A 44,006-nucleotide genomic window follows, 5' to 3' on the forward strand; every position below is an offset into this window, starting at 1 on the left:
CCAGATCATCCGCGACCTGACGACGCGAAAGCCCGCTGGTCAGCGCAATCCGCACCGCATCCTTGCGAAATTCATCCGTTCTGCCTGTGCCCATGGTTTATCTCCTTTGCTGCACATTACGTCATCAAAGGAGCGGCACCAAACCGCGACAAGTCCAAGCGACAGCGTCGGTCCGATCAGCGTCATCAACGCCACGCGTCGGTTCAATTCGGTGCTGGCTGTCAGTTTGCCCCTACGTCTGATGGAAGGCGGCGGATGCAGTCTTCGGTGGCGATGGACAGCTATCAATCTAGGGCACAGGACGGCACAGTATTAGCATCCGACTGGCGCTAACCAACATAAGTCAAAGCGTATCATTCGCGCGGGGCATGGGCCGGACGATGGATTTTGATCGCAACGCTAAAAAGGGGCTGCGCCACAGATCATCCCCTGTGGCGCAGGTGGTCAATCAGCAGGCGAAATGCAGGGCTCATTTGTCGTCGGTTGGGATAATACAGGTGATAGCCTTCCCAGACCGGCCACCAGTCTTGCAAAACCGGCAGCAGCTGCCCCGCATTCAGATATGGCGCCGCCCGGTCATGGGGCATATAGGCAATGCCAATCCCATCCAAAGCAGAGGCCAGTCGTAGCGGTAGGTTGTTAAAGGTTGCAGGGCCATCCACACGCACGCGGGTTTCATCGCCATCCTTTTCCAGCTCCCATGCAAATAGCCCGTTATGGGTAGGTAAGCGAGTGTTGATGCAGCGATGTTCGGTCAGTGCTTCGGGTGTGTGCGGCATGCCGTGTTTTTGCGCATAGCTGGGCGCAGCAACCATACACATAGTAATATCGGGACTGATACGCACTGCTATCATGTCCTTGGCCACCTGTTGCCCCAGCCGTACACCGGCATCAAAACCCTCGGCCACAATGTCGATCAGCCCGCCATCCACCCCGATTTCCACCGCTATATCGGGATAGTCGTCCAAAAAAACGCCCAGTTTCGGTTGTAGAATGGCGATGGCGGGATGTTCGCCCGCGCTGATGCGGATCGTGCCGCGCGGGGTTTGCCGGTCAGAATTCAGCGCGTCCAGCGCGTCTTCCATATCATCGAATTGTGGGCCCAGCCGTGACATCAGGCGCGCCCCTGCTTCGGTAGGAGACACGCTGCGTGTTGATCGGGTCAACAGCCGAACGCCCAAGTTTTCTTCAAGGTTTTTGACGGTTTGCGATAATGCCGATTGCGACATTCCCAAATGAGCCGCCGCACGGGTAAAACTGCGGTGCCGTGCCACCACGGTAAAGGCGTAAAGTTCATTAAACGTCCTGCGCATATATTATGCCCTTTTGCTTATGGTGGCATTCAACTTTATACACCTAATCGAATAAATAGGGGCGCTCTAGGTAAGGGACAAGCCCGGGCATGCCCCGGGGAAACCGCAATTCCCTTAGGGGACGCTATACGGGACCACCTATGACACAGGCTTCCTCTACGCACATCAAGGCTGTGCTCGCATTAATCGTACTTAGCTATGCGATGATCGTGCTTGATATTTCTATCGTATTGACGGCCCTTCCACGGCTGCAGACGGATCTTGGCTTCACTGATGCGGGGCTGTCCTGGGTGTCCTCCATCTACACCTTGTTCTTTGGAGGGTTCTTACTATTGGGGGGGAAGCTGGGCGACCTGTTTGGTCGCCGCCGCATGTATGTGATCGGCCTTGGCATCTTTGCACTTGCGTCGCTGGCCATTGGGCTGGCGCAAAGTGCGGGATTTATCGTGGCGGCGCGGGCGGTTCAGGGCCTGGGCGCGGCCATTCTTGCGCCCTCTACGCTGGCGCTGCTGCAAGTGACTTTCGCGGCGGGCGAACAGCGGAACCGGGCTGTTGCGTTGTATTCGGCGGCTGCGGGTGTCTCGGCCAGTTTTGGTATGGTGCTGGGGGGGCTACTGGCTGATTTCGTATCGTGGCGCGCGGGGTTCTTTTTGAACCTGCCGGTCAGCCTTGGGTTGTTGGTTGTGGCGCTGCGTTTCGTACAGGAAACGCCAACGTTTCAGGGCAAGATTGATCTGGGCGGTGCGGTTTTATCGACCCTGGGCCTGGGCGGTTTGGTTTTTGCCGCTGTCCATGCGGCAGAAACGGGCTGGGGCAATTGGGGCTCTATTGGGGTGCTGGCCGTCGGTGCGGTCCTTCTGGCAGCGTTCTTGATGGTTGAAGCACGGGTGCGAGAGCCGCTTCTGCCCCTCCGGCTTTTGACACATGCCGAACGCAGTGGCGCCTATGGTGCGCGCGTTTTGTTCCTTGGGGCCAATGTCGCCTTCTACTTTTTCGTCGCGCAATACATGCAAGAGGTTCTGGGCCTGTCGGCGGCGATGACCGGGCTTGCGTTCTTACCGGCCACTTTTGTGAATTTTTTGGCTGCGATGAATGTCACCCGGATGATGGGGCGTGTGGGGCGTGGACGGGTTCTGCTGCTTAGCCTTGTGACCTGCGGTGTCGGGCTTGCATGGCTGTCACTGCTGGGAACCGATAGCAACCTTTGGACCGATATCATGTTGCCGATGATTTTTGTTGGTTTTGGGCAAGGGGCCGCTATGGCACCATTGACCTCTGCTGGTATCACCGATGTTGAGCCGCGCGATGTTGGGGCGGCATCTGGCACGGTGAATGTGGCACATCAGATGGGGTCTTCATTGGGTCTGGCCCTTTTGGTGGCACTGGCCACGTTGACATCGGCCTCTGGCAGTTCCGCTGCCGCAATTGCCGAACGCACATCGCATGCGCTTATGGGGGGCGCGGTTCTGGTGTTTGCTGCGCTTGTGATTTCCAAACTCTTTATCCTGCGGCGACAGCCCTAAGCCAGTATTGGCAGAGCAGATTTATCGGCCCTGCTTATGCGGTTTATCCCATTTATGCGGGTAATCGACAGGCGGGGGGTGCCCCATTTTGGACCTGCATACATAATTCTCGGGGCGACTTGGTCTGAGAACAACGACACCAAGGGATGTTTATGATGAACAAGGTAACGACGACCCTTTCTGCCGGCCTCGGGCTTGCTGGAATATGCGCCATTGCTGCATGGGCAGAGCCAAATCAAGTCCGCTATCCGACACAAGACATGTTGGGCGGTTTGGTCCATTATACCACGGTCCGGCGCGGAGATGTGACAGAGTTCATGTATACCTCTGCTCAGGCGTTGGCCGCATTGAAGGCAGGCGAAGAGATCCCTGACGGCACGCAGGTGATCTTGCAAGATTGGCGCGAAGGAGAGGTCTATCGCCTGTTCGTGATGGAAAAAGGTGACGGTTTTGGCGATGCCTATACCGACGGCACGCGTACTGGCGATTGGCAGTTTCAGTGGTATTGGCCCACGGGTCAGATCAACACAGATGAAAACACGGCGCGCTGCCGATCCTGCCATATGTCGCGCGAAAGCCGCAGCTATCTGTATACCTATAATGACGCGCGCAGATTTGAATGATGGTGCTGCGCTGGACCCGCCCTTGGCCGCGCCTGATCGTGGACGGTGCGATGGTGATGTGTTTGATGTTGGCCTTTGCCTATTGGTGGTTGGGCAATGCTGTGCATGAGGCGACGGGCACAGTCTTCTTGATCATCGTGTTGCGCCATGTGGGCAATAATCTGTTTTGGTGGAAAGGGCTGCGCTGTGGCGGCATGACGGTCCAGCGAGCGTTCAATTTGATCGTTGGTATGGGCCTTACGGTGACGATTGCGCTGTTGTTAATCACCAGCATCGGCGTCTCGCGCGTATTGGCCCAGTGGCTGCCGATGCCGCGCTTTTTCATTTTGCAAGAAGTTCACTGGTTCGCGGCCTATTGGGTGATCGCCTTGGCGGCGCTGCATCTGGGGGTGAACTGGGTCCGGATCTTCGCGTTATTGCGGATGGTGGCCGGGCGTGGTGTGCCGCGATGGGGTGTGCCGGTGCTGTGGTTGATGGGTATGGCGGCCGCAATTCAGGGCATATTCAGCGGCACGATCCTTGGCTTTTGGCCTCGGTTGCGCTTCAGCTATGCGCTGTCGATGTGGGATTTCAACGCGTCTGTTTTGCCGTTCTTTGCGCATTGGGGGGCGACGCTGATGACAATTGCGATGGCGGCGCATCTGGCGGTGTTGATGACAACGCGCTTGTTGCGCAGGCGCGTGGGCTGATTTTCGGGTCCAACATCGGCGGCGGTGACTTTGGTGGTTGGCCATCGATTCACACGGTCGGATACGGCAGCGGATTGAACATGCGGTGTAACGGATGCAGGTTACCCTGGACGGTAGAGGATACCGAAGGGAGACGATGTGGACCGTTGGACAGAATTTCAGGTCTTTGTGAAGATTGCCGATGAACGCAGCATGACCCGCGCGGCGGAGGCATTGAATACGTCTGTGTCTGGCGTCAGCCGGCACCTAAGCAATCTGGAAGCGCGCCTGGGCACACGGCTTATTCAGCGCTCTACCCGGCAGCTGAGCCTGACAGATGAGGGGGAGCGGCTGTATCGCGACGCCCGCGACCTGCTGGCTACGTGGGAGGAGGCCGAGGCCAATATCGCGATGGGCTCACATGTGCCTACGGGGCGCTTGCGTATCGGTGCGTCCTTGTCCTTTTCGCTTTTGCATTTGATGCCGGCGGTGAAAGCCTTCCGCGAACTTTATCCGTCGCTGTCGGTCGAGATTGTTTCGTCGAACCGCTATTATGATCTGATTGAGAACGGTCTTGACCTTGCCATTCGCCTAAGACGGGTAGAGGCAGACAGCTCTATCACCATTCGCAGGCTCGCAGAAACGCGGCGGCTGCTGGCCGCGTCGCCGGATTATATTGCGCGTCGCGGCATGGTCCAACACCCGTCACAGCTGCAAGACCATGACCTGATTTTATATTCCCTTGCGGATAACTGGAATGAATTCAACTTTCGTCGCGCAGATGAGCAAATCAAGGTCGAGGTTGACGGCGGCATTGTGGCCAATGATGGGCAGCTGATTTGCGCGGCGGCACGTGACGGGCTGGGGATCTTGGCGCAGCCCACCTATATCATTCAGGCTGATCTGGACGCTGGGCGTTTGGTGCGCGTGCTGGACGATTGGGATCTGCCCCGACTAACGATGAATATCGCCTATCCCAGCAAGTATTTCATGCCCTTACGCACAAGGCTGTTCATCGACTTCTTGGTCGAGACCTTTCAGCACAATAACTTTGAAGCGCTTTGGACGCGGTAGGCTTTTTGCAGATTTTGCAATAAAGTTTCCCAAAATTGTCTGTTTATCCCGTAATTCGTGAATGTTAATCAGTCTCTGCTTGGTGCGGTCATCGGCGTGATCTGGGAGGGTCAGCCCGTGTAGTGCCAGCATCGGGACATAGCATCAGGGAGGAGAAACTGATGATGAGGCATTTCGCGACGGCGCTTTTGGCGACCACAACATTGGCGACCACAGTTCAGGCACAAGACAGCAGCAAAGTGTTCTTTTTGCTGCCCAATACCACCACGATCCGGTTTGAAAGCCGCGACGCGCCATTTTTCGTGGAAGCGCTGCAGCAAAAGCTGCCCGGCGCCAATGTGACCGTGCAAAACGCACAGGGTGATCCGCAGCAACAGCAACGCCAGATCGAAGATGCGATTGCGCAAGGCGCGGATCTGATCTTGCTGACTTCGGCAGATGCAAACCTTGTTGCCGGTGGCCTGGCCGCAGCGGAAATCGACGGAATTCCGGTCGTTCTGTATGATCACGATGCGATTGGCGGCAAGGCCGAGGCGCATGTTGTGTTTGACTCACTTGCCGTAGGGCAAGCACAGGGCAGCCGCGCCGCAGAGCTGATTGATGCGATGGACAAGGCGCCCGTGAAACTCGCCCGGGTGAAGGGCAACCAGGGCGAATTTGGCACCGGGCAATATGAAAAGGGCCAAGATGAATATCTGCAGCCCTTGATCGACAGCGGTAAGGTTGAGATCGTCTGTGAACAATATACCCAAAATTGGGATCCGACGCTGGCGCAGGCCTTTGCCGAAGACTGCCTGACGCGAACCGGTGGCGATGTGGATATTTTCCTGGGAATGAATGACGGCACCACCGGCGGTTCGGTCGCGGCCCTGATTAGCCAAGGCTATGCACCGGGTGAGAAAATCGTCACCGGGGGGCAAGATGCCACGGTGGAAGCACTGCGCTATATCGCACAGGGATGGCAGGACAATTCTGTGCTGAAGGATTTGCGGCTGGAAGCCAATGCTGCGGCGGATGTTGCCGCCTCGATCCTGGCTGGAAACGGCGTGCCACAAGACATGATCAATGGCCGCGTCAACAATGAATATATGGATGTTCCGGCCGTCTTCTTGCCTGTGAACAATATCACCCAGAACAATCTGGGAGATGCGGTCACTGCCGGCGTCTGGACCTGGGATGAAATTTGCCAAGGCGTTGAAGATACCGAAATTTGCCAGTCAAATCAGTAACACGCTGCTGCGGGGCGGCGTAATGGTCGCCCCATCACTTCCAAGGGAGGAAATTGAGATGACGGACGCGACACCGGGTCGGTCAGCTACACCGCTGATCTCGATGCGCAATATTCACAAGCGGTTCGGTTCTTTGCACGCATTGCGGGGTGCATCGCTGGATGTGCACGCGGGCGAGGTCGTGGCGCTGGTTGGGGACAACGGCGCGGGTAAATCCACCATGGTCAAGGTCATGGCAGGCGTGCATATGGCCACCTCGGGCGAGTATGAATTTGAAGGCAAGCCGGTTACGATCAATTCGCCCACCGATGCGCAAAAACTGGGTATTCAGACAGTGTATCAAGACCTTGCGCTCTGCGCTAATCTTGACGCGGTGCAGAACCTTTTTCTTGGTCGTGAATTGACCGGATCGGGCCTGTTTGGCCGCCGTCTTCGCCGTGCGGAAAGCGAAGTCAAAGCGCGTGAGGTGCTTGGCCGGATGCGTCTGGGCAATCTGTCGCTGACCCGCCCGGTGGGCGCAATGTCAGGCGGGCAACGCCAAAACATCGCCATTGCCCGGTCGATCCTTTGGACACCCAAGGTCGTGATCCTTGATGAGCCCACCGCCGCGCTTAGCCATTCCGCGGCCGAGCAGGTCGGCACATTGATCCGCACCCTTGCCGATCAGGGTCTGGGCATCGTCGTGGTCAGCCACGACATTCATAATTTCGTCGTCAACGCCACCGACCGGATCGAGGTCATGCGGCTGGGGGCAAATGCCGCCAGCTTCAAATCCAGCGAAGTGACCGGCGAGCAGGTCGTGAACGCCATGGTTGGCGGGAACGAAGGCGTCAATCTCGCGGGCTGACCGCATCAGATATTCAAAGGAACCCTCATGGCGGATACCACTGTCACCACTGCGGCCCCACCCCTTGTGCGTCGTCGCAGCATCGGAGAGCTGCTCTCCAGCGATTTCCGCGCCTTGCCGATTGTTATCGGTCTTGTGGCGCTTTGGGTCTTTTTCACCATTCAAAGCGACGTGTTCTTGACGGCGCGCAACCTGTCGAACCTTTTGGTGCAAAGCACTGTGGTGGGCATTATGGCGCTGGGCGTCATGTTCGTTCTGCTGGTGAAGGAGATCGATTTGTCGGTGGCCGCGATCAACGGCGTGACCTCGGTTCTTATGGCCAAGCTGATCGTTGAGGCAGGGGTGTCACCCTGGCTTGCGGTGCCTATGGCCATTGCGATCGGGGCGCTGATCGGCAGCCTGTCGGCGCGATGGGTGACCTTTGTCGGCGTGCCCTCTTTCGTGGTGACGCTTGGGTTGGGCCTTGCGCTTAATGGTTTACAGCTGATCTTATTGCCCGCCACCGCACGTTACAGCCTGAACGGCACGGGGCTGGAGAAGATCGCGCTGACCAATATTGGCGGCATCTGGGCGTGGGTCGTGCTGGTCATTGGTTTGCTGGTCTTTGCCGGGCTGGTGTTTTCCGAGGCGGCGCGGCGAAATAAAGCCGGGCTGGAAACCCCGGTGATGCGCGGCGTGGTGGCGCCGATCGTCGCAGCCACAGGTTTTGGTATCGTCGTGGTTGCCATCTTGTCGGCGCATAAGGGCATTCCGCTGGTGGTGTTGATTTTCGCGGTGTTGCTGGGGTTGGGTGGCTATGTGCTAAAGCAGACCCAGTTCGGTCTGTATCTTTATGCGGTGGGCAATAATGACGAGGCGGCGCGTCGTTCGGGCGTAAAGGTCGACCGGATCAAAATGACGGCTTTTGCCATTGCGGGCGGTGTCGCGGCGCTGGCCGGGGTAATTGCCGCATCGCGGACCCTCGGTGTGGGCGTTTTTTCCGGCGGTGGCGTTGGGGGTGGCACCTTGTTGCTGGAATCCATCGCGGCGGCAGTGATTGGTGGGGTCAGCCTGTTCGGCGGACGCGGTTCCATCCACGCGGCATTACTGGGGGCGCTGGTGATCGGCACGGTCAGCAACGGTCTGAACCTGATGGGGGTGGAAAATGAAATCCGTTTGATCGTCACCGGACTTTTGCTGGTGCTTGCCGTTTCCATCGACAAACTGATTGAAAAGGCCACGGGTCAGCAAAGCTTCTGACAAGGCCTTGGGCCACGCCTGCCCGTTACCAGGCGTGGCCCCAATACATAGGTTAAAAGGGCGTAAGCGCCGCTCAATCCAAAGGAAAATGTCATGGCAAATACGCAAGACAGCGCATTCGACGGCGGATATTTCGACGAAGAAATGTCGGTTGAGGTTGTGAACTCTCGCATTGGTAGTGCCGCCGATCCGCGCCTGAAAGAGGTGGTGAGCATTCTGACAAAACATCTTCATGCGGCTGTTAAAGAGATCGAACCCACGCATGAAGAATGGTTCGCAGCCATCCGGTTTTTGACCGAAACCGGACATATGTGCACCGATTGGCGTCAGGAATATATCTTGCTGTCTGATGTTCTGGGGGTGACGATGTTGGTGGATTCGATTAACCACCGCCGCCCGTCGGGCGCCACGCCCAACACCATCTTAGGGCCGTTTTATGTGGAGGGTGCACCGCATTATCCCAACGGTGCGAATATCTGCCTTGATCAGAAAGGCGAACCGACACTGGTGCGCGGGCGCGTAATGGATGTTGATGGCAACCCCGTTGAAGGGGCGACCATCGATGTATGGCAAACCAATGATGACGGGTTTTACGATGTGCAGCAAAAGGGCGAACAGCCTGAATACAATCTGCGCGGCGTGTTCAAATCCGATGCCGATGGGCGTTACTGGTTCCAGACGGTCAAGCCGCGGTTCTATCCTATCCCCGATGACGGCCCGGTGGGCAAGCTGTTAGGTGATCTGGCCCGCCATCCCAACCGCGCAGCGCATATGCATTTCATCGTCACTTCTGAGGGCTACGATGAGATCATCACCCATATCTTCACCCCTGATTGCCCTTACCTGAAAGAGGATACGGTCTTTGGCGTGAAGAAAGATCTTGTGGCGAATTTTCAGCATATCGACGATCCAAAGATGGCTGAAGACTACGGCATGCCCAATCCTTTCCTTTTGGCGGACTGGGACTTTGTCCTTGCACGCAAAACCCCCGCATCCAACGGATAAAAGCTATGAAACTCGACGATATCAGCCTTTGCGCTTCTTATTGGACTGTGGCAGGCAATACCTATCCCGGTGCCCCGACCGAGGTCAGCCCCTATAGCCTGGCCGAACGTGCGGCCGTTTGCGGGCGCACAGGCTGGCAGGGCATGGGCTTTGTCATGGACGATGTGGAAGTGTCCATTGAACGCTATGGCCTGGCTGGGATGCGCCAGATCTTTGACGACAACAATATCCAACATGTCGAGCTGGAATTCCTAGTAGATTGGCACCTTGATGGCGATCGCCGCGCCCTTTCGGGGCGGATGTATAATCGGATGCTTGAGATCAGTGATGCGCTTGGTGTGCGTAAGATCAAGCTGGGCGGCGGCGTCTTTGAAACTCAGGCGCCGGATGTGGGCGCGATGCGGGCCGCCCTTTTTGACATTTGTGAAAAGGCGAAACCATTGGGCATCGATATTGTGATCGAATTCCTGCCCTTTGCCAGTATCAACACGATTGATCGCGGTCTGGAACTGTTCCGCGATCTGGGCGTGACCAATGGCGGCTTACTGGTCGATACATGGCATGTGGAACGCGGTGGAATGAGCGCCGATGACATCCGCAAAATCCCGCCCGAGTTCTTGCTCGCGGCAGAGCTGGACGATGCCGGCCCCGAGATTTTGGGTGATCTGTTCAACGATTCCACCCATTACCGCAGGCTGTGCGGTGAAGGGGCCATCGACATTCCGGCGCAGATCCAGGCGATGCTGGATCAGGGGTATCGCAGCTATTGGGGGGTGGAGCTTATCTCGGCCTATCATCGCCATTTGCCGCTGGAAATGGCCGCAACCCGCGCCTTTGACACCACCATGCAACAATTTGCCAAAATCGCCCTGCCGGCTGACTGACACGTCAATTCAAGGAACTCTCCCATGATCGGAATTGCAACACTGGGCGCAGGTCGCATCGGCAAAATCCATGCCGGCAATGTGGCCGCCAACCCCAACGCCCGGCTGGTTGCCGTGGCTGACCCCTTTGCCGAGGCCTGCGAACCGCTGGCCGCGCAATACGGCGCCTGTGCGATGACGGACCCGATGGCGGCCATCGCCCGTGATGACGTTGATGCCGTGGTGATCGGCACACCCACCGACACCCATATCGGGTTGCTGATGCATGCGGTGAAACTGGGCAAAGCGGTTTTATGCGAAAAGCCCATCGACCTTGATATGGGCAAAAGCGCGCAGGCGGCCGCCCAGATCGAAAAGCTGGGCGCAAAGGTCATGCTGGCATTCAACCGCCGCTTCGACCCAACATTTGCCGAAATTCGCCGGGCCATTGATGTGGGCCAGATTGGCGAGGTTCGGCAGGTCGTGATTTCCAGCCGTGACCCGGGCATGCCGCCCGAAGGCTATGTGAAATCTTCGGGTGGGCTGTTTCGGGACATGACGATCCATGATCTGGACATGGCGCGCTGGCTTCTGGGCGAAGAGCCTGTCAGCGTGACCGCGATGGCGTCGCGCGTTGTGGATCCTGCGCTGGTAAAGAAATATGATGATTTCGATACGGCGATGGTGATCTTGCAAACCGCCAGCGGCAAGCAGGCGCATATCAATAACTGCCGTGAAGCGGTCTATGGCTATGATCAGCGGATAGAGGTTTTGGGTGCCACCGGGATGCTGACGCAAGACAATCTGCGTCCCACCACCATGCGCCTGACCACCGCGACGATGACAGATGCGCAGCAGCCACTGCTGAACTTCTTCCTTGAACGCTATACGCAGGCGTACCGGGCCGAGATGGAGGCATTTATCGCCGCGCTGGCCAGCGGTGGCCCGCTGCCCACAACCGCCGTAGACGGGGTGCAGGCGCTGCGCCTTGCCGAAGCGGCTTTGGAGTCTGTGCGCACTGGCCGCACGGTCTCGGTCTGAATTTAAAGGGAGGATATCTTATGACCTATGCAATCGGATCCGACACACCGCTGGGTATAGCCTGTCTGGGCATCACCCATCCGCATACCTCTGGCCGGGTGAAAGCGTTCAAACGCATGGCCAACGCCCGGGTCCTTGGTGCCTATGATGACAGTCCGCTGTTGCAGCCCTTCGTGGAGGCGATGGGAATTGAGGCGCGCAGCAAGGAAGACATTCTTGCCGATCCGAATGTCCATGCGGTGATGATCCATCCCAAAAGCTACCGGATGGCCGATTGGGCAATCGAGGCGATGGAGGCCGGTAAAGCCGTCCTATGCGAAAAACCCGCCGGTCGCGGATCGCAAGACACAGCGCGGCTGGTGGATGCCGCCGAACGCACCGGCCAGCTTTTTCAGGTTGGCTATTGCTGGCGCTATGCGCCATCGGTCGACAAAATGCAGGAAGTTTTGTCCAAGGGCCAGCTTGGCAAAATTTTGCAAGTGCGCGCCCATGCGGGCTGTTCGCATAACGAGGCGGATACCGACCACATGCGCCAGCCCGGCGATATTGGCGGGGCGTTCTATGTCATCGGCTGCCATACCATCGACCGGCTGCTGCTGCATTTCGGTATGCCGAACAGTGTAAACGCGCGGATTTCCAAATTCGCGGGTGTCATGCCCGACAATGCCCGCGAAGACGCTGCAGGTGCGATCTTGAATTACGACGACAAGATGATCACCATCGACTTCATGTCCTGGGATCCGATGCCCTGGACTGAAAGCTGGGATATCACGGCCTATGGCACCGATGGTGTGATGCATTCGCGCCCTATGCCTGCGAGCTATAAAATCTACAGCACAGGCAAACACGGGCTTGCACAGGGCTGGACAGAGTATAACGAAAATTCTTTCCCTGAAATTTGGGCTGTGCGCAAAACCGTTTATTCGCCTGAAATCGCAGAGATCGGCAACCCGGTTTACTTTGATCGTGAAGCGGCCGCGTTTGAGCATTCTTTGCGCAGCGGCGCGCCGTCCAATGTGCCCGCATCACAGGCACATAACATCAACCGCATCCTTGAGGCGCTGTTCAAATCATCCTCTGACAACGGGGCAGAAGTCATCCTTTGACCTGGCCCAGTTTTGACGGGCTGGTCGTGCCGCTCCCTTGGGATCCGTTCCAAGGGGCCGGTCGCTTGCGGTCTTTCACCTGCCAAACGGGTCTCTGGCAAGGGGCCATAGATATAGGATAAGCGATCATGATTAAGCATATCGTCATGTGGAATATGGCCGGTGACACGGCTGAAGAACGGCTTCAGGCCGCGCAATTTTTGCGCGCGCAGTTTGAAGCCATTCGCGCTGAAATACCCGGGCTGCTGCGTCTTGAAGTAGGTTTTGATCACAGCCGCGTGGATTACGCCTGCGATGTGGTGCTTTACACAGAATTTGACAGCCAGGAATCGTTGGATGGCTATGCGGTGCACCCGGCGCATTTGCGGGTGAAAGAGGCGCTAGGAAAATCGCGCATCGCCCGGCATCAGGTCGATTATAGATTTTAACATCGGGCCCTTTAAACAGGAGATAGCATTTATGGATTTCACCTATACTGCCCTGCCGTCCCGCATTGTATTTGGCCCCGGTAAGCGTGCCTGCGTCGGTGCCGAGGTGGAGGCCATCGGTGCCCACCGCGCCTTAATTTTATGCACGCCAGACCAACGTGAACAGGCGCAGCAGATCGCGAATTTTTTGGGAAAACGATGTGCCGGTATTCATGATGGGGCGCAAATGCATGTGCCCATCGAAAGCGCGCGCACAGCCCGGGAGGTTGCGCGCGACCTACAGGCCGATTGCGCCGTGGCTGTTGGTGGCGGCTCTACTATAGGCCTGGGCAAGGCGATTGCGCTGGAATCCTCGTTGCCGATCATCGCCATTCCCACCACCTATGCCGGGTCGGAAATGACGCCGGTGTATGGGATCACCAAGAATGGCCTGAAGACCACAGGCAAGGATGCGCGCGTGGTGCCGCGGTCAGTGATCTATGACCCCGAGCTGACCTACACACTGCCGGTGGAGATGTCGCTTGTTAGTGGGATGAATGCGATCGCCCATGCGGCGGAAGGGCTGTATGCGCGCGATGGCAATCCGGTGATGTCGCTGATGGCCGAGGAAGGCATTCGCGCGCTGGCCCAAGGCATGCCCGTGCTGCGCACCGAACCCAAGGATGTGGAGGCACGATCGCAATGCCTATATGGCGCGTGGCTGTGTGGAACGGTTCTGGGCCATGTCGGCATGGCGCTTCATCATAAGCTGTGCCACACGCTGGGTGGTAGTTTCAATCTGCCTCATGCGCAAACCCATACCATCGTTTTACCCCATGCGCTGGCTTACAACAGCCCGGCGGCCCCCGATGCGATGGCGCGGATCGCGCGGGCCATTGGTGCGTCAGACGGGCCACAGGGCCTGTACGATCTGGCGCGCCAGCTGGGCGTGCCGCTTGCGCTGCATGATCTGGGGGTGGAAGAAGCCGATCTGGACCGCGCCTGCGAAATCGCTTTGGCCAATCCATATTGGAACCCCCGGACTATTGAGGCGCAGCCGCTGCGCGCACTGTTGCAGCGCGCGTGGGAAGGCACTGCGCCCAAATCATAATATTAACGCCCGCATTTGCACCACGGAGAGGTTCGGCGGGGCGGATGCGGGCGGCAAAGCGGTTCGGTTAGGGTGCCGTGTCGGTCAAAGACAGCAGTTGGGAAAACTGGATAGGGGACAGCGCGATCCCGATTTTGTAGCTTTGCAATGCCTCTTCAGGCTGTGTCAGCTGATCGCGCCGCGCAAGGGTCGCCAGATCTGTTTGCACATCGCGAAGACGTGTCAGGATATGGTGCGCTGTCTTTTGTGTCATGCGGCGGGTTTGTGTCAGATATGCTGAATGATCTGTATCGGGCGCAAGATAGGCACGGCGCAGAAAATCCATATTCAGCGCGACAAGGGCCTGGTGCAATGGGCCGTCTCGGCGGAAGTCAACTGGGCCTTGCACCGTCAGCCGGACACGGTTACCCGGCATGACCTCAGCCAGGCCCAATTTCTCCAGCGCTATGCCCAGCTTGAAACTTTGCTGCGGCGACAACTGATAATGGTCTCGGATGGCGTCAAATGGCATCCCGTCTAACAAAAGCAGGAACAGATTGAAGGCAGGGCGGTTGGTTGCCAATCGGGCTTCTTGCATGCCACTCAATTGGGTTGGGCGCAGGTCAACATGGCTGGCCTGTGCCATCAGGTCATCAAGCGTCAGGTCAAGGGCTGCGCATATCTCAACCATTCGGCTTAATTTGCAATCCCGGTCTGCAAAGACGCGTTTTATCGTGGGCTCTGACACTTCAAGCCGCTGCGCCAAATCTGCATAGGTAACTTTGCGCGCCTTCAAAACAGATTTCAAAATCTCGAATAGTTCCGCCTGCATGCCGCCCCCTGTATGCTGATCGTCACCATTGGTATCATATATTGATACTCAAAATGTTGATATATCAGAGTTGGTATCTGATCAGTAGGGTTGCTGTGACATGTAGGAGCAACCAATGAAACATATTTTCCCTTCCATTGCAGCCAGCATTCTGGGGCTGGCAAGCCCTGCCTGTGCAGAGACGAAGACCGGCTGGACCGTGACCGCCTTTGATATGCCTGAAAGCGCCATTTTTGACGCTGCACATAATCGTATCGTGCTAAGCGTGATCGGCGGGCATCCGGGGCAGGCCGATGGCAATGGCCATCTGGCACTTATGTCCCCGGATGGCGTGATGTTGAACCGGGAATGGATCACCGGGCTGGATGCGCCCAAGGGGATGGCTATCATCGGCAACACGCTTCTTGTGGCGGATCTGACGCGGCTGCATGAGGTCGATTTGACAACAGGCACATTGACGCGCAGCCTGAAGGTGCCGGGTGCAGATTTCTTGAATGATATCACATCAGATGGGGCGCTGGCTTATGTCAGCGATTTCCTTGGCAATCGCATCTGGCAATATCAGGCGGGGGAAATGCGCGTCTGGCTTGAAGATGCGGCGCTGTCGCATCCCAATGGTGTGTTGTTGGATGGGTCGCGCCTTGTCGTGGCGTCATGGGGGCAGGGCATGCATGAGGATTTTTCGACAGATGCACCGGGTGCTTTGTTGGCGGTTGATTTGGAAACGCAAAGTATCAGCACTATCGCGCCTGATCTTGGGAATCTTGATGGGGTCGCGCGCGCAGGGAACATGTTGCTGACCAATGATTGGAACACCGGGGCGCTTTTCACGGTTGCGCCAAATGGCACGCATCAGCTTGTGAACACCTATCCCGTCGGACTTGCCGATATTTCGGTTCATGACAAAACGCTGTTTTTGCCGTCGATGTTGGAGGGCAGTTTGACCGCCCAAACCTACCCCTGACGCCTGCGCCCCCGATACGGTGCAACGCTGCACCAAGGGGGCGCATAAATCTGTTGGGCGTCGTGCCGGCATCCCGCGAACGCGGCCGATCAAGGCAGGCAAACCGCTTGACGCGCCGCCCATATATCGATAGTTCCGGATATATGGATAAGAATCATGCACTCAATGCTTTTGCGGCCCTAAGTCAAACCACACGGCTTGATGTGTTCCGTCTGCTTATTCAGGCCGGTGAAAAGGGTATGTTGGCCGGTGATATCAGTGACGCGCTTCAGGTGCGTCAAAACACCATGTCAGCACATCTTGCGACGCTTGCGCGCGCTGGGCTTATCCGCCCCACGCGCGAGGGGCGGGCCATCCGCTATGCCTCTGATATGGAGGGGCTGCGCGGGCTACTGGCGTTTTTGATGGAAGATTGTTGCGGTGGGCGCCCAGAACTGTGCCAACCTATTATCAAAGAACTTGCGTGCCCCTGTTAGGAGACAGAAAATGGCCAAAGGTCTGTATAATGTTTTGTTCTTGTGCACCGGAAATTCGGCGCGTTCGATCCTTGCCGAAGCGATCATGAACCGCGAAGGGCAGGGCCGGTTTCACGCCTACTCCGCGGGATCGCGCCCCGGGGCCGCGCCGCATCCCTATACGTTGGATCTGCTGCGTGGGCTGAACCACGACACGGGCTTTGCCCGCTCTAAAAGCTGGGATGAATTTGCACTGCCACAGGCACCGCAGATGGATTTTGTCTTTACCGTTTGTGACGCGGCCGCGGCCGAGGAATGCCCGCTGTGGCCCGGCCAGCCGATCACTGCCCATTGGGGTATGCCTGACCCGGTGCAGGTTGAAGGGGCCGATGCGGTGAAACGGCTGGCCTTTTCGGAAACCTACCGAATGCTGCGCAGCCGGATCTCTATTTTCCTTAGCCTGCCGATTGGGTCTCTGGACCGGTTGGCATTGCAGCGCAACCTGGACGACATCGGCAAATCTGTCGCCGCAGCGGATTGAATCGCCAAACGTTTTGGAAGGGCAGTATGAACAAGATATCGCGCCCCGCAGCGGGGGGATTGGGGCCATTTGAACGTTGGCTGTCTGTCTGGGTTGCGCTGGCAATCTTGGCGGGCCTGGTGCTTGGAAATTTGTTTCCCACGGCGTTCGCCGCTCTCGCCGGGCTAGAGGTGGCATCGGTCAACCTGCCTGTGGCGGTACTGATTTGGGCGATGGTCTATCCGATGATGGTGGGCGTGGACTTCTCTGCGCTGCGTCAGGTGGGGGACAGACCAAAGGGCCTGATTGTGACGGTGGTGGTGAATTGGCTGGTCAAGCCGTTCACAATGGCCGCGCTGGGCGTGGTGTTTTTCAAATATGTCTTTGCGGGGCTGATCCCGGCGCAAGACGCGCAGGCCTATTTGGCGGGGGTAATATTGCTGGGGGCGGCGCCGTGCACTGCAATGGTGTTCGTATGGTCGAACCTGACGCGCGGCGATGCGACCTATACGTTGGTGCAGGTCAGCGTGAATGATGTGATCATGGTCTTTGCCTTTGCACCGATTGTGGCCCTCTTGCTGGGGGTGACGGATATTGTCGTGCCGTGGGATACGTTGCTGATATCGGTTGGCCTTTACGTGATCTTGCCACTTCTGGCAGGGTATCTGACGCGGACGCGCCTTATCGCCACAGGGGCAGCCCCTGCGGTCGCGCGTTTCAAAGCCCGCGTTCAGCCGGTTTCCATCATTGGTTTGCTGCTGACTGTGGTGGTGTTATTTGCTTTTCAAGGCAAGGTGATTACCTCGCAGCCTTTGGTTATTGCCCTGATTACGGTGCCATTGCTGGTGCAATCTTACGCCATCTTCTTTTTGGCCTATGGCGCCGCGCGGGCATGGCGGATGCCATTCAATGTTGCCGCCCCTTGTGCATTGATCGGCACATCGAACTTTTTTGAGCTGGCCGTCGCAGTCGCGATCAGCCTGTTTGGGCTGGGATCGGGGGCGGCGTTGGCTACGGTGGTGGGCGTGCTGGTTGAAGTGCCGGTGATGCTGTCACTAGTGGCATTTGCTAATAAAACGCAGCACTGGTTCCCAAATGCGAACGACCCTGCCCAGTCCGGACGGCATCTGCACGATGTATCTAATTGACGTGAAAGGACAATGCATTGGCTGATACCCCGAACCTTGTCGAAGATCATTTTCGGCCGATGGATATCGACCGCCTGATGCCGCCCACACGCGCCACGCATGCCCCGCGCATCTTGCTGATGTATGGGTCCCTGCGAGAGCGGTCGTTCAGCCGGTTGATGACCGAAGAGGCAGCCCGCATCCTGACTCGGCTGGGTGCCGAAACGCGCAGCTACTGCCCCTCTGGTCTGCCGCTGCCCGATGACGCTCAGGCCAGTCACCCAAAAGTGCAAGAGCTACGCGATCTGGTCACCTGGTCCGAGGGGATGGTCTGGTGTTCGCCCGAACGGCACGGGGCGATGACCGGCATCATGAAAACGCAGATTGACTGGATCCCGCTGTCACTTGGGGGCGTGCGCCCGACACAGGGAAAGACCTTGGCCGTTATGCAGGTCAGCGGGGGATCGCAAAGCTTTAATGCGGTCAATCAGCTGCGCATTCTTGGCCGCTGGATGCGGTTGCTGACGATCCCGAACCAATCCTCTACCCCGAAGGCATTTCTGGAATTCGACGACGACAATCGGATGAAACCATCGCCTTTTTATGACCGGGTTGTGGATGTCATGGAAGAGCTGATGAAATTCACGCTGCTGACCCGCGATAGCAAGGACTATCTGCTGGATCGTTACAGTGAACGTGTTGAAACCGCGGCAGAGCTGTCGGCGCGGGTCAATCAAAAATCCATCTGACCGTATTGGCTATTTGGCTAAGCGGCGTGCCGTCCACGCGCTACTGCTGGGGGATGTGTGCGGGCATGTCACGGGTCAGCCCATCTGCAATTTCCTGCGCGATTTCTACGGCATTGACGCCCTCACGCTCGGCTGACAGGCGTAGCCCCAACAGATCCGACTGATATCGCCGCGCCAGAACCTGTGGATCATGGCACGCTGCGACATCACCATCTGCCTGCGCTTGGCGAAACAGCTGGGCAAATTGGGTTTCCATGCGCAGAAGGTGCTCATTTGCCTTGGCCGCCAGCGGATGGTCATGCGCATGAAGTTCCAAAAGCGTTTTCGACAACATGCAGGCTTTGGCCGGCGCACTGTCATTCGCGATGGCCATATGCGGAAAGCGCTTCAGGGCCTCTACCGCGCCATAGCTTTGCGCCAGCGTTTGTAGCCGGGCAGCACCGTCGGCTGCGTATTTGTCCAGTGCCAGTGCAAACAGCGCCTCTTTGGATCCAAACGCTGCGTAAAAGCTGCCTGGCTTCATCTGCAAGCTGGCCTCCAGATCCTTAAGCGATGTTCCTGCCCAGCCCCGGCGCCAGAACAGGTCGCGGGCGCGTTCAATCAATTCATCACGGTCATGGTTTGGTTTGCGCGGCATTTTTTCTCTTACTTGAATGGTCACTCAAATATATACTTGAGTGATTGCTCAATAAAGTCTAAATATCCCCCAATCGCAAATTATCAGGAAATGAAAATGACCTTCCCATCGCATGATCACGACAGCGCGCCCGAAGCTTCCAAACCGCTGCTGGAGGCATCGCAAAAGGCGTTCGGCCGTTTGCCGGGCCTGCATAAAGTTCTGGCGGAAAGCCCCCAGGCCTATGAGGGCTATCAGCTGCTGCATAAGCTGTTCACACAGACCGATTTCGATGCCGAGGAAATGACGGTGGTCTGGCAGGCGATTAATGTTGAACATGCATGCCATTACTGCGTTCCCGCCCATACCGGGATCGCGAAAATGATGAAGGTTTCAGATGAAATCACGCAGGCGCTGCGCGCGGAAACGCCTTTGCCTACCGCAAAGCTTGAGGCGCTGCGCCGGTTCACCGTTCAGATGGTGCGTGAACGCGGGAATGTTTCGCAGCGGCAAATGCAGGCATTCTTCGACGCGGGTTATGGCCATCGTGCGGTGTTGGATGTGATCCTTGGGTTGGCGCAGAAAACCATGTCCAACTATGTGAACCATGTGGCGCAAACCCCGGTGGATGAGGTGTTCAAGCCACTGGCATGGCAGCGTAGCGAAACGCCGTTGACGGTGTAAAACCTATAGGTCGCGCCGTGAACACCATCACAGCGCGGCCTTCTTGGCATGCCCGTTGGGCCGTTGGCTGGGGGCCTGTTTATGCGTTGATATCGAAAGTCAGCTGCACCTTGACTGCGCGGGCGCGATCTTGTGCCAATGCCATCGCATCCGCGGCGTTTTCAACCGGCAGGCTGTGGGTGACAATAGGCGCAAGCGTCATCTTGCGCGAATTGATCAGATCCACAGCTTGGCCGAATTCCGCATCAAAGCGATGCGTGCCGATCAGGTTCAGCTCTTTCGCGACCAGCATATTGAATGGCACAGGCGTGTCGCCCATCACGCCCACTTGCACAATCGTGCCAAGCGGACGGGTGCAACGGATTGCACAGTGCAGAGCTGGCAGCGCGGCAGAACATTCAAAGCACAGATCAAACGCACCTTTGTCGGCCTCATATTCCGACAGGGCGGCGGGGTCGCGCGCGACATTGATGGCGCGTGTCGCACCAACCTGTTTGGCGACGGCCAGTGTTGCATCTTGCAAATCGGTGACGACGATTTCAGACGCGCCGTGATATTTCGCCAAGGCGGCGCAAAGCGCCCCAATCGGTCCGGCCCCGGTGACCAACACGCGTTTGCCTGCCAATGGGCCAGCCACGTCCATTGCGCGTGTCACCGCCCGACAACACACGGCCAATGGCTCTGCCAAAGCGGCCTCGGCCATCGGGACATCATGGGCAATCGGGTGGCATTGATTTGCCCCGATCGACAGTCGGTCACGGAAGAATCCCTGCGCATGGGGCATGAACATCGCAGAGCCTTTGAACCGCATGTTCATGCAATGTTGGTGATCGCCCGCCTCGCAGAATTTGCAGCTGTGGCAGGGGTGGGACGGGTTAACCGCCACAGGCTGACCCACGGCCAGACCCGAAACATCAGCGCCAAGGGCGATTACGGTGCCTGCGGCTTCATGGCCGATGATAATGGGCTCTTGCACGCGGATCGTGCCAATTCCGCCATCGGTGAAGTAGTGGATGTCAGAGCCACAGATCCCGCCCGCGCCAATCGCCACGATCACCTCGCCCGGTTGCGGGGTCGGGTCGTCCATCGTTTCAACGCGCAGATCGTGTTGACCATGCAGCCGTGCAATGCGGATCGTCATAACAGCGTCCTAATTGTTCAGAAGGGAAGGGAGCCATGTGCTGAAGAATGGAACATAAGACACTAGCATCAGCACAATCAGATTTGTGATCAGGAATGGGGCGATGGCCCGTGTTACCTGCCACAGCGAGACCCGGCCGATATCGGCGCAGATAAACAGACACACGCCCACCGGCGGTGTGGTCAGGCCGATCATCAGGTTCAATACCGCAAAGACCGCGAAATGCAGTGGATCCACACCAACCCCGGTTGCCAGTGCCAGCAACGGCCCGAACAAGATGATTAGCGCCGCAATGGTTTCCATGAACATACCCACCGCCAGCAGCACCAGATTGATCAGCAAAATTACCAGAAATTTATTGTCGGTTACGCCCAGAACGGCATCGGCAATGGTTTGCGGGATACGTTCAGATACCAAGATCCAGCCGAATACATTCGCCAATCCCACCAGCGCCAAAATTGCTGCCGCTGACACCGCGCTATCAATCACAATCTTGGGCACATCACGCAATTTCAGCCCACGATATACGAAGGCCCCGACGACAAAGGCATAGACGGATGCGACAATCGCTGTCTCGGTTGGAGTGGCGAAGCCGATCAACAAGCCGCCAACGATAAAGGCGGTCATGGCCACAGCCCAGAAAGCGCCAAGGAAGGCCTTCCACAGCTCTCCCATGCCTTGCCACGGCTGGCGTGGGAAATTTTTGCGCCGGGCAATGATCCATGCGGTGATCATCATCGCGACGCCCATCAAGACCCCCGGTAAAGCCCCGGCAATGAACATCTTCCCGACCGAAATACCTGAAAGCGTGCCGACGATAATCATCGGGACCGAGGGCGGAATAATCGGCCCAACGGTGGAAGAGGCAGCGGTGATCGCGGCGGAAAAATCGGCCGGATAGCCGGCCTTCTTCATACCCGGGATCATCATCCCGCCGATAGAGGCCGCATCGGCAGCGGCCGTGCCCGAAATTCCGCCAAACAGCATGGAGGCCGCGACATTGGTCAGGCCCAGCCCGCCGCGCATCCACCCCACCAACGCCTGCGCCAGCCGTACGATACGCTCGGTGATGCCGCCTGCATTCATCAGGTTTCCGGCCAGAATAAATCCGGGGATACACAGCAAAACAAAGCTGTCCATCCCGGCATACATTTTCTGCGGGATCACCACCAACGGGATGCCAGCGACCGTCAGATAGGCCAAAGAGGCAACGCCCAGCGTTACCGCAACCGGCAGACCGATCACCAGCCCGCCAACGAAACAGCCCAGAAGGATTGTCAATTCCATCTTAGTAATCCTCACTCAGGCGGTCGGGGGTGCCGTCGGAGACACCGATCAACATTTCAATCACACGCAGGGCGGCAAATAAGCTTAGCGAGATAAGGGCAACCATGACCGACGCATGGATGACATCCATCCGAATGCCCAAAGACGGCGCGGTTTGGCGCGCACCAATCGACAGATACAGCAAGGTTGATTTGATCAGCACCACGCCAAAGCCAAAGGTGATCACGGCGCAAATCAGCCGCAGCGCCCATGCCAGCCGGGCCGGCAGCAGATCCATGACAATATCGACATTCACAAGGTTCCCGGAGCGATAGCTTAGCCCCACGCCAAACGCTGCCAGAAACAGCAGGGCAAACCGTGTCAGCTCCTCGGTCCAAACGACGGCATCTGTCAGCCCAGAGCGCCCGGCCAGCTGAAACAACACCGCCAGAATGATGACGGCAAAGCTGATCCCGGTCGCGATACGGGCGATGGTAATTAAGGTGGCAATGACCAGTTTCATGATGAACTCACGCGGCAAAGGGACGGTGGCCCGGGGCGCATCTGCGTCCCGAAACCGGGAAGGCCAGCCCAGTGCACTCAGGCTTGGGCTGGCGCTTGATTGGCGCGGTTATTCAGCGAAAAGTTGTTCGACCTGGGGCCGAATTTCTTCCGAGACAGAGCTTAGAACTGCGTCTTTGGCCGCGGCCGCAAAGGCTGCGTTATCTACTTCGACGAATTCCATGCCCAGATCTTCCAGTTGGGTTTGCAACTGCGCTTCATCCGCCAGGAATTGCTCGCGCTCCCATGTCTGGGCGCGGCTTGCAGCTTCCATCACTGCGGCCTGATCGTCTTCGGACATTTGGCTCCATGCCATGTCCGAAATCGTCAGATAGATCCAGGACCGCACATGCTGCGTCAGGTTCACATTGGACTGAACCTCGTTGAAATTGGCGGATTTAATCAGCGCCAGCGGGTTTTCCTGTGCATCAATCGTGCCGTTTTGCAACGAGGTGAACACTTCGGAAAAAGCCATCGGTGTGGGATTGGCGCCCAACGCTTTCCAGACGTTCAAGAACAGCGGCACGTTGGGAACACGCATTTTCAAACCGTTCAGATCCTCGGGCGAGGTGATCGGACGGTTGGATGTCAGGTTGCGCGGACCACGGGCGAAATAGGCGATCGGGCGAATGCCAACCTTGTCAATGATCTGCTGCTCGATCTGGTCACCCAGCTCGCCGCCAGCGACGGCATCCATATCCTCAAGCGAGCTATAGCCATAAGGAATCGCCAATAGCGCGGCCATCGGCGCATAGTTTTGCAGCGATTCACCCGTGATCGTCATATCGGCTGTGCCAAGTTGCATGCCGTTGATGACATCCATTTCCTTGCCCAGCGTTTCGTTGGGGTAGATTTCGACCTCGATCCTGCCATCGGTCAGGCCGGCAACTTCTTGCGCAAATTTTTCAGATGCTTTGTGCCAGATGTTATCCTCATTTGCCGGGTGCCCCAGCTTCAAGGTCATATCGGCGGCCAATGCGGATGTGGCTAAGGCCACAGTCGCCACGCCGGTCAATAGCGCGGTCTTGAGGGTTGTAACGACGGTCATGGTTTCCTCCCTTAAAAGTCGTTTTGCTGTAGTCTTGTCTTGAATCCTGTGCTGCGGTTACGCGGGCATGGGATCAAAATAATCGGGATATTCTTCGCGGATGCCCGGCAGATCCTGCAAAATCATCTGCAAATGTCCGCGCATCGCGTTTTCCGCGGCGAGCGGGTCGCCTGCTTCGACGGCATCGACCACGGCGGTATGCTGCTTGATCAGATGCGCAAGGGGGTAGGCGGTGGATGTCATTTGCCGCACCCGGTCCATCTGGGATTTCATCCCCTCAATCACAGCCCAGGCATTGGTGCGGCCTGCACCTTCGGCGAGGGTGTGATGAAATTCGTCATCCAGCGGGACAAAGGCTGCGGGGCGATCATCGGCCAGCCGGGTTTGGGCGCGGATCTGGCTGCGCAATTCACGGATCAGCTCGGCGGAAGGGGCAAGCGCGCAGGCCTTAACGATGTCAGCTTCCACGGCCTCGCGGACAAATCGCGCATCGGTCACCGCCTGTAAGGAGATTTTGCGCACAAATGTGCCGCGCTGCGGGCGGATTTCCAGCAAGCCTTCTTCGGCCAGCTTTATGAATGCTTCACGCACGGGTTGGCGAGATATGCCGAATTTCGCCCCTACCTCGGCTTCGGAAATCCGCGTGCCAGGGATCAGCAGGTTGCGCACGATACAATCGCGCAAAACGCGTGTCAGCTGCGGCCCCACGGGCAGCGACAGATCGACCCTGTGCAAATTGAGCTGTGCGAAATCCATATATCTTCCTCCCGTGGCTAAGCATGCGCCATACTTCCATACTAGTCAACATTGAATCCGAATGCTATGCATTGTCCAACAGCCGGGCGCATCCCAATGGTGCGCAATATGAGGGAGGAAGTCTTATGCGTCAGACTTGGCGTTGGTTTGGTCCAAAGGACCGCGTAAGCATCGACGATATGATGCAAGCCGGTGTAGAAGGCGTTGTTTCGGCCCTGCATCACGTTGCCACCGGGGCGGTCTGGACGCCCGCAGATATCGCGCAGCGGCATCGGGAAATCAGCATGCGTAGGGATGGGCGGCCATCCACATTGACATGGGATGTGGTGGAATCGTTGCCTGTGTCAGAGGATATCAAAAAGCAAAAAGGCGATTGGAAGACGCATATTGAGAATTGGAAAATCTCGATGCGGAACCTGCGCGCCTCTGGCATCGAAGTGCTGTGCTATAATTTCATGCCGGTGCTGGATTGGACGCGCACGGATCTTGCATGGGAACGTCCCAACGGCGCGCGGTGTATGAGATTTGATCTGATCGACTTCGCGGCGTTTGATCTGTTCATATTATGCCGCAAAGGGGCGCAGGAGCAGTTCCCGGAAGCGGTCGTTGCCGCCGCGAAGCAGCGCTTTGCCCAGATGGATGACGCGCGCAAACAGCAGCTTGCGGGCAATGTGGTGTTTGGCCTGCCCGGCGCCGCCGAGACATTCACCCTAGAGGATGTCAAAGACCATCTGGCAGAGTATAACGACATATCAGAGGCACAGCTGCAGTCGAATTTGATCGACTTTTTGGCCGAGGTCGCTCCGGTTGCGCAAGACATCGGGATGCGCCTGTGCTGCCATCCAGATGATCCGCCCTTCCCATTGCTGGGCTTGCCGCGGATCGCGTCAAGCGAAGCGCATTACAGGAAATTTCTGGATGCGGTGGACATGCCTGCGAATGGCGTGACCCTATGCACTGGTAGTTTGGGGGCGCGGCCCGACAATAATCCGGTTGAGATTTTCAAAGGCTTGGCGGATCGGGTGCATTTCTTGCATCTGCGCAATGTTGCGATCGAAGGCTCTGCCGTAATGAACTCGTTTTATGAAGACGAACATCTGTCGGGTCATACCGATATGGTGGCGATGGTGCATGCGATCGTTGCTGAAGAAGCCCGCCGCAAAGCGGCCGGACGTACCGATTGGTCGATTCCGTTCCGCCCCGATCACGGCCAAGATATCTTGGATGATATCGGGCGTGAGGCGCAGCCGGGATATCCGGCGATTGGCCGCCTGAAAGGTCTGGCAGAGCTGAGAGGGCTGTATCGCAGTTTTGAACATCCGCTTGTGACACGGTCGGGGGCATGATGCGGCTGACATCGCTGGCACAGGTGCCACAGAATATGCGCCCGGGTTATATGCCCGACGATCATGGTGTTGGGATTGTGCATCTTGGGCTTGGCGCCTTTCATAAGGCACATCAAGCCGCGCTGACCGATAGGGCACTGGCAGCGGCGGGCGGAGATTGGCGCATCCTTGGTGTGTCGCTACGCTCTGCTACGGCGGCGGCGCAGCTGCAGCCGCAAAACGGTCTGTATACGCTGATGGCCAAAGGGGTTGAGGGCACGTCAACCAAGGTGATCGGCGCTGTGGCCGATGCTATTTGCGCGGCGCAAGATCCCGAACCCACGTTGGTGGCGATGGCATCGCCACACACCAAGATCGTATCGCTGACCGTCACCGAAAAGGCCTATGGGTTGGACCGCGCGGCGAAAGGATGCGATTGGACGCATCCGTCGGTGGCGGCCGATTTGCAAACGCCGCATGCGCCCCATGGTGTTTTGGGGTTGATTGTTGAGGCCTTGCGCCGGCGTCGCGCGGAAAAATTGGCGCCGTTCACAGTGCTGTGCTGCGATAACCTGCCCGATAATGGCGTGCTGCTGCGCGGCGCCGTGATCGCCTTTGCCGACCGTATCGACCGTGACCTAAGCGCATGGATTGCAGCCCAGGTCGCCTTTCCCTCTACGATGGTTGATCGGATTACACCCGCGGCCACACAGGCCAGTTTGACACAGGCTGCGGCATTGATCGGTGCCGATGATCATGCAGCGGTTGAAACCGAAAGCTTTTGTCAGTGGGTGATTGAGGACAATTTTCCGCAAGGCCGTCCCGCGTGGGAGGCCGCCGGGGTGATTTTCACAGATGATGTCGCCGCGTTTGAAGCAATGAAGCTGCGGATGCTGAACGGCAGTCATTCGATGTTGGCCTATGCCGGGTTTCATGCCGGATTGGCCTATGTTCGTGATGTGATGGCTGACGTGGATCTTTCGGTGCTGGTGCGGCGCCATTTGCGCGCGGCGGCGGCCACCTTGCCACGGATACCGGGCATGGATTTGGCGCAATATGGCGCGGCTTTGGCACAGCGGTTTGAAAACCCTGCCATCGCGCATGAAACGTTTCAAATCGCGATGGATGGAACTGAGAAAATGCCGCAGCGCATTTTTGGGGCTGCGATTGCGGCCCGCAAGGCAGGCAGTGATACCCGTCCCTTTGCATTCGCAACGGCGGCATGGATGCGCCACATCAGTGGGTCGACACATGATTGCGCGGCCTATGTGCTGCGCGATCCGTGCGCGTCAGAGCTAATGGCGCTGGCGCATGGGAAAACGGCAAAGGCCATAGCCCGCGCTGTGCAAACCCATCAGATTGTGCCACAGCATCTGTCCCAAGATCAGAAATTCTGGGACGTCGCCGAAGGGATCTTGGACGATATGCTGTGCTATCCCATGGCCGTTGTCCTGGCCAATGAGGCGTCGGGCCTGCCCGCGTCGTAAGACAGGCTTTGCTGATGTTTGCAGGGGGCGGTTGGCGCCGCCCCCTGCCGCGTCTTATGCGCTGGGCGTAAAGTGCGCCGCTGCGCTATGGCCCGACGCAAAGTTGCGAGCGCGCAAGAACGTCCTGCCCAATCTCTGCCGAAAAGGCGCGAAATCCCAATGTGTCGACCATGATCACGCGGTAGGTTGGGTTGCCCGATGCCCAATCGGGTGTTGCCGCGTCGATATCTGCCACGAAGCGATGCGAACAAGCCTGACCAGAGCTAAAGGCGATCCCCTCCGGCGATGTGCCCGCCAGCGGAATATGGATATGGCCAAACACGATGTGGCGGATCCCGGCAGGATGGGCGGCCAGCCGGGCCACCATCCGCCCTTCGTCATGCAGGCCGATATCGCGGAAATGCCGGAGGCCGTCTGCGACCGGCGGGTGATGAACAAAAATGGTTGGTGGCAACGCGCCTGCTGTGTTCAGCGCGTGATCCAAAAACGCCATCCGGTCTGGCCCAAAGACACCGCCCACCACACCTGCCGCATGCGTGTCCAGAAAGATAAGCCTGCCAAAATCCGTATCTTGAAAGCCCTGAATGAACCCGTTTTCATCGCGTGGATGGTCCGGGAATGCGGCGATAAAATTCGGGCGGTCATCGTGATTGCCCAGCAGTAGGCGCACCGGACAGGGGACAGGGGATAGAATGTCTTGCAGCAGCGCGTAGGCCTCTGGATCGCCGTGATTGCACAGATCGCCTGTCATCACCAACAGATCGGCATCGGCGTGGCGGGCCATGATATCTTGGATAGCGGCGCGCAGTTGGGTTTCTGGGTTCATGCCATAGGCCAAAACGCCCGGCGCCATAAGATGCGTGTCTGTCAGCTGAATGATCTTCATATTACCCTCAAAACGTCAAGGATGCGAGGGACACCGCCCCCGCATCCTGTGGTGGTGATCATGGATAGATCAGTTCATCAATGTGTCTGTCGCCGCGACAATCTGTGCCAGCCCGTCTTCGGGGGAGACTTCGCCGCGTGCGACGGTGCCAATGATGTCACGCTGCGTGCGCCAGATACGGACAGAATCGCCGCCGGGATACCCCGCCCAGGGAAGCGATTTATCCGCCTGTTCAGACGCGGTTTTGACATTTGGATGCTCGGCATAATAAGGGGCCAAATATTGTTCACCCGTCGCATTTTTATTGGTTGGAAGGTAGCCGGTGATCCGCACGATCACATCTTGTGCCTGCGGCCCGGTGATCCATTTCAGATAGTCCCACGCGGCGGCTTGTTTCGCGCTGTCCTGGGTCAAAATCACGGCAGAGTTGCCACCGGTGGGCACGCCACCATTGACCTTGTCATCCAGTGGGAAAGTGGCAGTAGCCAAAGTAAAGCGATCGCCAACCAGACCCTCGATTGTCTGAACATGGGCGGGGGTTGATACCATGAACCCGGTTTTGCCCGCTCCGAATTGTTGGCGGGCTTGATCCCAATCCAGTGTCGGCGCGCCGGCTTCGGTCACCATCTGGCGCACCATCTTCAGCGCGTTCAGGCCGATGTCATTGTTAAAGGCAACTTTGCCGGTGGCCGGATCGACCAGGCTGCCGCCTTGTTCAAAGATCAGCGCCTGCCACAGCCAATCATCGGGCCAGCCCGAAATGTCATAGGCCATGCCGGCAACATCTGGATGTGCTTCATGGATCTTTTTGCCCAACGCGATCAACTCTGGCATCGTGTCGGGCATGTTTTGCGGATCGGCCCCGGCCTGTTCGACCAGTTGCGCATTGATGAACAAGATCGGCGAAGATGCATTGACCGGCAGGCCATATTGCACACCATCAACCTGGCCCAATGCGGCCATATTAGGCGTGTAATTTGCATCCAGAAACTCCTGGCCGCCTTCGGCCGCAATAAACGGGCCAAGATCGGTGATCTGACCACGCGGGGCCAATGTATTTACCAGCTCTGCGGTCAGGTTATAGCCGGAGAAATAGACATCGGGCAGCTCGCCGGTGACGGCCGCGCGCAGCACCTGTGCCTGCCCATCGGTATAGTTGGCTGCAGGGGCCAGGAAATTGATCTTAACACCGGGGTTATTTGCCTCAAATGCCTCCGCCAATGGTTGGTGGAATTTCGTGAAGCCCGGCATATTATACAACACATTCAGCGTCACATCTTCGGCAAGGGCAGGAAGGCTAAAGCCAGCCAAGGCAACGCCGGCAGCAAATCCGCGCAGCATGAAACGACGGTTCGGTTTCATCGGTATCTCCGAAATGGTGGGAAAAGAGGGAAGGAGGAGAAGAGCCAAGGTCATTTGACCCCGCTCATGGTGATGCCCGCGATGAATTGTTTGCGGGCCAATAAGAAGCAGATGACGATAGGGGCGGTGATCAGGGTCGCCCCGGCCATCAATGCACCGTAGTTCGCGCCGGTTTCGGCATCGGAAAAGAACAACATCCCCAGCGGTGGCGGTGCCAGCTCGGTTTTTGTGATGACGATCATTGGCCAATACAGATCGTTCCAATGCGCCACGATAGAGAATACAGCAAAGGCCGATAGCGCTGGCAACGAGCCGCGCAAGACCAGGCCCCAGCAAATGTCCATCTCGGAAAACCCGTCCATCCGGGCCGCATCGATGATTTCATCAGGGTAAGAGCGGAACGATTGATGAAACAGGAAGATGGCAAAAACCGATACGAAAAACGGCGCCATCATCGCGAAATAGGTATTAAGCATCTGCGCCTTGGCCAGGCCGACGAAAAGCGGCAGTGCCAGCGCCTGCATCGGCACGCAAAGGGCGGCGATGACCGTGGCGAGCAGCAGCCTGCGGCCGGGAAAGCGCAGCTTGGCCAGCGCATAGGCACATGGAACTGCCGTAACCACCTGCACCAATAAGATCCCGGCGCATACGATCACCCCATTCAGCATGAACCGTGCCATCGGCACCGAGGTCGCGGCCTGCGTAAAATTCTCGGCTGCGGCAAGGGTCTTGGGGATCGGCCACAACGTCAGGTCAAAGACCTCTGCGGGGGGGCGGATCGCGGTCAGGCCCATCCAGTAGAACGGCAACAGCATGATCCCTGCGCCAAGCGTCAACACCATATGTGGAATATATCGGGTCACAGACATCAGTAATGGACTTTCTTTTCCAGATGCAGCGTCTGACCAATCGACAAGACCAGCACGATCAGTAAAAAAATCAGGGTCAGCGCGGCGGCATATCCGGTGTTGGAATAGTCGAACCCCTCAAGATAAAGCGCATACAAAAGGGTTTCAGACCCGGCTCGGCCCTTGGTCAGCACGGCCACCGTTTCAAACACTTTGAATGCAGTGATGGATGTGGTGACAGTGACGAACATTGTGGTCGGCCCCAGCAGCGGCCATGTCACGGTGAAAAAGCGGTCAATCGGGTTTTTGGCGCCGTCCAGCCGCGCGGCCTCTTGCAGGTCCTGCGGGATCGCGGTCAGCCCGGCCAGAAACAGCACCATGTTGAACCCGATCACCTGCCATATGCCGATCATCGCAAGGGTCGGTATCAACAGCGACGGATTGCCAAGGAACGAAACGGGCGCCGCACCAAAGAAGGAGATGACGGCATTCACCGGCCCTAATGTAGGATGCAGCAGGAATTGCCACACGGTCGCCATCGCAACCAGTGTCGCCGTGACGGGCAGGAAATAAGCAAATTCCCAAAAGCCCCGGCTGCGTTTGCGAGCATGCACCAAAAGGGCCACACCCAAGCCGCCGAAAATCCCGCAGGGAATAACGATCAGCGCATAAAGGACGGTGTTCCACAGCGCACGCATAAAGACCGGATCGGCAAAGGCGGCGGTAAAATTGTCAATTCCGACAAAATTCCAGCGCAGCGCACCCAATGTATAATCAGTGACCGAAAACCCGCCCAACATGATCAGCGGCAAAAGATAGATCAGCACTAAAAGCAGGCTGGCGGGGGCCGCAAACAGCAGCCCCTTGCGCAGCATGCGGGCTTCGCGCGGGGTGGTGGTGGCGCGGCGTTTGGCCACTGCGGTGCTATGTTGAATGTCGGCCGTGCTCATGCTGCAACCTGCTGGCAGGCTTGGGTGCGGCAGCGATTGCCATCCGCGTCGAACACATGTGCGGCACGCGCGTCGATCCCAATCTGCATGTGATCGCCCACCGCCGGACCGGGCGTTGGGGCCGATTGGCGCAAAGTGACCCGCTGAGTGTCATCGTCGCAAAGCGCACAGGACACAAAGCGATCCGCGCCGTGGTTTTCACAGCGCAGAACCGTTAGGCGCAGCCCTTGCGGCGCGTCATGCAGACCCTCCGCCCTTACGCCCAATGTGACCGGCCCGCGTGCTGTAGTGGTCAGGCCGATGTCATGCCCAAAAACCCGCACACGGCCAGCGCCATCAGCTTCGGCGGGTAAAAGATTAATCGTGGGGGAACCAATGAATCGCGCCACCGTCAGCGTCGCCGGCGCGTGATACAGCTGATCGGGCGTGCCGACCTGTGCGATCTGCCCGCCAGACATCAACGCAATACGATCTGACATGGTCATCGCTTCAATCTGATCATGGGTGACATAGATGAAAGTAGCGCCTAGGCTTTTGTGCAGGCTGACCAGCTCTTCGCGCATATGGGCGCGCAGCTTGGCGTCCAGATTCGACAAGGGCTCATCCATCAAAAAGGCGGCCGGGTTGCGCACAAGCGCGCGGGCCAAGGCGACGCGCTGGCGTTGCCCGCCGGACAGCTGACCGGGTTTGCGATCCAGCAAGGCCGAGATTTGCAGACTGTCAGCCGCCTCTGCCACCGCTGTATCAATGGCGCGGCGTAACGGCGCAGGCGTCAATAGCTTGCCAATCAGAGGCAGGCGCTGACGCAAGGACAGCTGCCGCATTCGCAGGGGCGTGGCGATGTTTTGGCGCACGGTCATATGCGGATAAAGCGCGTAGGATTGAAACACCATCGCAAGGTTGCGGTCGCTGGGGTCGTCCTGCGTTACATCAACGCCACCGATGTGAACCTGCCCCTCAGTCGGGCTTTCAAGCCCGGCGATCACCCGCAGCAATGTGGATTTTCCGCATCCCGACATGCCAACCAAAGACACAAATTCACCCGGTTCGATGGTCAGGTCGATCCCTTGCAGAACATGTGTGGTGCCGAACCCTTTCGTGATATGACTAAGCTGAATGGATTGGGGCACGTTTGGGACTCCTTGGTCAAAATTCTCCTGTGCCTTTGGCGGTTAAATGTGACCCATTGAATACGGCCAGATGAAGCTTTGATGACGTGTGGCTGATGGCGGTGGGCGGGTGCGTTCGGGCGCTGGTTGCGCGGCGCTTTGCGCGCATTCACATGACAAAGGGCAAGTCGTAGGTCCGCCCTTATATCGATATTTTTCAATGAGATGGATTTATGATTGGCATGATTGAACACGGCCCCTGCAACCGTCAGGCCGAGGGGCATGCATTCTTCGCAAAGGGCGTTGCGGGTTTAGTAAATCCCGTCCGTCCTGCAGTTGATATGCAGCTCTGGCACAGAGGTGGTGTTGGACAGTGACACCGCCTCCATGACCAAATGTGCGACCTCTTGTGGTTGGGTCATTTGATTGGGGGCGCGGCTGCCGCGCGACGCGGCTTCACCCATGTCTGTCGCGACCAGGCCGGGGCAAATTGCGGTTGCGCGAATGCCATCGTCCCAGCCTTCATGCCGCAAAGCATGGGCAAGCCCGACAGCGGCGAATTTGCTGACCGAATACAGCGCCGATCCTTTTGATGCGACCCGCTTTCCAGATAGCGATCCAAGGATGATCACCCGCCCGCGGCCACAGGCCTGCAACGCGGGCCACGCGGCCATCGCAAGGCGGCGTGGCCCGCGCAGATTGACCTCCAGCAACATGTCCACCTCTGCCTCGGTGGCGGTGACGATTGACTGGTCGGTGAACAGGCCCGCGCTGGCCACAACAGCATCAATGCGGCCATATTGGTCCATCACCGCCTTGGCCCAGGCGGCTTCGGCGGCGCGATCCGTCGCATCATAAGCAAAGCTGCAAGCTTGCGCCATATCCACACCTGCGGGGGCAGGGGTACCATCACGCAGGCCAAGGGCGACATGCCAGCCGCGCTTTTGGGCGGCGCGGGCAATATCTGCGCCAATGCCACGGCTGCCACCGGTCAACATCATTACGGGTCTGTCGATCATGGAAATGTCCTTTGCGGATGGGTCAGTAGGCCAAAGACGGCAGCCAAAGTGTCAGTATTGGGAACACGATTAAGATCATCAATGTCAGCAGATCCATCAGCAAGAACCATGTTATGCCCTTGAAAATCTCTGGCAAGGTGACGGCATTGTTCAGCGCCCCGTTGATCATATAGACATTCAGCCCAATCGGGGGGGTGATCAGCCCGATCTCCAGCAATTTCACGATGATGATCCCGAACCAGATCGGGTCGATCCCAGTGGCTTGCACCAGTGGCACCAAAATCGGCAGGGTCAGCAGCAGCAAACCGATGGAGTCGATCAACATCCCCAACACCAGATAAATGACCGCCACGGCAAACAAGATCCACCATGTATCAGAGCTGACAGACAGGATTGCATTGGAAAATGCCGTTGGCAGGCCCGACAGTGCCAGGAACCGGGTGAAGAACAAGGACCCGATCAAGATGATAAAGATCGACCCGGTGGAGATAACGGCCTGTGTTACGGCCTCTTTCACCGCGCGCCATGTCAATGTGCCGCGCAGGGCGCTGATGACGGCGGCAAAGAACGCCCCTAATGCGCCGGCTTCGGTCGGCGAAAATGCGCCCGAAAAAATCCCACCCAGCACCAATAAGATCAACGTTGGCAAGGGCCAGACATCGCGTAGGGCGGCGCGGCGTTCGGCATCGGTTGGGGGCGGGGGTGCGTCCCCTGCCAGGCTTGGGTTCAATTTCACACGGATCACGATCATCGCCATATAGATCAGCGCGGACAGGATGCCGGGGATGAAACCTGCCATGAACAGTTGCCCCACCGATACCTGCGCATACACGCCATAAAGGATCAGCAAAACCGATGGTGGGATCAGGGATCCCAACGTGCCCGACGCCGCGATCGTACCGGTGGCCAGCCCCCGGTCATAGCCTTGTTTCAACATCTCGGGCACAGCCATCCGCGACATGGCAGAGGCGGTGGCTACGGATGATCCCGATGCGGCGGCGAAAAACGCACAGGCCCCGACAGAAGTGATCGCCAACCCTCCTGGAAGACGCGCCAGATACAGCCGTAATGACAAGAACAGCCCGCGTGTCATATCCGTGGCCGAACAGATGAATCCCATCAAAAGAAACATCGGCGCGGCCGATAGCTCCCATTGGCCGACATAATCAAATGGCGTCGCAGAAATCATTCCCCATGCGACATTCATATTGAACATTTGCGCGATGCCGACAATCGAAACCAGCCCCAGTGACAGGCCGATTGGTACGCGGATAGCGATCAGCAGAAGGGCGACGATTGTGCCGATAACGCCGATATCAAGGTTGCTCATGTGGTTTTATCCCTGTTCGGCAATCACAGCGCGCGACGGGTCGCAACGGATTTCAAAAGGTTGGATAGGATGGCCAGCCAAATCCCGGCAAACCCTAAAGGCAGTGCCCATCGCGCGGGCCAGATATAAAAGGTGTAATTGCTCATGGCTTCTTCGGATCGGGCCGTCGCGCTGATCGCATCTTGCAGGGTTTGCCAGCCCAACATGCCAAAAAAGATCAGGCCCAAGGTGCAGGCAAAGACATACAGGCCCAGTTGCACCGCATGTGGCATCATTTGCGCGAACAGATCCACGCGAATATGTTCGCCGCGCAATTCGACATAACCCAGCGACAGGAAAACAATTACGACCATGTAATAGTAGGACACGATTTCTAAAGTCCCGATCAGTCGTCCGTTAAAGAAGAACCGCAGCGCGACATCGGCGGTGATATGGCCCATCATCAACAGCATGAACAGGCATGCAAACATCATGATGGCACGGTTGATCCAATGTATCAGGCTTTGCATTGCGGTGCTCCTGTCAGGGGAAAAAAGGCGGGGTCAACACACAACCCCGCCGCACTGGTTAATTAACACCATAGGTTGTTGGATCGATGTCCGCGAAAAGATGCGACATCGCAAGCGCGGTCAGCGCGTCTTCATCCGTGGGATCGACATCGGCCAGCAGCGTAGTCCATTTGTCCATCGTGGCGCGGAAATCGTCGATTGTGGCCTGGGCATTGGTCAGGCCATAGGTCTCACCTGCTTTGTCATAGACTTCGGCCAGAGTTTTGGCGCGAAACGCTTCAACCGACGCTTTCAGGTCGGCGTCTGGTTCATAGACATTGCCGCCCTGGTCTTTCGCGGTTGCCAGCGCACTTTCGGCCTGAGCGGAATAGTTGATCACAAGGCGGGCCATTGATCGGGCCGAGGCCTGCATCAGCACGGCGCGCTGATCGGCGGTCAGCCCGGACCAGAATTGCGGGTTATAGCCCCAGTTCGGGCCGGACCAATACATCCCGGTGGGCAGCAGCGTCGTATGTTCGGCCACTTCCATCAGGGATCGGTCGACAAGGTCATTGGCGGCATTGGTCGCACAATCCAGCGTGCCGCGTTCCAATCCGGTATACATCTCAGATGATGGCACATTGACCGGGATCCCGCCCGCCTCTTCGACCCACTGCGACACGGCCGAACCTGCAGTGCGGATGCGCTTGCCCTTCAATTCTGCCAGATTGCGCACAGGCTGTGCACACATCAAGATATATGGCGGGGTGGCATAGGCACCCAGATATACAACGCCCTGATCGCGCCATTCCTGCAATTGTGTGGTGTTATGCATGGAGAAATCGGCTACGGCAAAAATCGCGGCAAGCGGATCGGAGTAATTGAAGCCAAGCTCTTGCACCGCATTGGCAACCGGCAGGTCTGAGGGTGTGTAGATCGCCGCATGGTGCCCGACCTGCACGACATTATCGCGAATGCCTTGCAATGCAGCGCGCGGTGCAAGCAATACAGTGCCGGTATAGACTTGCGGTGTCAGATCGCCATCTGACAGATCTTTCACAATATCAGCCCATTCAGTATAGCCGTATTTCGCCAACGGGTGCGCCGCATCATAGAATGTATTCGCGATAAAGCTGGTCTGCGCCATCGCGGGTTGCGCCAACAAACCTGCCAGCAGCGTCGAGGTCAGGAATTTTTTCATCATTCGTCTCCGTGTTGGGCTGCGGCGGGTTCAGGCCCACCGCTGTTAAATGTGTTACAGGCTTGCGGCTTTTTTGATCGCGCGGCCGCCTTGCATGATCAGGGGCATATGCGCGCCTTGATGGGTCAGCAGATCAAGGTTTTCCAAGGGATTGCCATCGACTGCGATGATATCGGCATGGGCGCCGGGTGCGATCACACCCACCTGACCTTCCATGCGCAGCACTTTGGCGGCATCGACCGTGGCCGAGCGGATCACGGCATCTGCCGGAATATAGCGCCCGCGCAAGGGGAATTCGCCCGATTGTTCGGTTTGCATCCCACCCAACAGGTCAGAACCATAACCCATCGTCACACCGGCTTCGTGCAGTTTCACAACCCGCTCCAGCCCGGCTTCGCGCACATCGGCAACCTTGGCCACCGATTCCGGCGGCAGGCCAAATTCGGCGCCTTTACGCGCCAAAAGATCATAGGTGATATTGGTCGGCACCACGAAAGCACCTTCGCGGGCGACGCGCTGGATCGTTTCATCTCCGATCAGATTGCCATGTTCAATGCAGGTGATCCCGCAATCAAGCGCGCGGATGATGGCGGTGTCATCATACAGATGGGCAGAAACATAGGTGCCAAAGCCCTTGGCGATTTCTACCAACGCTGTCAGCTCTTCGACCGAGAAGACAAGATATCCGATCGGATCCGAGGGAGAGGAGACGCCGCCATCGGCCATGACCTTCAGGAATTGCGCGCCGTTTTTTAGCTCTTCGCGGGCGGCTTGCATCAACGCGGGCTTGCCATCACAAATCCGACCCAACGTGCCCAGCGTCTGCGCATACCAGCTGACATCGCGGTTGTCATAGGGACCGCGGTAATCGGTATGGCCGCCGGTTTGGCTTAGCGCCTTGCCGCAGATCACCAACCGGGGCGCGGTAAAATACCCGTCTTCGACGGCTTGTTGCAGCCCACGGTCCGCGCCGCCCAGATCACGCACGGTGGTAAAGCCCCGCATCAGCATGTCGCGCATCAAATGCGACGCTTTGGCCGCAACCAAGGACGATGGCAAAGCAGCATTGGCGCCCAGATTGGCTGTGGTGGCGATTGTGTGGACATGACAGTCAATCAGGCCCGGCATCACCGTCAGCCCATTTAGATCCAGCTCAGGCGCGGCGGAAAAGGACAGGTTGGCCCCCAGATCGCAGATACGGCCGTCTTCAATAGCGATTTGCATCGGGTCTGTGGGGGCGGGGGAAGTGCCGTCGACGATACGGGCGTTTTTAATCAATAAGCGGGTCATGGGGCAGTCCTTTTGTATATTAGATCAGCGCGGGCGCCAGGGTTTGCGCAATCAGCGTCATGTCGTGCATGTCATCGGTGCAATAGGCGTCGCGTTCGGCATTCAGCGACAGCACGCCCACGCAGCGGCCCGCCCACAGGACGGGAGCGCAGGCGCAGGCCTCGCACCCTTTGGACAAGATCAGCTCGGCATCGGGGAAGGCCCACAGCACATCTTCGCGTGAATTCCCCAGCCAAGGCTGGCCACCATCCAGCACCACGCGGCCCCAATCTGTCAGCCCCATGGGTTTGAGGGCGCCGATTGGGTAATCTGGCTCAGAGCTGTGCATGCGCATGACATTCCCGGTGCCCGGCAGATCCTTTAAAACCGTCAGAAACCGAAAGCCAAACCGTTCGGCACAGGCGTCTTGCACTGCGCGAAACACTGTTTGGGGTTGATTGGCTTGCGCCTGCGCGGTCAGTAAGGCGGCAAGGTCGATCCGTTGTGTCATGATCTTATCCATAGAAGTAATTGGGCAGCCAAAGCGCGATTTCGGGGAACATGGCCAGCAAGACAACACCCAGCAGCATCAGGGCGAAGAACGGAAGCGCTGCACGTGCGACATACCCGATTGAGCGGCCAGAGATGCCTTGCAAAACAAACAGGTTGAACCCCACTGGCGGTGTGACCTGCGCCATTTCAACCATTAACACCAGATAGATGCCGAACCAGATCGGATCGAACCCGGCCTGCAATGCCAGCGGTAGCGAGATAGGCAGGCTCATCACCACAATCGAATTGCCATCCAGGAAGAAGCCAAGCCCCAGATAGAACAGCGATAGCACGATTAGCAGCCCCCAAGGCGGTAGCTGTAATGCCGCGATGCCGGCGGCGACATCTGCGGGGATATGCAAATAGCCAATCGCGGTGGACATGAATGCCGCCGTGATCAGGATGGAACACACCATTGTGGATGTTCGCAACGCTCCCATCAATGTGTCTTGCAGCAATGCCAGTGACAATTGACGGGTCAGCGCGGTGATGGCAATTGCGGCAATCACGCCTACGGCCGCAGCTTCTGACGGGGTAGCGATCCCGGTATAGATTGAGCCCAGCACAATCGTCATCAGCACAACCAGCGGCGCCAAATCCACAAGCGCGCGTAAAAAGTCCATCACTGAACGTTTTTCTCGTGCGGCGGGCACCAGCCCGGGCGTTAGCTTGGCGCAGATCATAATATAGCCGGAATAGAGCGCAGTGATCATCAGCCCCGGCAGCACACCGGCGGCAAACAGGCGTGAAATCGACTGCTCGGCCAGGATCCCATAGACGATCATCACGATTGACGGCGGGATCAGCAGGCCAAGGCTGCCGGCTCCGGCCAATGATCCCAGCGATAGCTGCTCATCATAGCCGCGTGTGCGCAATTCGCGTGTTGTAATCCGGCCCACGGTGGCGGTGGTGGCGGGCGACGACCCTGATACAGCAGCAAACAGTGTGCAGCCCAGCACATTGGTATGCAGCAACCTGCCGGGGATATAATCGACAAAGGGCGACAACCCCCTGAACAGCCGGGTCGAAATATCGGTGCGGAAGATGATTTCGCCCATCCAGATAAACATCGGTATGGCCGATAGCTCCCAGCTGGAGGAATAGCGATACAAGATATTTGCTGCGATGGAGCCAATACGCGACAGGTCCATCCCATGCAGGAAAAATAGTGCAGAGGCGGCCACCAACGCAAGGCTGACAAATACCCAGACCCCAAGGCCCAGGAATAGTAACAAAAAGGCCAAAGTGGCGGCCGCGGTCAAAAACGTGTCCATAACAGTCTTTCAGAAAAATCTGCGATTATTCGACCGGGGTGGTCAGCGGCGTCTGCGGCGCGGGGGAGGGATGGCCGGTGATATGGCGCAACCCATGGGACAACGCCGCAAGCGCAAAAAGACATAGGCCGACCATCATCGCACCCTCTGGGATCCATGTCGGAACGGCCGCCACGGAGGATGACACGGTACCGCGCGACCATGCGCGTGCCACACGGATCCAAAACATCCATGCTAGCCCTGCTGACCCGGCACTGGCCACAAGGGCCGCGCCGGCGGTCAGCAGGTCTTGCGCGCGGATCGCCAATCGATCCAGCACCAGCCCGACGCGGATCAGATCACCGTGTTCCATGACGTAGCCCAGTGACCAGACCACGCAGATACAAATCGCATAGCCGACGAATTCATCCAACACGAAGGTGGATGTGGCGAACAGGCTGCGTAAGATGATCTCATAGGCGATATGGCCCACCATATAGACCAATGCGCAGGCCGCGATCACAGCGGCGAGCCGCGACAAAAGATAGACGCCGGAATAAAAGCAGCTCATGGCGGGGTCTCCGTGATCGGACGAAAGAGAAGATGCGGACGGCGAGGGTTCGACCGCCCGCAAGTCAGGGGAGTAACGGGGGCTAGCGGGCGGAATACGCTTCCATGATGGTCTGTGCCCGCGCACCGGTTGCGGTGATCCAATCATCAATAAAGGGCTGGGCCGCAGCGGTTAGATCCGCTGAGAACTGAGGCGAAATCTCTGCCGTCACGGTCATGCCATTGTCGCGCATCGTGTCGAAATCCTGCGCTGTGGCATCAGACAGCAGATCCCAGCCCAAGGCCTCGGCTTCAGTCGCGGCCTCTTTCACCGCGGCTTTTTGATCCGGTGTCAGATCCTCCCAAGCATCGCGGTTCACATGGATGCCTTGCAACGAGGAGGCATAGTTCACATTGGTGAAGTCAGATTGCTGTTCCCACATCTGCACACCGACACCGCCATTGGGCGAGGTCAGCACGGCGTCAATCGCATTGGTCGACAATTGCGCTGGCACATCGGCCCAGGAAATCTGGATCGGGAAGGCGCCGGCATTTTTCATCGTCTCGGTCGAGGCTACGTCATATGTGCGCACCTTCACGCCGTCCAGATCAGCGACCGATGTGAAAGGTTTATTGCCCCATAGACCCGATGACGGCCAGGGCGTCGCCAACAGCAGGATCTGGTTGTTGTCTTCCAGAACCTTCTCATACTCTGGCTTTGCCAGCATATACAAATCGTGGACATCTTGTGATGTTGGGGCAAGGAAGGGCAGGGAGGATAGCTGGAAAATCGGGTCGATACCGGTCCAGAATACAAAAGCTGACGATGCGGCCTGTAGCGCACCATCCCCCACGGCATCGAAATGATCCACGCTTTTATATCCAAGTGCAGCGCCGTGATGCACGGTGACCTCGATTGCTCCATCGGTTTTTTCGGTCACAGCTTTGGCAAAGAAATCGGCCGTCTGTCCTTGCAGCGATCCTACCGGGTATTCGCTGGACAGATCCCATGTGCCGGCTACAGCCGGCAGGGCGGCGGCCAGGCCAAATGCGGCGACGGTGCTTATAAGCGCTGTGAGTTTCATATAGTCGTCCCTGATATGGCCCGCTTGGGCGGGCGTTCGTATGGATGTGCGCGCAAAACCGCAGAAGCAATTTACGAACAGCTTTGATTGCATCATGCAATCAGCGCTGTTCGTAAATCAACATGTTTGTCGACAATTTCTGCGATAAACGCGAAGAAATAGACTGCGTGGCGTAGCAGGAAGGATTTAATTAATTGAATTTATACATTAAATATAAAATCGCCATTTTTAGAGGCAGCTATCGCTGACCGTGGCAGCACGCGCAGAAATGTAGAGCCGCACGCGCTGTCTCAGGCGTTTCGGGCGATCCGCTTCCACAATTCTATTAGCTTGCGGGCCGTATCTGGATCGGAATCGAAGCTTTGGTGCATTGCGATTCCACGTAAGATCGACAGATGCAGTTGCACCTTTAAACCGGCCTCATCATCGTCTACATCGCCGCCAACAAGCCGCACGGTGATCTTGTCGCGATTGCCAATCCAGGTCACCAGAATATCGCGCAGCGCGTGGCCCAGATCATTGTCTTGGCGGGCGGCTAGCATCAGCTCCATCGCCGCGATATAACGCGGGTCAGAGAAGATATTGTCCCATAGCGCATCAATCAATTCATCAACAGTCAGCTGCTCGCGTTCAGGGTCGGAGCCAAACGGGTAGCCATCGCGCCATTCACTGACCAGCAGCTGAAACGCGGCAACCAGCATATCATTGCGGGCAGGAAATTGATGTGTCAGCGCTCCGCGCGATACCTGTGCCTTCTGGGCAATAAGCGTGGTAGAGATTTGTTCGTAGCCCACGTCGATTAACGCCTGAAGCGTGGCTTCGCAGACTTTTGTGCGGGTCTCCAGTGACCGCTCGGCTTGGGTGCGGCGTGGCCGTGGATGTGACTTCGATGTGGCCTCGGCGCTCATAGAGTGTCCAGTATTCGACGGTTTACAAACAGGTCTACCGGTTTTTGACTCGCGTGCAAGAGATATGGGTCATATAGCTCAACTCGCGCGATAGATGCAGCCTCAATTGCGCGGCATGTCGCACTGCACAGCGACCTGCGCAGGCTGCGTTCAGCGTCTCGGACCGCAAAACTCGGGCGCGTCCCTTTGAATAGCCCTTGGTTTGCTAGACGCTTTGCAGCTTCAGTTCTTGCTGCCGCTCAAAATCGATCGGTGACAGCATGCCGTTTCTAACGTGTTTGCGCTGCGGGTTGTAGAAAAAACTCGATGTAATCGAACACGTCTCGGCGCGCTTCTTCACGGGTTTTGTATGTCTTGCGCCAGATCCGCTCGCGTTTGAGCAGGTTGAAGAAGCTTTCCACCACAGCGTTGCCCCAGCTGTTTCCGCGGCGGCTCATGCTCGGCGCGACATTGTGCTGCTCGAGGAACTCCTGCCACTCATAGCCGGTGAACTGGGAACCCTGATCGGAATGCACATAGACCTTGTCCTTTGGCTTGCGCCGCCAGACAGCCATGAGCAGGGCTTGCAGCGATAGCTCGGCATAGGTTCGGCCCTGCATTGACCAGCCGATGACCCGGCGGGAAAACAGATCGATCACGACGGCCAGATAGAGAAATCCCTCATGCGTGCGGATATAAGTTATGTCGGTGATTCAGAACTGGTCCGGTGCATGGACATCAAACTCGCGGTTCAGGGTATTGTCCGCCACGACAGCCGGGCTGCCGCCATAAAACCCTGGCTTCTTTTTGCAACCAATCTGGGCCTTTATCCCCGCCAGACGTACCCGTCGCCAAGCCCGGTTGGGGCTGATGTCTTCACCCATATCGCAAATGTCATCGTGTAGCTTGCGGTAGCCATAGACGTAGCCATAGACCTTGTCACTGTCGTCCCAAGCCTGTTTGATCAGAACAGTCTGGCGCTCGTCTTCCAACGCACGCGGGCTGAGCGGCTTTCCCAGCCAAGCTGAGAGGCCGCTGGGATGAACTTGCAGCATTCGGCACATTGTCCGGACCGCAAAGATCAGCCGGTTCTTCGCAATGAACGCATACCTTACCGGGATTGCCTGACGAAATATGCGGTCTGAATCGCCGCGGGTTTACCGGAGACCTATAGCTTCATTTCACGGGACCATATCGAGCACGTCGCGCTGTGCATAGAAGTTCTGTTCAGCCTCTGCTGGCGGTATGTTTCCGATAGGGCCGAGCAAGCGCCGGTGATTAAACCAATCGACCCAGCCGAGCGTCGCCATTTCCAGATCCTGCATGTTGCGCCATGGACCCTGGCGATGGACCAGTTCGGTTTTGTAGAGACCGTTTATCGTCTCCGCGAGGGCGTTGTCATAGGAGTCTCCCACGCTGCCGAGCGATGGCTCGATGCCAGCTTCGGCCAGACGCTCGGTATAGCGAATGGATAAATATTGCCGGCCGCGGTCCGATTGACACACCAAGCCGCTTTTCTGGACCGGCCGCCGATCATGCAGGGCCTGTTCAAGAGCATCGAGAACAAAGTCTGTCTTGGCCGACCGTGAGACCCGCCAGCCGACGATGCGATCTGCAAACGTGTCGATGACGAAGGCAACATAGACAAAGCCCTGCCAC

Annotated in this window: 45 protein-coding genes and 1 pseudogene; 21 read left to right on the top strand and 25 right to left on the bottom strand. The window is 57.5% G+C overall.

What is annotated here, in order from left to right; all coding sequences use genetic code 11:
• Positions 1–422: 422 nt before the first annotated feature.
• Entirely contained in the window at positions 423–1,313 is an 891-nt protein-coding gene (locus tag BFP70_RS11845) for a LysR family transcriptional regulator (RefSeq protein ID WP_066011800.1), read from the bottom strand.
• A 140-nt stretch (positions 1,314–1,453) separates the two neighbouring features.
• On the opposite strand from BFP70_RS11845, the gene BFP70_RS11850 reads away from it, so the two are divergent.
• The 13 genes from BFP70_RS11850 to BFP70_RS11910 all read left to right on the top strand — a co-directional run bounded on the left by BFP70_RS11850 (position 1,454) and on the right by BFP70_RS11910 (position 14,049).
• Positions 1,454–2,836: an MFS transporter gene (locus tag BFP70_RS11850; protein ID WP_066011801.1), complete on the top strand. Its 1,383-nt coding sequence runs from the start codon at positions 1,454–1,456 to the stop codon at positions 2,834–2,836.
• A gap of 155 nt (positions 2,837–2,991) precedes the next feature.
• Positions 2,992–3,459: a cytochrome P460 family protein gene (locus tag BFP70_RS11855; RefSeq protein WP_066011856.1), complete on the top strand. Its 468-nt coding sequence runs from the start codon at positions 2,992–2,994 to the stop codon at positions 3,457–3,459.
• A gap of 2 nt (positions 3,460–3,461) precedes the next feature.
• Positions 3,462–4,148, top strand: a complete 687-nt coding sequence (locus BFP70_RS11860; RefSeq protein WP_176715556.1) for a DUF4405 domain-containing protein — start codon at positions 3,462–3,464, stop codon at positions 4,146–4,148.
• A 138-nt stretch (positions 4,149–4,286) separates the two neighbouring features.
• Complete coding sequence (locus tag BFP70_RS11865; RefSeq protein WP_066011803.1) at positions 4,287–5,201, top strand: LysR family transcriptional regulator; 915 nt, start codon at positions 4,287–4,289, stop codon at positions 5,199–5,201.
• A 161-nt stretch (positions 5,202–5,362) separates the two neighbouring features.
• Positions 5,363–6,430: a sugar ABC transporter substrate-binding protein gene (locus BFP70_RS11870; protein ID WP_066011804.1), complete on the top strand. Its 1,068-nt coding sequence runs from the start codon at positions 5,363–5,365 to the stop codon at positions 6,428–6,430.
• 58 nt (positions 6,431–6,488) lie between these two features.
• Positions 6,489–7,277: an ATP-binding cassette domain-containing protein gene (locus BFP70_RS11875; RefSeq protein ID WP_066011805.1), complete on the top strand. Its 789-nt coding sequence runs from the start codon at positions 6,489–6,491 to the stop codon at positions 7,275–7,277.
• Positions 7,278–7,304: 27 nt separating this feature from the next.
• Positions 7,305–8,516, top strand: coding sequence for a sugar ABC transporter permease (locus BFP70_RS11880; protein WP_066011806.1), 1,212 nt, complete (start codon positions 7,305–7,307; stop codon positions 8,514–8,516).
• A gap of 93 nt (positions 8,517–8,609) precedes the next feature.
• Positions 8,610–9,521, top strand: coding sequence for an intradiol ring-cleavage dioxygenase (locus tag BFP70_RS11885; protein WP_066011807.1), 912 nt, complete (start codon positions 8,610–8,612; stop codon positions 9,519–9,521).
• Positions 9,522–9,526: 5 nt separating this feature from the next.
• Positions 9,527–10,405 carry a sugar phosphate isomerase/epimerase gene (locus BFP70_RS11890; protein WP_066011808.1) on the top strand — a complete coding sequence of 293 codons (879 nt, stop codon included), beginning with the start codon at positions 9,527–9,529 and terminating at the stop codon, positions 10,403–10,405.
• 24 nt (positions 10,406–10,429) lie between these two features.
• Entirely contained in the window at positions 10,430–11,425 is a 996-nt protein-coding gene (gene iolG / locus BFP70_RS11895; RefSeq protein ID WP_066011809.1) for an inositol 2-dehydrogenase, read from the top strand.
• A 20-nt stretch (positions 11,426–11,445) separates the two neighbouring features.
• The gene (locus BFP70_RS11900) at positions 11,446–12,531 is read left to right on the top strand and encodes a Gfo/Idh/MocA family protein (RefSeq protein ID WP_066011810.1); all 1,086 of its coding nucleotides are present in this window, start codon (positions 11,446–11,448) and stop codon (positions 12,529–12,531) included.
• A 128-nt stretch (positions 12,532–12,659) separates the two neighbouring features.
• Complete coding sequence (locus BFP70_RS11905) at positions 12,660–12,959, top strand: Dabb family protein (RefSeq protein WP_066011811.1); 300 nt, start codon at positions 12,660–12,662, stop codon at positions 12,957–12,959.
• Between the two features lie 31 nt (positions 12,960–12,990).
• Positions 12,991–14,049 (top strand): maleylacetate reductase, encoded by a 1,059-nt coding sequence (locus BFP70_RS11910; RefSeq protein ID WP_066011812.1) that lies wholly within the window; start codon positions 12,991–12,993, stop codon positions 14,047–14,049.
• 67 nt (positions 14,050–14,116) lie between these two features.
• Here BFP70_RS11910 and BFP70_RS11915 read toward each other — a convergent pair whose 3' ends face one another.
• Positions 14,117–14,860: a helix-turn-helix transcriptional regulator gene (locus BFP70_RS11915; protein WP_066011813.1), complete on the bottom strand. Its 744-nt coding sequence runs from the start codon at positions 14,858–14,860 to the stop codon at positions 14,117–14,119.
• A gap of 115 nt (positions 14,861–14,975) precedes the next feature.
• Here BFP70_RS11915 and BFP70_RS11920 point away from each other — a divergent pair, with 115 nt between their 5' ends.
• The 5 genes from BFP70_RS11920 (at position 14,976) to arsH (ending at position 18,675) form a co-directional block, all read left to right on the top strand.
• Positions 14,976–15,824, top strand: coding sequence for a hypothetical protein (locus BFP70_RS11920; protein ID WP_066011814.1), 849 nt, complete (start codon positions 14,976–14,978; stop codon positions 15,822–15,824).
• A gap of 143 nt (positions 15,825–15,967) precedes the next feature.
• Complete coding sequence (locus tag BFP70_RS11925) at positions 15,968–16,300, top strand: helix-turn-helix transcriptional regulator (protein WP_066011857.1); 333 nt, start codon at positions 15,968–15,970, stop codon at positions 16,298–16,300.
• A gap of 10 nt (positions 16,301–16,310) precedes the next feature.
• Complete coding sequence (locus tag BFP70_RS11930; RefSeq protein WP_066011815.1) at positions 16,311–16,820, top strand: arsenate reductase ArsC; 510 nt, start codon at positions 16,311–16,313, stop codon at positions 16,818–16,820.
• Between the two features lie 26 nt (positions 16,821–16,846).
• Positions 16,847–17,947, top strand: coding sequence for an ACR3 family arsenite efflux transporter (arsB, locus tag BFP70_RS11935; RefSeq protein WP_066011816.1), 1,101 nt, complete (start codon positions 16,847–16,849; stop codon positions 17,945–17,947).
• Positions 17,948–17,964: 17 nt separating this feature from the next.
• On the top strand, positions 17,965–18,675 hold the full coding sequence (arsH, locus tag BFP70_RS11940) for an arsenical resistance protein ArsH (protein WP_066011817.1): 711 nt from the start codon (positions 17,965–17,967) through the stop codon (positions 18,673–18,675).
• Positions 18,676–18,715: 40 nt separating this feature from the next.
• On the opposite strand, the gene BFP70_RS11945 is transcribed toward arsH, so the two are convergent.
• Positions 18,716–19,312: a TetR/AcrR family transcriptional regulator gene (locus BFP70_RS11945; RefSeq protein ID WP_066011818.1), complete on the bottom strand. Its 597-nt coding sequence runs from the start codon at positions 19,310–19,312 to the stop codon at positions 18,716–18,718.
• 96 nt (positions 19,313–19,408) lie between these two features.
• On the opposite strand from BFP70_RS11945, the gene BFP70_RS11950 reads away from it, so the two are divergent.
• Positions 19,409–19,975, top strand: coding sequence for a carboxymuconolactone decarboxylase family protein (locus BFP70_RS11950; RefSeq protein ID WP_066011819.1), 567 nt, complete (start codon positions 19,409–19,411; stop codon positions 19,973–19,975).
• Between the two features lie 79 nt (positions 19,976–20,054).
• On the opposite strand, the gene BFP70_RS11955 is transcribed toward BFP70_RS11950, so the two are convergent.
• The 5 genes from BFP70_RS11955 to BFP70_RS11975 form a co-directional block, all read right to left on the bottom strand.
• Positions 20,055–21,116, bottom strand: coding sequence for an L-idonate 5-dehydrogenase (locus BFP70_RS11955; protein ID WP_066011820.1), 1,062 nt, complete (start codon positions 21,114–21,116; stop codon positions 20,055–20,057).
• Between the two features lie 9 nt (positions 21,117–21,125).
• A complete protein-coding gene (locus tag BFP70_RS11960) occupies positions 21,126–22,403 on the bottom strand; it encodes a TRAP transporter large permease (RefSeq protein WP_066011821.1) in 1,278 nt (425 codons plus the stop codon).
• A gap of 1 nt (position 22,404) precedes the next feature.
• Positions 22,405–22,905, bottom strand: a complete 501-nt coding sequence (locus tag BFP70_RS11965) for a TRAP transporter small permease (protein ID WP_066011822.1) — start codon at positions 22,903–22,905, stop codon at positions 22,405–22,407.
• 108 nt (positions 22,906–23,013) lie between these two features.
• Positions 23,014–23,991 (bottom strand): TRAP transporter substrate-binding protein, encoded by a 978-nt coding sequence (locus BFP70_RS11970; RefSeq protein WP_066011823.1) that lies wholly within the window; start codon positions 23,989–23,991, stop codon positions 23,014–23,016.
• Positions 23,992–24,048: 57 nt separating this feature from the next.
• Entirely contained in the window at positions 24,049–24,747 is a 699-nt protein-coding gene (locus tag BFP70_RS11975; protein ID WP_066011824.1) for a GntR family transcriptional regulator, read from the bottom strand.
• Between the two features lie 125 nt (positions 24,748–24,872).
• Between BFP70_RS11975 and uxuA the strand changes: the two genes are divergently transcribed.
• Together uxuA and BFP70_RS11985 are read left to right on the top strand one after the other, a co-directional pair.
• Positions 24,873–26,093 carry a mannonate dehydratase gene (gene uxuA, locus BFP70_RS11980; protein ID WP_066011825.1) on the top strand — a complete coding sequence of 407 codons (1,221 nt, stop codon included), beginning with the start codon at positions 24,873–24,875 and terminating at the stop codon, positions 26,091–26,093.
• A complete protein-coding gene (locus BFP70_RS11985) occupies positions 26,090–27,559 on the top strand; it encodes a mannitol dehydrogenase family protein (RefSeq protein WP_255356691.1) in 1,470 nt (489 codons plus the stop codon). Before uxuA ends, BFP70_RS11985 begins: the two co-directional genes overlap by 4 nt.
• An 85-nt stretch (positions 27,560–27,644) precedes the next feature.
• Here BFP70_RS11985 and BFP70_RS11990 read toward each other — a convergent pair whose 3' ends face one another.
• The 17 genes and pseudogenes from BFP70_RS11990 to BFP70_RS12070 form a co-directional block, all read right to left on the bottom strand.
• Complete coding sequence (locus BFP70_RS11990) at positions 27,645–28,445, bottom strand: phosphodiesterase (RefSeq protein ID WP_066011827.1); 801 nt, start codon at positions 28,443–28,445, stop codon at positions 27,645–27,647.
• A 69-nt stretch (positions 28,446–28,514) separates the two neighbouring features.
• Positions 28,515–29,807 (bottom strand): ABC transporter substrate-binding protein, encoded by a 1,293-nt coding sequence (locus BFP70_RS11995; protein ID WP_066011829.1) that lies wholly within the window; start codon positions 29,805–29,807, stop codon positions 28,515–28,517.
• A 50-nt stretch (positions 29,808–29,857) separates the two neighbouring features.
• Positions 29,858–30,676 carry a carbohydrate ABC transporter permease gene (locus BFP70_RS12000; RefSeq protein WP_141693181.1) on the bottom strand — a complete coding sequence of 273 codons (819 nt, stop codon included), beginning with the start codon at positions 30,674–30,676 and terminating at the stop codon, positions 29,858–29,860.
• Positions 30,676–31,605: a carbohydrate ABC transporter permease gene (locus BFP70_RS12005; protein ID WP_066011832.1), complete on the bottom strand. Its 930-nt coding sequence runs from the start codon at positions 31,603–31,605 to the stop codon at positions 30,676–30,678. The genes BFP70_RS12000 and BFP70_RS12005 overlap by 1 nt, the downstream gene beginning before the upstream one ends.
• Positions 31,602–32,735 carry an ABC transporter ATP-binding protein gene (locus tag BFP70_RS12010; protein ID WP_066011834.1) on the bottom strand — a complete coding sequence of 378 codons (1,134 nt, stop codon included), beginning with the start codon at positions 32,733–32,735 and terminating at the stop codon, positions 31,602–31,604. The genes BFP70_RS12005 and BFP70_RS12010 overlap by 4 nt, the downstream gene beginning before the upstream one ends.
• Before the next feature lie 290 nt (positions 32,736–33,025).
• The gene (locus BFP70_RS12015) at positions 33,026–33,733 is read right to left on the bottom strand and encodes an SDR family NAD(P)-dependent oxidoreductase (protein ID WP_066011836.1); all 708 of its coding nucleotides are present in this window, start codon (positions 33,731–33,733) and stop codon (positions 33,026–33,028) included.
• A 22-nt stretch (positions 33,734–33,755) separates the two neighbouring features.
• Positions 33,756–35,063: a TRAP transporter large permease gene (locus tag BFP70_RS12020; protein WP_066011837.1), complete on the bottom strand. Its 1,308-nt coding sequence runs from the start codon at positions 35,061–35,063 to the stop codon at positions 33,756–33,758.
• 23 nt (positions 35,064–35,086) lie between these two features.
• Entirely contained in the window at positions 35,087–35,572 is a 486-nt protein-coding gene (locus BFP70_RS12025; protein WP_066011838.1) for a TRAP transporter small permease subunit, read from the bottom strand.
• Positions 35,573–35,630: 58 nt separating this feature from the next.
• The gene (locus tag BFP70_RS12030; RefSeq protein ID WP_066011840.1) at positions 35,631–36,752 is read right to left on the bottom strand and encodes a C4-dicarboxylate TRAP transporter substrate-binding protein; all 1,122 of its coding nucleotides are present in this window, start codon (positions 36,750–36,752) and stop codon (positions 35,631–35,633) included.
• A 54-nt stretch (positions 36,753–36,806) separates the two neighbouring features.
• Positions 36,807–38,042: an amidohydrolase family protein gene (locus tag BFP70_RS12035; protein ID WP_066011843.1), complete on the bottom strand. Its 1,236-nt coding sequence runs from the start codon at positions 38,040–38,042 to the stop codon at positions 36,807–36,809.
• 19 nt (positions 38,043–38,061) lie between these two features.
• Positions 38,062–38,532, bottom strand: coding sequence for a GAF domain-containing protein (locus BFP70_RS12040; protein WP_066011845.1), 471 nt, complete (start codon positions 38,530–38,532; stop codon positions 38,062–38,064).
• A 4-nt stretch (positions 38,533–38,536) separates the two neighbouring features.
• Positions 38,537–39,847 (bottom strand): TRAP transporter large permease, encoded by a 1,311-nt coding sequence (locus BFP70_RS12045; protein WP_066011847.1) that lies wholly within the window; start codon positions 39,845–39,847, stop codon positions 38,537–38,539.
• Positions 39,848–39,872: 25 nt separating this feature from the next.
• Complete coding sequence (locus BFP70_RS12050) at positions 39,873–40,397, bottom strand: TRAP transporter small permease subunit (protein WP_066011848.1); 525 nt, start codon at positions 40,395–40,397, stop codon at positions 39,873–39,875.
• 82 nt (positions 40,398–40,479) lie between these two features.
• Positions 40,480–41,460, bottom strand: coding sequence for a TRAP transporter substrate-binding protein (locus BFP70_RS12055; protein WP_066011850.1), 981 nt, complete (start codon positions 41,458–41,460; stop codon positions 40,480–40,482).
• 290 nt (positions 41,461–41,750) lie between these two features.
• A complete protein-coding gene (locus tag BFP70_RS12060) occupies positions 41,751–42,368 on the bottom strand; it encodes a TetR/AcrR family transcriptional regulator (RefSeq protein WP_066011852.1) in 618 nt (205 codons plus the stop codon).
• A 205-nt stretch (positions 42,369–42,573) separates the two neighbouring features.
• Positions 42,574–43,492, bottom strand: a pseudogene (locus BFP70_RS21395) (IS3 family transposase); the annotation flags it as partial.
• A gap of 36 nt (positions 43,493–43,528) precedes the next feature.
• The coding region (locus tag BFP70_RS12070) for a DDE-type integrase/transposase/recombinase (protein ID WP_141693182.1) at positions 43,529–44,006 on the bottom strand (478 nt) is incomplete at its 5' end.

Source organism: Thioclava sp. SK-1 (genome assembly GCF_001705665.1).
In the GTDB taxonomy this organism is placed as follows: Bacteria; Pseudomonadota; Alphaproteobacteria; order Rhodobacterales; family Rhodobacteraceae; genus Thioclava.

What these genes read in the sequence shown, in the direction of transcription:
- BFP70_RS12060 (WP_066011852.1), bottom strand. Translation starts at nt 42,368, where the DNA reads ATGAGCGCCGAGGCCACATCGAAGTCACATCCACGGCCACGCCGCACC.
- BFP70_RS11890 (WP_066011808.1), top strand. Translation starts at nt 9,527, where the DNA reads ATGAAACTCGACGATATCAGCCTTTGCGCTTCTTATTGGACTGTGGCA.
- BFP70_RS12025 (WP_066011838.1), bottom strand. Translation starts at nt 35,572, where the DNA reads ATGCAAAGCCTGATACATTGGATCAACCGTGCCATCATGATGTTTGCA.
- BFP70_RS12005 (WP_066011832.1), bottom strand. Translation starts at nt 31,605, where the DNA reads ATGAGCACGGCCGACATTCAACATAGCACCGCAGTGGCCAAACGCCGC.
- BFP70_RS12050 (WP_066011848.1), bottom strand. Translation starts at nt 40,397, where the DNA reads ATGAGCTGCTTTTATTCCGGCGTCTATCTTTTGTCGCGGCTCGCCGCT.
- BFP70_RS11970 (WP_066011823.1), bottom strand. Translation starts at nt 23,991, where the DNA reads ATGACCGTCGTTACAACCCTCAAGACCGCGCTATTGACCGGCGTGGCG.
- BFP70_RS11910 (WP_066011812.1), top strand. Translation starts at nt 12,991, where the DNA reads ATGGATTTCACCTATACTGCCCTGCCGTCCCGCATTGTATTTGGCCCC.
- iolG (WP_066011809.1), top strand. Translation starts at nt 10,430, where the DNA reads ATGATCGGAATTGCAACACTGGGCGCAGGTCGCATCGGCAAAATCCAT.
- arsB (WP_066011816.1), top strand. Translation starts at nt 16,847, where the DNA reads ATGAACAAGATATCGCGCCCCGCAGCGGGGGGATTGGGGCCATTTGAA.
- BFP70_RS12015 (WP_066011836.1), bottom strand. Translation starts at nt 33,733, where the DNA reads ATGATCGACAGACCCGTAATGATGTTGACCGGTGGCAGCCGTGGCATT.
- BFP70_RS12035 (WP_066011843.1), bottom strand. Translation starts at nt 38,042, where the DNA reads ATGACCCGCTTATTGATTAAAAACGCCCGTATCGTCGACGGCACTTCC.
- BFP70_RS12000 (WP_141693181.1), bottom strand. Translation starts at nt 30,676, where the DNA reads ATGTCTGTGACCCGATATATTCCACATATGGTGTTGACGCTTGGCGCA.
- BFP70_RS12020 (WP_066011837.1), bottom strand. Translation starts at nt 35,063, where the DNA reads ATGAGCAACCTTGATATCGGCGTTATCGGCACAATCGTCGCCCTTCTG.
- BFP70_RS11905 (WP_066011811.1), top strand. Translation starts at nt 12,660, where the DNA reads ATGATTAAGCATATCGTCATGTGGAATATGGCCGGTGACACGGCTGAA.
- BFP70_RS11870 (WP_066011804.1), top strand. Translation starts at nt 5,363, where the DNA reads ATGATGAGGCATTTCGCGACGGCGCTTTTGGCGACCACAACATTGGCG.
- BFP70_RS11965 (WP_066011822.1), bottom strand. Translation starts at nt 22,905, where the DNA reads ATGAAACTGGTCATTGCCACCTTAATTACCATCGCCCGTATCGCGACC.
- BFP70_RS11875 (WP_066011805.1), top strand. Translation starts at nt 6,489, where the DNA reads ATGACGGACGCGACACCGGGTCGGTCAGCTACACCGCTGATCTCGATG.
- BFP70_RS11920 (WP_066011814.1), top strand. Translation starts at nt 14,976, where the DNA reads ATGAAACATATTTTCCCTTCCATTGCAGCCAGCATTCTGGGGCTGGCA.
- BFP70_RS11880 (WP_066011806.1), top strand. Translation starts at nt 7,305, where the DNA reads ATGGCGGATACCACTGTCACCACTGCGGCCCCACCCCTTGTGCGTCGT.
- BFP70_RS11960 (WP_066011821.1), bottom strand. Translation starts at nt 22,403, where the DNA reads ATGGAATTGACAATCCTTCTGGGCTGTTTCGTTGGCGGGCTGGTGATC.
- BFP70_RS11950 (WP_066011819.1), top strand. Translation starts at nt 19,409, where the DNA reads ATGACCTTCCCATCGCATGATCACGACAGCGCGCCCGAAGCTTCCAAA.
- BFP70_RS11945 (WP_066011818.1), bottom strand. Translation starts at nt 19,312, where the DNA reads ATGCCGCGCAAACCAAACCATGACCGTGATGAATTGATTGAACGCGCC.
- BFP70_RS11995 (WP_066011829.1), bottom strand. Translation starts at nt 29,807, where the DNA reads ATGAAACCGAACCGTCGTTTCATGCTGCGCGGATTTGCTGCCGGCGTT.
- BFP70_RS12055 (WP_066011850.1), bottom strand. Translation starts at nt 41,460, where the DNA reads ATGAAACTCACAGCGCTTATAAGCACCGTCGCCGCATTTGGCCTGGCC.
- BFP70_RS11885 (WP_066011807.1), top strand. Translation starts at nt 8,610, where the DNA reads ATGGCAAATACGCAAGACAGCGCATTCGACGGCGGATATTTCGACGAA.
- BFP70_RS11975 (WP_066011824.1), bottom strand. Translation starts at nt 24,747, where the DNA reads ATGGATTTCGCACAGCTCAATTTGCACAGGGTCGATCTGTCGCTGCCC.
- BFP70_RS11990 (WP_066011827.1), bottom strand. Translation starts at nt 28,445, where the DNA reads ATGAAGATCATTCAGCTGACAGACACGCATCTTATGGCGCCGGGCGTT.
- BFP70_RS11900 (WP_066011810.1), top strand. Translation starts at nt 11,446, where the DNA reads ATGACCTATGCAATCGGATCCGACACACCGCTGGGTATAGCCTGTCTG.
- uxuA (WP_066011825.1), top strand. Translation starts at nt 24,873, where the DNA reads ATGCGTCAGACTTGGCGTTGGTTTGGTCCAAAGGACCGCGTAAGCATC.
- BFP70_RS11925 (WP_066011857.1), top strand. Translation starts at nt 15,968, where the DNA reads ATGGATAAGAATCATGCACTCAATGCTTTTGCGGCCCTAAGTCAAACC.
- BFP70_RS11915 (WP_066011813.1), bottom strand. Translation starts at nt 14,860, where the DNA reads ATGCAGGCGGAACTATTCGAGATTTTGAAATCTGTTTTGAAGGCGCGC.
- BFP70_RS11850 (WP_066011801.1), top strand. Translation starts at nt 1,454, where the DNA reads ATGACACAGGCTTCCTCTACGCACATCAAGGCTGTGCTCGCATTAATC.
- BFP70_RS11855 (WP_066011856.1), top strand. Translation starts at nt 2,992, where the DNA reads ATGAACAAGGTAACGACGACCCTTTCTGCCGGCCTCGGGCTTGCTGGA.
- BFP70_RS12040 (WP_066011845.1), bottom strand. Translation starts at nt 38,532, where the DNA reads ATGACACAACGGATCGACCTTGCCGCCTTACTGACCGCGCAGGCGCAA.
- BFP70_RS11845 (WP_066011800.1), bottom strand. Translation starts at nt 1,313, where the DNA reads ATGCGCAGGACGTTTAATGAACTTTACGCCTTTACCGTGGTGGCACGG.
- BFP70_RS11955 (WP_066011820.1), bottom strand. Translation starts at nt 21,116, where the DNA reads ATGACGATCCGCATTGCACGGCTGCATGGTCAACACGATCTGCGCGTT.
- BFP70_RS11930 (WP_066011815.1), top strand. Translation starts at nt 16,311, where the DNA reads ATGGCCAAAGGTCTGTATAATGTTTTGTTCTTGTGCACCGGAAATTCG.
- BFP70_RS12030 (WP_066011840.1), bottom strand. Translation starts at nt 36,752, where the DNA reads ATGAAAAAATTCCTGACCTCGACGCTGCTGGCAGGTTTGTTGGCGCAA.
- BFP70_RS12045 (WP_066011847.1), bottom strand. Translation starts at nt 39,847, where the DNA reads ATGGACACGTTTTTGACCGCGGCCGCCACTTTGGCCTTTTTGTTACTA.
- BFP70_RS11985 (WP_255356691.1), top strand. Translation starts at nt 26,090, where the DNA reads ATGATGCGGCTGACATCGCTGGCACAGGTGCCACAGAATATGCGCCCG.